The sequence below is a fragment of the Nocardiopsis sp. NPDC050513 genome (assembly GCF_044457925.1).
In the GTDB taxonomy this organism is placed as follows: Bacteria; Actinomycetota; Actinomycetes; order Streptosporangiales; family Streptosporangiaceae; genus Nocardiopsis.
Map to the genome: position 1 here is coordinate 64446 of NZ_JBITHK010000008.1, position 57330 is coordinate 121775.

Consider the following 57330-nt stretch of genomic DNA (forward strand, 5'->3'; position numbering starts at 1 on the left):
CTACCTCGTCGGCGACGAGACGACCGGCAGGGCCGTGGTCGTCGACCCGCGCGTCGACGTCGACGAGTACATCGCCGACGCGCGGGAGCAGGGCCTGACCGTCGAGGGCGTGATCAACACGCACCTGCACGCCGACTTCATCTCCGGTCACTTCGAGATCGCCGAGCGCACCGGCGCGTGGATCGGTTACGGGGACCGGGCCGAGACCCGCTTCCCCGTCCGCCGCCTCTCCGACGGCGAACGCGTCGGTCTCGGCGACGTCACCCTGGAGATCATGCACACCCCGGGGCACACGCCGGAGTCCATCAGCGTCGTCGTGTACGAGCACGCCGACGACGCCGTCCCGTACGGGGTCCTCACCGGGGACGCGCTGTTCGTCGGGGACGTCGGCCGCCCGGACCTGGCCGCCTCGTTCGGCCACACCCCCGCAGCGCTCGCCCCGATGCTCTACGACTCGGTGCACCGCAAGCTCATGTCCCTCCCGGACCGGACACGCCTGTTCCCGGCCCACGGCGCGGGCAGCGCGTGCGGCAAGAACCTGTCGAGCGACCGGTGGTCCACCATCGGCGCCCAGCGCGCGAGCAACTACGCGTGCCAGCCGATGGACGTCGACACGTTCGTCGCGCTGGTCACCGAGGGGCAGGAGGCCGTCCCCGCCTACTTCCCCTACGACGCCGCCCGCAACCGGGAACGGCGCGAACCGGTCGACCTGGACGCCCTGACCCGTCCTCTGGAGAGGGACGCCTTCCTGCGCGTGCGCGCGGAGGGCGCGGTCGTGGTGGACACACGCGACCAGCGGGCGTTCGCCGCCGGACACCTGCGCGGAGCGATCAACATCGGGGTCGACGGCCGGTTCGCCGAGACCGCCGGGATGGTGGTCGAGCCCGGCCAGGACATCCTGATCGTGGCCGATCCGGGCCGGGAACGCGAGGTCGTCACCCGTCTGGCCCGCGTCGGCCTGGAGACCGTCGCGGGATACCTCGTGTCACCGGAGTCCGCCGTGGCCTCGATCCCCGACGAGGTGGAGCGCGCGCCCCGTGTGGACGCCGCCGACCTGCTCCGGCGCCTCGGGGAGCCCGACGCGCCGGTCGTGCTCGACGTACGCGGCACGGCCGAGCGGGAGTCCGGGGCGATCGAGGGGTCCGTCCACATCCCGCTGGCTGACCTGCCCTCCCGCGCGGACGAACTGCCGACCGACCGCGCCGTGGTGGCGCACTGCGCGGGCGGCTACCGCTCCAGTGTCGCCGCCAGTTACCTGCGCAGCCAGGGACGCGACGACGTGTCCGACCTCGTCGGCGGGTTCGACGCCTACCGGATCGCGGCCGCCTGACGCGGGGAGGAGAGGCGGACACGCGTGTCCGTCGCATACTCCCCCCAGTATTACCCTCCGAACCTCCGGGGTGGGAGCCGTCCGCTCCCGCCCCGGTCCCCGCCCACACGACGGAGACCTTCATGACCGACCCATCCATCGACGTCGCGTCGGCCCGAGCCCTGCTCGACGCCGGCCCCGACACCGTGCTCCTGGACGTCCGCACCCCGGCCGAGTACGGGACCGCCCACATCGCCGGATCCGTCAACCTGCCCCTGGGGCTGGTCCGACGCCACCTGGAGCGGGTCACGTCCACCGTCGGCGAACGGCTGATCCTGGTCTGCCAGTCGGGAGCGCGCGCCGAGGAGTGCCGCGCCGTCCTCGCCGACGCCGGACTCACCGGCACCGCGGTCCTGCGCGGGGGCATGGCCGCCTGGTCCGCCGCAGGCGCCCCGGTCGTCCGCGGCCGACAGCGCTGGGCCCTGGAGCGACAGGTGCGCCTGGTCGCCGGAAGCACCGTCCTGGCCTCGGCGATCGCGAGCCTGTGGTGGACGCCCGCCGTCTGGATCGCCGCCCTCGTCGGGGCAGGGCTCACGTTCGCGGCCGTCAGCGACACCTGCGTGATGGGCATGCTGCTCACGAAGCTGCCCCACAACCAGCCGCACGAGGCGATCGACGTGGAGGAGTCCCTGGCGCGCATCGCCCGCGTCGGCGGCACGACCGCCGAGACCGTATGAGTTCCGCGACCGTCCACCCTCGGCAGCGGCGCACCGGCGCCGCCCGGTTCCTGCCACTGCTGGGCTGGTTTCCCGACTGCACCGGCCGTACTCTGCGCGCGGACGCCGTCGCCGGCCTCACCGTCGGGGTCGTGCTCGTGCCCCAGGCCATGGCCTACGCCGCCCTGGCCGGAGTGCCGCCGGCGGTCGGCCTGTACGCCTCGGTCGTCCCCCTGGCCGCCTACGCGTTGCTGGGAACGTCGGGCACCCTGGCGGTCGGCCCGGTGGCGGTCACGTCACTGATGACCGCCGCCGCGCTGGCGCCGCTCGCCGACGGCGATCCGGCACGCTACGCCGCGCTGGCCGCCCTCCTCGCGCTCATGGTCGGCGCGGCGCAGCTGGTCATGGGGGCGGCCCGGCTCGGCGGGATCGCGGACTTCCTGTCGCACTCCGTGCTGTCGGGGTTCGCATCGGCCTCAGCCGTCCTCATCATGGCGAGCCAGGTGAGGGACCTGTTCGGTCTGCACGCCGTACGCGCGTCCACACTGCCGGAGACCGCCGCGGCCGTCGCCGGCGGTCTGACGACGGCCCACGGGCCGACCGTCGCCGTCGCGGCGGTCGCCGCCGTCGTCCTGTTCGCGGTCGGACGCCTGTTCCCGCGTGTCCCGGCGTCGCTCGTCGTGGTGGCGAGCCTCACGGCGCTCAGCGCCGCCGCGGGCCTGGAGAGCCGCGGGGTCGCGGTCCTCGGGGAGGTACCGTCCGGGCTCCCGGCTCCCGCGCTTCCGTCGACGCGGGACGCGACCGCCCTGCTGCCCGCGGCGCTGGCGATCGCACTGGTGGGGTTCACGGAGAGCGTGGCGGTCGCCGGGTCCCTGGCACGCCGTACGGGGCAACGGATCTCCCCCAACGGGGAACTGGTGGCGATGGGCGCCGCCAACGCGTCGTCCGGCCTGTTCGGCGGACTTCCGGTCGCGGGCGGGTTCGCCCGGAGCGCGGTCAACCTCGCGGCGGGCGCCCGGACGCCGGTGGCGTCCCTGGTCAGCGCCCTGGTCGTCGCGGTGACGGCGCTCCTGTTCACCCCGTTGATGTCCGCCCTTCCCTCAGCGGTCCTGGCCGTCACGGTCGTCGCCGCCGCGGTCGGTCTGGTGGACGTACGGGGAGCGGTCACGGCCTGGCGCACCCGCCGGTCCGACGGCCTCGCCCTGGTGCTGACCTTCGCCGCCACCCTGCTGTTCGGGGTGGAGCCGGGCATCGCCACCGGGGTGGCCTTCAGTCTCGGCGCGTTCCTGTGGAGGTCCTCGCGGCCGCACACCGCCGAACTCGGCCGGGTGCCGGGGACTGGGACGTTCCGCAACCTGGAGCGGTTCGAGGGGCTGGACACCGAACCGACGATCGCGGTGGTCCGGGTGGACGCGCCGCTGTACTTCGCCAATGCCCACCGGGTCGCGGACACGCTGCTCGCCGCCGTCGAGGGGCGGCCGGAGGTCCGCACCCTCGTGCTCGACGCCTCGGCGATCGGCGGCTGCGATCTCGACGGCGCCCACGCCCTGACCGAGACTCGCCGGGCGCTGCGGTCCCGGGGGATCACGCTGCGGTTGGCGACGGTGCGCGGTCCGGTGCGCGACGTGCTGACCGGGGACGGCGTGTGGGACGACATGCGCGACGCGGGTCAGGTGCATCCCGACGTGGCGTCGGCGGTCTCCGTCGCGCGCGGCGCGGCGAGCACGGAAGCGGGGGACCCATGACGCGGTGCGCGCTCCGGCGCCGCAGGTCAGCCGAGGCCGAGTTCGCGGGCGCGCACGGCCGCGGCGTTGCGGTTGGACACCCCGAGCTTGGCCATGAGGTTGGTCAGGTGCACGCTGACCGTCTTCGCCGAGATGGACAGGGCCTGGCCGATCTCCCGGTTGGTGCCGCCCTTGGCGACCTCGGCGAGCACCTCCGCCTCGCGCCGGGTGAGTCCGGCGGGCGGGACCGGCTCCGCGCCCACGGGGCGGGCGCCGCTCTCCAGGGCGCGCCCGGCTCCCTCCACCAGACCGTGACGCACCCGCAGCAGCGCCGCCTGACGTCCGACGAACGCCAGACCGAGGCGCGCCGCCGTCGCGTCCGCGTCGGCGAGGTGGTCGGCGGCACGGCGGCGGTCGCCGGCGCGCAGCGCGGCACGGACGGCCGCCAGCAGGATCTCGGCGCGGAGCAGCGTCCGCCCCTGTGCCCGGGCCAGGTCGAGGGCTTTCTCGCAGGACTCCAGGGCCTCCTCGGGGGCCTCGGCGACCAGGGCGCCGAGGTGCTCCGCGGCCAGTCTGCGTCCGGGATGGCCCCGCCACGCGCGCAGGCGCTCCCGGGCCTCGCGCGCCCCCGTGAGGATGTCCCGCACCTCCTCCCCCCGCCGCGCGTCCTCGGCGAGGACGACCGCGACCTCGGCGATGAAGGGGAGTGTGAGGGCGTACAGGTCCTCCGGGAGGCGCCACACGTAGGCCGTCGCGCGGTCCAGCAGGTCGCGGGCGAAGGCGAGGGCCTCCGCCGGGCGCCCCTCGTACAGGGCGAGCCGCATCGAGTTCACGTGGACGGGCAGGTACTCGGTCGGTGAGCTGCTGCTCTCGGGCAGCAGTCGGCGGAACTCCGCCATGGCCGTCCGCAACCGGTCGACGTCCCAGCGGTGGAAGGCGACCTCCATCACCACGGTCAACGCCCTGGGCTGGACCACGGAGTCGCCGGTGATCCGGTCCAGGAACGGCTCGACCCCGTCCAGACGCCCCTCGATCAGGCGGGACACCGCCATCGCGTAGAGGAAGGGCCCGCTCTGCGTGCGCGCGAGCCCCGACTCCTCACAGCGCCGCAACCCCTCGGCCGCGTTGGCCACGACCTCCTCGATCCGGCCCAGGTGCTTGAGGGCGCCGCCCCGGTTGACGAGCCCCCGCAGTTCCACCATGACGAACCCGTGCGCGCGGGCGAGCGCGACGCCCTGCTCCAACAGCTCCAGCCCGCGGGCGCCGTCATGGGACTGGGCGAGGTTGCCCAGGGTGATCAGCGCGTCCGCCTCGCTGCGGCGGTCGCCCAGGTCCCGGGCCAGGGAGAGCGCACGGGCGGCGGACCGCCGTGCCTGGTCGGCGTGCCCGCGCATCATCAGCGTGGCGGCCAGGGTGGCTCCGATCGCGGCCCGGCGCGGATGCCCGGGCGGCATGACGGTGAACGCGTCGCCGAGGTCCTCCAGGGCGCCGTCCCGACCCAGCTCCTTCAACGCCTTGGCGCGCGCGTGCCGGAGCCCGCCGATGAGTTCCGCCTCGGCTGGGCGCGGCCCTCCCGAGTCATGGAACCCGGTGGCCCCGAGTTCGAGCAGTCCGTCCGTGGCGTGGGCGACGGCGCGGCGCAGCGAACCGGCCACCAGCGACACCTCGGCGGCCCGGCGCAGCACCTCTCCCCGCGGCTGGCCCACCCGCTCGGCGGCGTCGGGAACCCGGTCCCACAGCTCCAGGACCCGTTCGAGCAGTGCCAGGTGCTCGGGGTAGGCGGCCGCGTCGGCCGCGTGGTCGGCGGCCCGCCAGGCGCAGGTCAGCGCCAGCGGCTGGTCGCGCGCCTCGTGGGCGTGGTGGGCGAGCTGGATCGCCCGCTCCGGCTCCGACAGTCCGGGGACGCCCTGCTCCAGGGCCTCGGCGTAGCGGCGGTGGGCACGGACGCGCTCGCCGGGCATCAGGTCGGTGTGGACGGCTTCGGCGAGCAGGGCGTGCCGGAAGGAGTACCCGGTCGCGGTGGCGCGGAGCACCTGTGCGTCGACGGCTGGCCGCAGGGCCCGGTCGAGGTCCTCCTCGGTGGTGCCCGCCCGTCGTGCGACCGCCGCCAGGAGGGTGTGTTCGACGTGTTCGCCCCCGGTGGCCACCAGGCCGAGCAGGCGGCGCGTGGGGGCGGGCAGTGTCTCGACCGCGGCGAGCAGGAGGTCGCGGGGCCCGTCCGGGAGACCGGCGCCGACGGGGTCGGGGGTGGCGAGGAAGGACTCGACGAAGAGCGGGTTGCCGCCGCTGCGCTCGTAGAGCAGGTCCACGTCGCCGGGGGCGAGCGCGCGCCCGCGCAGCACGGCGGCCTGGGCGGCGACCTCGTCGCGGGTGAGCGGCCCGACGTCGAGCCTTCCGACCCGGGGCAGGCGCTGGAGCTCGGGCAGCAGGCGGCGCAGGGGGTGGGTGCGGTGCAGGTCGTCGGTGCGCACGCTCACCAGCAGGTGGAGGGGGACCGGGCCCAGGTTGCGCAGCAGGAAGACGAGCAGGTCGCGGGTGGAGGCGTCGGACCAGTGCAGGTCCTCGACGACCACGACGAGGCCGTCCGGCCGGGCACGCTCCTCCAGGAAGGTGAGGACCGCCTCGAAGAGCCGGGCGCGGCTCTCGTCGGCGGAGTCCGGGCGCTCGCCGAGTTCGGGGACCAGCCGGGACAGTTCGCGGGCGTGCGCGGTGGCCGGCCGGTCGTCCTCCTCGCGGGCGAGCTGGCGCAGCAGGGTGGTGAAGGGCGCGAACGGGACGCCGTCCGTGCCGAGTTCGAGGCATCCGCCGACGGCGGCTCGGGCCAGCGGGGCGCGGCGCAGGTACTCGTCGATGAGCCGGGTCTTGCCGACGCCCGCGTCGCCGCGGACCAGCACCGCCCGGGCTCCGTCCTCGCGGGTGCGGCGCGCGTCGTCGGTGAGCCGGGCGAGGTGGTCGTCGCGGCCCACGAAGGCGGAGGCGTGGTCGTGGTCCAGCATGCCGCCCAGTATGTCGGTTTCGCACACCGGACGGCACTGCCTGGACCGTGCCGGACGCGGAGCGCCTCCCGTCCGGCTCCTGCCGCGCTCCGCTCAGTCGACGCCGAGCCACAGGTCGGGGCCGAACACCTCGTAGTGGACGCTGCGCGCCGGGACGCCCGCGGCCAGCACCTGTGCGCGCACGTCGCGCATGAAGGGCAGCGGGCCGCACAGGTAGACCTCGCAGTCCTCGGGCAGGTCGACGCCGCTCAGGTCCATCCGCCCGGACCGGTCCCGCTCACCGCTCTCGTACCAGGTGAGCAGGTCGGCGCCGGCGATCCGACCGGCCAGGGCCGCCGTCTCCTCCCGGTGCGCGTGGTCGTCGGCCGAGCGGTCGGCGTGCAGGACCAGGACGCGCCGGTCCGGGTGGTGCTCGGCGATGTGCCGCAGCATCGCCAGCATGGGGGTGCAGCCGATCCCGGCGGACGCAAGCACGACCGGGCGCGCGTCGTCCGAGAGCGCGACGTCTCCGGCGGGGGCGGACACCTCCAGCGTGTCCCCCACGCGCACCGTCTCGTGCACGAGGGCGGAGACCTCCCCCTCGGGGGCCCGCCCCGCGCGTGCGCGCTTGACGGTGATCCCCCGCCGCCGTCCCTCCGCACCGGTCAGGGTGTACTGGCGCGCCTGCCGGACACCGTCGGGCATCCGCAGCCGCACGCTCACGTACTGGCCGGGACGGAACCCGGGGGCGGGGCCGTCGTCCCCGGGTTCGAGGGTCAGGGAGACCGCGTCGCGGGTCAGTTCCCGGCGCTCGACCACGCGCCAGACGCGCCAGACGTCTCCCCCGTCGAGGCCGCGGCGGGCGTACAGGCGGGCCTCCAGGGCGGTGAGGGCGCCGGCCATGAGCCAGTACACCTCGTCCCAGGCCGCGACCGTCTCGGAGGACGCCGCGTCGCCCAGAACCTCGCCGATGGCGGCGAAGAGGTACTTGTGCACGATCACGTACTGGTCGTCGGTGACGCCGACGGAGACGTGCTTGTGGGCGATCCGCGAGAGCAGGGCGTCCGGCCGCTCGTCCGGGCGCTCCAGGAGCGCGGTGGCGAACGCGGCGATCGACCCCGCGAGCGCCCGACGCTGTTCCCCGGTGGCCTGGTTGCCGCGGTTGAACAGGCCGTCGAGCAGTTCGGGCCGGTCGCCGAGCATCGACGCGTAGAAACGGCTGGAGATCTCGTCCAGCGCTCCGGCCACGACCGGGATCGTGGCCCGGATGACGGCCGCCGACTCGGTGGAGAGCATGGGTCCTCCCTCGGCCCGGGCACGGTGCCCGGACACAGAAAATTAGCATCTGAGATGCATATTAAAATCGCTCCGGGGACACCCCTCACCGGGGCCCGCGAACACGGGAAGCGGCAGCTCAGCGGGGGGTGCGCGGAGAAGCCAACAGGACCAGGACGTCCTGGGCCGGCTGCGTCACGAGGGACTGCACGGTCACGCCGTCCAGAGACGCGTAGAAGGCCTCGCGCGCCTCGCGCAGGGCCACGCGCAGCCGGCAGGCGGCTCTCAGGGGACAGGGAGGATCGTCCTCACAGCCCGCGAGGTCCCCGTCTCCCTCCAGATCCCGGACGATCTCGCCCACCGACGCACGTCTTCCGCGGTCGGTGAGCAGCAGGCCGCCGCCCCGGCCCCGACGCGCCTCCACGATCCCGGCCTCGGACAGGCGGGCCACGGCTTTGGCCATGTGGGTGTAGGGCACGGCGAGCATCCCCGCGACGGTCCTGGTGGTCAGGAGTTCGCCCTCCTCAGCCACCGCGAGCCGCATGACGAGTCGCAGGGAGACGTCGGTGAAGGCGGTCAGGCGCATGGTTCCACGGTAGCCGCGGCCGGCTCCCGGCGCCCACGCCGCGTCAGCCGGGGCTCTCCTCCCCGCGCCCGTCCGCGCCCACCTCCGACCGCCCCTGCCCCTCGGCGGGCTGGTGGCGACCGGCCTCACGCGGCATCCAGATGAGCACGACGACCAGTCCGAGCAGTCCGATCGCCAGTGAGATGAGGGCGGCCAGGTGCAGCCCGGACATGAACGCCTCCTTGGCCGGGTCCACGAGTGCGCGGCCCGGCTCTCCGATGTGCCGGGCGACCGCGAGGGTGCCCTCGATCGACTCCCCCGCCGCGTGCAGGTCCTCGGGGCTGGTGCGGGCGGCCCCCTCGCCCGCCGCGAACGCGTCGAGCGCCGGGGAGATCTCCGCGCGGTAGCGCGTGGAGATCACCGCGCCCAGGACCGCGACCCCCATCGCCGTCGCGACCTGGCGCACCGTGTTCTGCACCGCCGAGGCGGCGCCGGCCTTGCCCGGCGGGACGGCGGACATGATCGCGTCGGTGGCCGGGGTCAGCACGCTCGCCATCGCCGCCGCCTGGAGGAAGAAGACCACGAGGATGAGAGGGACCGGCGTGTCCTCGGTGAGCCGGCTGAAGAACAGGAAGCTCCCGCACGCCACCAGGACGCCGACCGCGGCGACCCAGCGCGGGCCCACCCTCCGTACGAGCGTCGGGCTCAGCGGCGCCATGATCATCTGGCCCACGGCGGAGGGCAGCACCAGCATCCCGGCGACGAACGGCGTGAACTCGCGCACGCTCTGCCAGTAGAAGCTGAGGAAGAAGATGATCCCCGCCATGCTGAAGAACAGCACCATGATGACGGCGATCGCGACGCTGAACCGGGGCTCGCGGAAGAACCGCACGTCCAGCGAGGGGTCGGGGGTGCGCGACTCGTGCACGAGGAAGGCCGCGACCAGGACCGCGCCCGCGACGAGCGCGCCGTACACGTCCCAGTCGGCCAGCGACGCCCGCTCGCCCGCGGTGATGATGCCGTAGATGAACAGCACCAGGCCCGGCACGGACAGCACCACGCCCACCACGTCCGGCCGCCCGGGGTCCGGGTCGCGCGACTCCGGGATGAGGAAGAACACCAGGGCCAGCCCCAGCAGGACGAACGGCACGTTGATGAGGAAGATCGACCCCCACCAGAAGTTCACCAGGAGCAGTCCGCCCGCCGTCGGTCCGATCGCCAGGGCCAGGCCCACCGAACCCGCCCAGATCCCGATCGCGCGTCCGCGCTGCTCGGGCGGGAACACATGGGTGATGACCGACAGCGTCTGCGGCATCACCATGGACGCGCCCAACCCCATCGCCGCCCGGGCCAGGATGAGCTGTTCGGGCGAGGCCGAGTAGGCCGAGCCGACCGACGCCGCACCGAACACCACGAGGCCGCACACCAGGAGGCGCCGGCGCCCCCAGCGGTCGCCCAGCACCCCGAAGGTGAACAGCAGACCGGCGAAGACCAGCGTGTAGGAGTTGATCGCCCACGCCAGTTCCGCCTGGCTCGCGCCCACCCCGGTCTCGGGGTCCGACAGCGTCCGCAACGCGACGTTGAGGATCGTGTTGTCGGCGACGATCACCAGCAGGCAGATGACGAGCACCGCGAGGGCACCCCACCGACGCCGGTACGCGGTCAGGTCGTCCACGTCCCACCTCCACCCAGAGTTTCACGGAATGATCCCATGTCCTGATCCGGTTGTATCCCAAGGAATGCGGCGAATCGGCGGCATGCGATGATGCTGGCGTGCGGGACCGGTCGCCCACCGAACAGTGGTGCGGCTCCCCGTTCCGCACACGTAGGGTCCTCCTGGGACCCACCGGCCCCCAGGGCCTCCCCGCGTCCGCGCGGGACGATCTCATCCACACGTCCGGGGACACCACACGGTGCTTCGAGACCACGGAGGAAGACACATCATGACCATCTCGACCCAGCCCCCCTCCGACGGGAAGACCCTGTACGGCGGGGTCACCAGTCGGCGCGTCACCGTCCGCGACCTGGCCGCGGCCAAGAAGCGCGGCGAGCGCTGGCCGATGCTGACCGCCTACGACGCTCTCACCTCCCGGATCTTCGACGAGGCGGGCATCCCCGTCCTGCTCGTCGGCGACTCGGCCGCCAACGTCGTCTACGGCTACGACACCACGGTGCCGGTGACCATGGACGAGCTGGTGCCGCTGACCGCGGCGGTGTCCCGCTCCACCCAGCGGGCCCTCGTCGTGGCCGACCTGCCGTTCGGCGCCTACCAGGGCTCGCCCCAGCAGGCCCTGGAGGCGGCGACCCGCTTCATGAAGGAGGGCCGCGCCCAGGCGGTGAAACTGGAGGGCGGCCACGCGGTGGCCCACCAGGTCGAGCTGCTGGTCTCGGCCGGGATCCCGGTCATGGGGCACATCGGCCTGACCCCCCAGTCCGTGAACACCCTCGGCGGGTACCGGGTCCAGGGGCGCGGCGAGTCCGCCGCCACGCTGCTCAAGGACGCCAAGGAGCTGGAGCGGGCGGGCGCGTTCTCCGTCGTGCTGGAGTGCGTGCCCTCCGACCTGGCCGCCCAGATCACCGAGCAGTTGAGCATCCCGACCATCGGCATCGGCGCGGGCCCGTCCACGGACGCCCAGGTGCTGGTGTGGCAGGACATGGCCGGGCTCAGCCCGAAGGTGGCCAAGTTCGTCAAGACCTACGCCAACCTCGCCGAGACCCTGCGTGAGGCGGCCTCCGGCTTCGCCGACGAGGTCGTGGGCGGCGCCTTCCCCGAGGAGCGCCACTCCTACGCCAGCTGACCGGAGCCGGAACCGGCTCCGGTCGACCGGATCCGCCGGTCGGGGCGTCCGCTCCGACCGGCGGATCCGTGTCCGGCGCCTCCCCGTGCCCGCTTCCGGAGTGTGAGCCAGGCTACTTTCCGAACGGTACTCGGTAGTACAGTCGCTGCGTACCCAGCACCGACACGGGCCGGGGGCCGGCCCTCCGGGGAGGACAGATGCGCGTTTCGATGCCGCTCCAGTACGCGGGCGAGCCCAAGGCCGCCGTGGAGCAGGTGGTCGAACTGGAAAAGGCCGGTCTGGACACCGTGTGGGTGGCCGAGGCCTACGGGTTCGACAGCCCCACCCTCATGGGCTACATCGCCGCCCGCACCGAGACGGTCGCGATCGGGTCGGCGATCCTCCCGCTGTACACCCGCACGCCGAGCCTGGTGGCGATGACCGCCGCCGGGCTGGACGACCTCTCCGGCGGCCGCGCCATCCTCGGCCTGGGCGCGAGCGGCCCCCAGGTGATCGAGGGGTGGCACGGAGTCGCCTACACCAAGCCGTTGGCGCGCACCCGCGAGACGATCGAGATCTGCCGCAAGATCTGGGCGCGCGAGGAGCGCCTCACCCATGACGGGTCCGTCTTCCAGCTCCCGCTCCCTCCGGCCGAGGGCACCGGGCTCGGCAAACCCCTCAAGATCATCAACCACCCCGTGCGCCCCGACATCCCCGTCTACGTCGCGGCGTTGGGTGAGAAGAACGTCCAGATGACCGCGGAGATCGCCAACGGCTGGCTGCCCCACCTGTTCGTCCCGGAGAAGGCCGGGGACGTGTGGGGGGAGGCCGTCGCGAAGGGGAGGGCCAGGCGCGATCCCGCCCTGGGCGATCTGGAGATCGCGGCCGGAGGCCTGCTGGCCATCGGCGAGGGCGAGGACACCAAGCGGCTGCTCGACCACGTGCGCCCGATGATCGCGCTGTACGTGGGCGGCATGGGCGCGCGGGGGAGGAACTTCTACAACACCCTCGCGCGCCGGTACGGGTACGAGGAGGCCGCTGAGACGATCCAGGACCTGTACCTGGACGGGCGCAAGGACGAGGCGGCCGCGGCGGTGCCGGACGAGTTCGTCGAGCTGACCAACATGGTCGGGCCCGAGTCCTATGTGCGCGAGCGCGTGGAGGCGTTCCGGGAGGCGGGCGTGACCCAGCTCAACGTGACCCCGGTCGGCGAGAACCCGGCGGCGCTCATCGAGAAGGTCAAGGGCTGGGTGTCCTGACCCGCCGACGGGCCGCCGCGCGCCCCGCGCGCACGCGGCCGTGATCGGACGAGCCCCCGACCGCGTGGGCGGCCGGTCCGCTCCGACCGGACGCCCCCGCGGTCGGCCCTCAGAGCCCCGTGATCCGGATGCCCGCGTGGGTCCGGTAGCGGCGGTTGACCGCGATGAGGTTGGCCGTGAGCGCCTCGACCTGGTGGGCGTTGCGCAGCCTGCCGCCGAACACCCCGCGCACACCGGGAATCCGCTCGGCCAGGGCGCGCACCTCGTCGGTGGCCGAGCGGTCCTCGCCCAGCACCAGCACGTCCAGGTCGACGGTGTCCACGTCCGGGTCGAGCAGGACGACGGCGGACACGTGGTGGAAGGCGGCGGTGACCCGGCTGTCCGGCAGCACGTCGGCGGCCTGCTGGGCCGCGCTGCCCTCGCGGACCTCCAGCGCGTAGGGACCGCGCTTGTCGAAACCGAGCGGGTTCACGCAGTCCACGACGATCTTGCCCGCCAGGACGTCCGCCAGTCCGACCAGCAGTTCGCGGTGCCCCTCCCAGGGCACGGCGACGATGACGATGTCACCGGTCGCCGCGGCCTCGGCGTTGGACAGCCCGCGGACGTCGATCTCGGTCTTCTCCGCCGCGACGAGCTCGGCGGCGGCGGTCGCGGCCCGCTCGGCGCTGCGGGAGCCGATGACGACGGTGTGCCCGGCCAGGGCGAACCGTCGGGCCAGCCCCCGCCCCTGGTCACCCGTGCCGCCGAGGACGGCGACCGTCCTGTCCGCGATGTCGGCGCCCTCCGGCGTGGTCGGTTCGGTCATGGGTTTCCTCCCGGACGGGGCGGTCGGTGTCGGGCCTGGGACGCCGCGGCCCGCGCCGCGACGCCCCCCGCCGCGAGCGGCGGGGTCACGCGCCGATCCTGCCAGAGGAGGCCGTGGCCGGGCACACACGGCCCCGCCGTCTCAGCGGTCCTCCTCGTCCTCCCATTCCTCGTTGCGCTCGGCCGCGATGGCGAGCGCCCGTGCCGCCGTGGTCTCGTCCTCGTAGGGCCCCATGCGCTCCCGGTTGGGGCAGCCCGCCCCCTGTTCGACGCGCATGTGCTTCAGGCAGTACCACCAGTCACCCGTGTGCACCTTGCTCACCGTCACCCGCCTCCCGTCGGTCTGTGCCCCGCACCTGCCGTTCCCATGGTGATGGGCCGCTGTCGGCCGAACCCACGATTCCGGACTCCTGGTCCGGAGATCTCCCGAACGGTCCTGGAGATCGCGGGACGGCACGAGCCGCTCACGCGGGCGTACCCGGGTCCTACCCACTCCAGGGGTGTGCCCGGCATCCCGCTTGGACCCGAACCCCTTTCGGTGACCGAGGCGGCGAGGACGGGAGGGGAGGGTTTTCGGCGGATCCCCTGTGGTGAGGTGGGCGGGAGGGATAGCGGCGGGCCCCCTGTGGTGAGGTGGGCGGGAGGGTTGGCGGCGGGCCCCCTGTGGTGAGGTGGGCGGGAGGGTTGGCGGCGGGCCCCCTGGGGTGAGGTGGGCGGGAGGGTTGGCGACGGTGCTGTACCGGGAGGGTTCCCGGGGGACCCCCTGGGGTGCTGTACCGGGAGGGTTGGCGGCGGGCCCCCTGGGGTGCTGTACCGGGAGGATTGGCGGGCCGACCCCCTGTGGTTGAGCATCCGCGACGGTGACCCTCGAACCCCCTGTGGCCAGGCGCGCGGGGGACGCTCTGCCCAACCCCCCTGGGGCTGAGCAGGGCAGGGATGCTTTGCCCAACCCCCCTGTGGTTGGGCGGGCGGGGAGGGTGTAGACCCCCTTTCCGGTGACGGGTGTGCGGACCGGTGTGGGGCTTGGGGCGGGTGTTTGCTGGACCGTCCACCCCCCGCTCCTGGGGTCGGGGGTGTCATCACTTCGGAATCACGTTCCCACGTGGTGGCCGCCTTCTGCATATCTGTGGACCGTCCGGGGTGACGGTAGGTGAGGGACCTCGCCCTCCGGAACGAATTCGCTGCGCGAACACGCCCTCCGGACGAGCCACACCCCCACCGGTGACCGGGGCAGTAAAACACCACACCCAACCCCCTATGGACCCGAGAACCAGTCGACCCAACCCCCCTTCAGTGACCCTGGGCGGGCACGCGCTCTGTCCGACCCCCTGTGGTTGGCCGACCAGGGACGGTCACCCCCGACCCCCGCGACACAAGGCCCCGGGCGGGCTCTCGGTGGCCCGGGGCGGTCGGGGTTTCCGTCCAATCCCCGAGCCGCACGGCCCCCCGTCGAGAGACCTTGCCGGGGGCCAGCCGAGGAAAGGCGTGCTCCATGCGTCTCCAGCCACGCGCGTCCCACACCGGCCACTGAAGGGGGTTGGCCGCAAACTCTCCCACCTTGCTCGACCCAGGGGGTTGGGGAGTGCACGACCGCCCCGGTCACTGAAGGGGGGTTGGGTTGTCCGGTTCTCGGGTCCACAGGGGGTTGGGTGTGGTGTTCTGGCTCCCCGGTCACCGGTGGGGGTGTGGCTCGTCCGGAGGGCGTGTTCGCGCAGCGAATTCGTTCCGGAGGGCGAGGTCCCTCACCTACGGTCACCCCAGGCCGTCCACAGATATGCAGAAGGCGGCCACCACGTGGGAACGTGATTCCGAAGTGATGACACCCCCGGCCCCAGGAGCGGGGGGTGGACGGTCCAGCAAACACCCGCCCCAAGCCCCACACCGGTCCGCACGCCCGTCACCGGAAAGGGGGTCTACACCCTCCCCGCCCGCCCAGCCACAGGGGGGTTGGGCAAAGCATCCCTGCCCTGCTCAGCCCCAGGGGGGTTGGGCAGAGCGTCCCCCGCGCACCTCGCCACAGGGGGGTTCGAGGGTCACCGTCGCGGATGCTCAACCACAGGGGGGTCGGCCCGAAAACCCTCCCGGTACAGCACCCCAGGGGGCCCGCCGAAAACCCTCCCGGTACAGCACCCCAGGGGGTCCCCCGGGAACCCTCCCGGTACAGCACCGTCGCCAACCCTCCCGCCCACCTCACCACAGGGGGCCCGCCGCCAACCCTCCCCGCCCTGCCCAGCCGCTCGATCGCCGAACTCGGACGGTGGTAGGCACGAACTACAATCTGTGCCCATGACTACTCCGCTGGTTCCTGGGCGCATCTCGCCACAACGTTCGGTTCCCTCCCACATCGTCCGGCCGGAGTACGTCGGACGGAAGCACCCGGTCGAGGGTGTTCTGGGGGACGTGCAGACGCCCGAGACCATCGAGCGGATGCGCGAGGCCGGACGGATCGCCGCCCAGGCGCTCCAGGAGGTCGGCAAGCACGTGCAGCCGGGGGTGACCACGGACGAGCTCGACCGGATCGGTCACGAGTTCCTGCTCGACCACGGCGCCTACCCCAGCACTCTCGGTTACAAGGGCTACCCGAAGTCCCTGTGCTCCTCGCTCAACGAGGTCATCTGCCACGGCATCCCCGACGACACCGTGATCTCGGACGGCGACATCGTCAACATCGACATCACCGCCTACAAGGACGGCGTGCACGGCGACACCAACGCCACGTTCCTGGCGGGAGACGCGGCCGAGGAGAACCGGCTGCTGGTCGAGCGGACCCACGAGGCGACGATGCGCGCGATCAAGGCGTGCCGTCCGGGCCGCCGGATCAACGTCATCGGCCGGGTCATCGAGTCCTACGCCCGGCGCTTCGGGTACGGCGTGGTCCGCGACTTCACCGGTCACGGGGTGGGCCCGGAGTTCCACTCGGGCCTGGTGATCCCGCACTACGACGACCCGCGCGCGGACACCGTCATGGTGCCGGGCATGACGTTCACCATCGAGCCCATGATCACGCTGGGCGGGGTCGAGTACGACATGTGGGACGACGGGTGGACCGCCGTGACGGCCGACCGGTCGTGGACGGCCCAGTTCGAGCACACGCTCGTCATCACCGACTCCGGCGTGGAGATCCTCACCCTTCCCTAGACGGTGCGCGGGAGGGCGGCGCGAGGGCCGTCGGCAGGGTCACCGCGTCGGCCCCGACCCGCCGAAGGGCCCTCGACGCCCCGCACACACGCCCGCCCCCGACCGTGCGCCGCCCAGCACGGCCGTCGCGGCGTGCCGACCGCTCGGCACAGGCCCCCGAACGTACCCCCGGACCACGGCGGGTTTCCGAGGACGCGCCTCGGTCCGACGAGTGCCCCGGGTGCCCCGAGCCCCGGGGCGCCGTCGTGTCCGGGGCGCCGCGGATCCCCGGTCCGCATTCCCGGGAACGGCGTCGAGCTGTCACTCTTCCGACAATTCAGACTCCAAATCCACCCATACCACCACATACTTGGTCAATTCGGTGACAAAGCGCGCATATCGGGACACGATTGGCGCATCCTCATAGGCGTGCCGCTCGAACGAGCGGGAGCGACCGGCGCGAAGGCACCGGTCCACACACAGGGAGGAGATCCCAGATGAAGACCATCTCGCGAGTCCTGATCACCGCCGTCGCCGCGCCGACCCTGGTGCTGGGTCTGTCGAGCGCCGCTCTCGCGGACAGCTTCTACGAAGCGGACTCGACCTTCGCGGGCCCCAAGGGCGCCGGCTCGACGCACGTCTGTTCGGCCGCGTTCAACGACGGCTTCGGTTTCGGCGGCTTCGGCGGCTTCGGTTTCGGCGGCTTCGGCCGCGGCGGCTGTGACGATCACCGAGGCCCCTGGATCTGGTAGATCACGACAGCGGCGAGCACCGGACGCCATCCGGATCGCGAGCCTGGTGCCGGGGAGCACGGTCTCCCCGGCACCTTTCGTGCGTCCGGCATCCCGGTGGACCACCCCTTCCACCGCCCCCGGAAACAGCCGTCGAGCTGTCACCCGACCGACACTTCAGGCCCCAAATCACCCCTTCTCACCGCACACTTCGTCAATCCGGTTACAAAGCGCGCATATTCGGCCACAATCTGCGCATCCTCATAAACGTGCCGCTCAACAGAGTGGACCGGCCGGACCGTCCCGGGGCCACGGAGACCAGTACGGGGGCTCAGAAGCCTCCGTCAACCCGGACCACGGCGGAACGGTCGGAAGGGACCGGAGCGAATGCACCGGTCCACACACAGGGGGGAGATCCCATGACGAAGTCCATCTCGCGAGTTCTGCTCACCGTCGTCGCCGCCCCGGCGCTGGCCCTCGGCCTGCCGGCCGCCGCCTTCGCCGACAGCTTCTACGAGGCCAACGCCACCTTCGCCGGCCCGTTCGGCGCCGGTTCGCAGAGCATCTGCTCCGCGGCGTTCGACCGCGACCACTTCGGCTTCGGCTTCGGTGGCGGCTTCCACGGCAAGCGTGGCTGTGACCGTGGCTTCGACCGTCCCTGGTTCGACTAGTCGGACGGACGGCGAGCACCGGACGCCTTCGTCCGGATCGTGAGCCTGGTGTCGGGGAGTCCCGAGCTCCCCGGCACCACAGGTCGCGCCCTCCACACCCGAGACCCGGGTGCGGAGGGCACTTCCGTGTGCGCGGCCTCGGTCCGGACCGCCCCGTGGATAACCCTCGTCCGGGCGGTTAGGGTCGCCGCATGAGAATCCTCGTCTCCGCCGACATGGAGGGCGCCACCGGCGTCACCTGGCCCGCCGACGTCGAGCCCGGAACGGAGCAGTGGCAGCGCTGCAGGGCGATGTTCACCGGTGACGTCAACGCCGCGGTCGCGGGCCTGTTCGCCGGCGGAGCGAGCGAGGTCGTGGTCAACGAGGCCCACGCCACGATGCGCAACCTCCTCCTGGAGCGCCTGGACGAACGCGCCAGCATGATCACCGGCCGCCACAAGGACCTGTCGATGATCGAGGGGATCCAGCACGGCGACTGCGACGGCGTGGTCTTCCTCGGCTACCACTGCGGCGCAGGGGACGACGGGGTGCTCGCGCACACCTACCTGCCCAACGCGGTCACCGGGGTCTGGCTGGACGGCGAGCCCGCCAGCGAGGGGCGGCTCAACGCGGCCGTCGCCGCCGAGTACGGCGTCCCGGTCATCCTCGTCACCGGTGACGACCGCGCGTGCGAGGACGCGGCGACCTACGCGCCGTTCGCCCGCACGGTCGCGGTCAAGGAGCACGTGAGCCGCTACGCCGCGCGCTGCCTCCCCCCGGCGCGCACGGCCGGGGAGATCCGTGCCGGGGCCCAGGCCGCCATGCTGCTCGCCGGAGGGCTCGACCCCGAGGAACCCCGGACGCACGCCGTCGAGGTGGAGTTCGACGCGGCCCACCTGGCGCAGGCCGCCGACGTCGTCCCGGGAGTGACGCGTACGGGCGTGCTCCGGGTCCGCTACACCTCGCCGAGCGCCTACGAGATGATCCGCTGCTTCAAGGCGGTGACCACCCTCGCCGCGCGGGCGATGGAGGAGGACTACGGATGACGGACCGGACCGTCCCAGGGCGTCTTCTGGGCGGCTGACCGGTGCGGCTGTGTACGGTGAGACCGTGGCGCGGGTCACCGTGGCCACACCCGTATCACCGGGCCCCAACGACTCCAGTCGAGAGCGAGACCGCACCCGTGGGCGACCCTTCCGACGCGACGAACGACCTCACCACCGCGGGGGACGACGCCGTCCACCTGGCCCGCGAACTCGTCCGCAGGGACTCCACCAACCTCGGCGGCGGGGAGGGCGACGAACGGGCCGCCGCCGAGTTCGTCGCCGAGGCGTTGGCCGACGCCGGGCTGACGCCGCAGCTCCTGGAACCCGCGCGCCGGCGGTCCAACGTCGTCGCGCGCGTTCCCGGAACCGACCCCGACGCCCCGGCCCTGCTCGTCCACGCCCACCTGGACGTCGTCCCCGCCCGGGCCGAGGACTGGTCCGTCCCGCCCTTCGGGGGCGAGATCGCCGACTGCCCGGTCACCGGCGCCCCGTCGCTGTGGGGGCGCGGGACGGTGGACATGAAGAACACCGTCGCCATGGCCGCGGCCGTCGTCCGCCACTGGGCACGCGGCGGCCTGCGCCCCAGACGCGACATCGTGCTGGCCCTGGTCGCCGACGAGGAGGACAGCGCCGCCTTCGGCGCCGACTGGCTGGTGCGCGAGCACGCGCACCTGTTCGAGGGCTGCCGGGTCGCGGTCGGCGAGCGCGGGGGCCACACGGTCCACGCCCGCACCGCCACGGGTCGTCCGGTGCGGCTCTACCCGGTCGCCGCGGCCGAGCGCGGGAGCGCCTGGCTCAGCCTGCGCGCCCACGGCACGGCCGGACACGGTTCCCGGCCGCCCGGGGACAACGCCGTCGGCGCCCTGGCCGCCGCGATGGCCCGGATCGACGCCCACCGCTGGCCCCTCCACCTGACACCGGTGACCCGCGCCGCGATCGACGCGATCGCCGCCGCCCTGGAGGTCGAGCGCGTGCCGGGGGACACCGACACCAATGAGGCGGTCGACGCCCTCGTGGCCCGGTTCGGGGCGGCCGCCCCGCTCGTGGCGCCGACGGTGCGCAACTCGGCGACGCCCACCACGCTGTCGGCCGGGTACAAGGTCAACGTCGTGCCGGGCGAGGCGATCGGCGGGGTGGACGGACGGGTCCTGCCGGGGGCCGAGGAGGAGTTCGCCCGCACGATGGACGCGCTCACCGGTGACCGCGTGGACTGGGCGTACGACCACGCCTCTCCCCCGGTGGACGCTCCCCTGGGCACCGCGGCCCTGGCGGCGATGCGGTCCGCGCTGGTGGCGCACGACCCCGACGCGCACGTGGTCCCGGTCTGCATGGCCGGCGGCACGGACGCCAAGGTGTTCGCCCGGCTGGGCATCGACTGCTACGGGTTCTCGCCCATGCGGCTTCCGGAGGGGATGGACTACCCGGGTCTCCTGCACGGAGTGGACGAGAGGGTTCCTCTGGAGGGGCTGAGATCCGGGGTGCGCGTGCTGGACGCGTTCCTGCGGTCCTGAGGGACCGCGCCCCGGAACGGGGCGTGAAGGGAGCGCGTCCCACCGGAGACGGCGACGACCATGGACGGTGACGGGTGGGGAAGACGATGACCGAGGTGCGCGGGAGCCGGGAAGCCGTGACCGAGACCGTGCGGAGCCCCCGGGGCGTGCGGGAGCTGGTCCGGCCGCCTCGGCTGCGCGAGGGGGACCGGGTCCGCCTGGTGGCGCCGTGCAGCCCGGTTCCGCCCGCCCGGTTGGCGGCCGCGGCGGAGGTCGTGCGGAGTTGGGGGCTGCGGGTGGAGTTCGGCGCGCACGTGCGCGAGCGGCACCCCCGGCTGCCCTACCTCGCCGGATCGGACGCCGCCCGGGCCGCCGACCTCCAGCAGGCCTGGTGCGACCCGGACGTGGCGGCGGTGTTCTGCGTGCGCGGCGGCGACGGCGCGCACCGCACCCTGGACCTGCTCGACTTCGACGCGATGCGCCGCGCCCGCCCCAAGGCCCTGGTCGGGTTCAGCGACATCACCGCGCTGCACGAGGCCCTCGCTGTGGAGCTGGGCGTGGCCACGGTGCACGGCCCCGTGGTGGGGACGCGGTACTTCGTGGGCGACCAGGTCGCCCAGCACGAGCTGCGCACGACCCTGTTCGCGCCGGAGCAGCGGACGGTGCTGACGTCACCGGGGGCGCACGCGCTGGTGCCGGGACGGGCGCGGGGGGTGACCTTCGGCGGGAACCTGAGCCTGCTCAACGACGGGCTGGCCACGCCGCACAGCAGGCTGTCGGCGGACGGGGGGATCCTGCTGCTGGAGGACGTCGGAGAGGACGTGGCGCGGATCGACCGGATGCTCACCCACCTGCTGCGCACCGGGTGGATGGACGGCGTGGCCGGAGTGGCGCTGGGGACGTGGACGGACTGCCCGCCGGACCTGGGGGTGATCGCCGACCTGATGCGCGACCGGCTCTCGCCGCTGGGGGTGCCGGTGCTGTGGGGGCTGGAGTTCGGGCACTGCGCGGCCCAGCTGACCGTCCCGCTCGGGGTGCCCGCGTGGATCGACGCCGAGGACGGCAGTCTGGAGCTGGCCGTCCCCGGGTTGGAGTGACGGGCCCGGGGCGTCCACCGTCCCCCGGACGGGCCGGTCGGCGTGCCCCGGCGTTCCTCAGACCGCGAGCACACCGCCCCGGGGAGCTAGACTCCGGACATGGTTCGTGAACCGCTGAGCGCCGACCAGATCGAGCGGGGCCGCCTGCTCGGGTCCCTGCTGCGGAGCGCCCGAGGCGACCGGACGATGGTCGACGTCGCGCGTCAGGCCGGGATCTCGGTGGAGACCCTGCGCAAGATCGAGGGCGGCCGCATCCCCACCCCCGCCTTCTTCACCGTGGCCGCCGTCGGCACGGCGCTCGACCTGTCCCTGGACGACCTCCTGCGCCGGGTGCACGAGGCGGTCCCGCGGACCGCCGCCGCCGTCTGACCACCCCTCGGCGCACGCGCGCACGCCGCGCCCGTACCGTGGGAGCCGCCACACCCGTGGCCACGGCGTGTTCCCGGCACGCCCGTGTCCGGCAGTGGTACGAAAGTGGCCGCGCCGTCGAGGACCACCAGGGGGAGACCATGAGCGACCGGACACTGCGCGTCGACGAGGCCGAACTGCGCGGCCTCCTGGACGGGCGCTGGGCGAGGGTCCGCGAACGCGCCCGCGACCTCCTCCAGGGCGAGGAGTTCGCCCCCGTCCGCGGCCTGTCCGTGGACGACCACCGCGCCCGTGTGCTCACCCAGCTCAGAGCACTCGCCAAGACCGAGGTCCCGGCCTACGGGTTCCCCGAGGCGGTCGGCGGCAGCGACGACATCGGCGCCTCGGTCGTCGCCTTCGAGATGCTCGTCGCCGACATGTCCCTCATGGTGAAGGTGGGCGTGCAGTGGGGCCTGTTCGGCGGCGCGATCCGCGCGCTGGGCACCGAGCGCCACCACGCCGAGTACCTGCCCGCCGTGATGAGCGTCGACCTGCCCGGCTGCTTCGCGATGACCGAGACCGGCCACGGCTCCGACGTGCAGCACCTGCGCACCACGGCCGTCTACGACCCCGCGACCGAGGAGTTCGTGGTCCACACCCCCGACGAGTCGGCGCGCAAGGACTACATCGGCAACGCCGCCCGCGACGGCCGCATGGCCGTGGTCTTCGCCCAACTGCGCACCGGCGGCGCGGAGCACGGCGTGCACGCCCTCATGGTGCCGATCCGCGGCGAGGACGGCTCGCCCGCGCCGGGCGTCCGGATCGAGGACTGCGGCGCCAAGGCCGGACTCAACGGCGTCGACAACGGCCGCCTGTGGTTCGACCAGGTGCGGGTGCCGCGCACCCACCTGCTCAACCGGTACGGGGACGTCGCCGCCGACGGCACGTACACCAGCCCCATCGACAACGAGAACCGGCGCTTCTTCACCATGCTCGGCACGCTCGTCCGGGGCCGCATCAGCGTGGCCGGGGGCGCGGGCTCGGCGACCAAGGCGGCGCTGGCCATCGCCACGCGCTACGCCGACACCCGCCGCCAGTTCACCCGGCCCGCGGCCGACGGCGAGCCCGAGCGCGAGGTCCGCGTCCTGGACTACCTCGCCCACCAGCGCAAGCTCCTGCCCGCGCTGGCGCGCACCTACGCGCTGCACTTCGCCCAGGAGGAGCTGGTCACCCGCCTGCACGAGCTGTCCCGCGCCGCCGACCGCGACGAGCACGCCCAGCGGGAGCTGGAGTCGCGGGCCGCCGGGCTCAAGGCGGTGGCCACCTGGCACGCGACCCGCACCATCCAGACCTGCCGGGAGGCGTGCGGCGGCGCCGGATACCTGGCGGAGAACCGCATCCCCCAGCTCAAGGCCGACTCCGACATCTTCACCACGTTCGAGGGCGACAACACGGTCCTGCTCCAGCAGCTCACCAAGGGTCTGCTGACCAACTTCCGGGAGTCCTTCGGCGACCTCGACCAGTTGGGGCTCGTCCGGTTCATGGCGGGACGGGTGTTCGAGGGCGTCATCGAGCGCACGGCGGCCAAGCCGCTGATCGACCGGTTGATCGCTGCCGCCCCCGGGCGCGGCGAGGAGGCCGACCTGTACAACCGGGGCTGGCAGCTGGAGCTGCTGGAGGACCGGGAGAAGCACGTGATCGAGGGGTTGGCGCGGCGGCTGCGCAGGGCGCGGCGGGACGGCGGCGACGCCTTCGAGGTGTTCAACCGGGCCCAGGACCACGTCCTGGCCGCGGGGTGGGCGCACATGGACCGCGTGGTGCTGGAGGCGTTCGTGGCGGGGATCGACCGCTGCGGCGACCAGGCGACCGCCAAGCTGCTCAACCGGGTGTGCGACCTGTACGTGCTGTCGGTCGTCGAGGAGGAGCGCGCCTGGTTCCTCGAACACGAGCGCCTGTCCACGAACCGGGCCAAGGCGGTCAGCCAGGCGGTCAACGACCTGTGCCGGGGACTGCGCCCCTACGCGGTGACGCTGGTGGGCGCCTTCGGTCTGCGCGACGAGTGGCTGGGAGCGCCGATCGCCCTGGGCGCCGAGCACGCCCGCCAGGGCGACCCCGTGCCGGGCCGGGGCTGAAGGGGGGCGGGAGCGTGTCGGCGATCAGGCTGCTGGTGTTGGGCGCGGTCCGGCTGCACGGCCGTGCGCACGGCTACCAGGTGCGCGCCGACCTGGAGCACTGGGGCGCGCACGAGTGGTCGACGGCCAAGCCCGGGTCGGTCTACCACGCGCTCAAGCAGCTGGCGCGGCAGGGGCTGCTGGTGGCGCACGAGGTCGCGCCGTCCACCGCCGGCGGGCCGCCGCGCACGGAGTACGAGATCACCGCGCGCGGCACGGACGAGTACCTGTCCCTGTTGCGCGCGGCGCTGTCCAGCCACGACGAACGGCTGGACGTGCTGTCGGCGGCGCTCGGGTTCATGGTGGACCTGCCGCGTGAGGAGGTGCTCGGGCTGCTGCGCCAGCGCGTCACCGGCCTGGAGTCGTGGCGGGGAGGCGTCCTCGACCACTACGACCCGGAGCGGGGGCCCGCGGGGGACGACCACATCGGGGAGATCCTGGACCTGTGGACGCACACGGCGGAGTCCGACGCAGCGTGGACCCGCGCGCTGATCCGGCGGATCGAGGACGGCGCGCACGCCTTCGCGGGCGAGGACGGCGCGCCGTTCGAGGGGCTGCTGGCCGGGGACGCGTAGCCGATCGGCCGGAGCAGGGGCGGGGACGGGCTTCGGCGCCGAGACCGGGGGCTCAGGGGCGGTCGACCGTTCCGCTGTCCGGCCCGCCCGGCTCCTCGTCCAGCCACAGACGCAGGTCATCCGCATTGCGCAACTCGACCTCGACCACCTGCCGCTCCTCCTGGGTGAGGGCGATCCCGCGCAACTGGCCGAGCCAGTCGGCCGTGTCCTCGTGCTCGCCCAGTGCGGTGGACAGCTCGACCAGCATCGCCAGGGCCGTGGCGCGCTCCACGTCGGTGGCCTGGTTCCCGCGCCTGCGCAGTGCGGACCTGATCTGCCGCGAAGCCGCCAGGTCGTCGGTCTTGAAGTCGCGCAGGATCCGGGCGCCGTCGAGGGCCCGCGCGAACGGCGGCAGGTCCTTGGAGCCGCCGTACTCCAGCTCTTCCGGTTCGTCGCGCTGGATGAAGATGATGGAGTTGCCCGAGGGGTCCATGAGGGTGAAGCGGCTCGCGCCGGGCCGGTACCGGGTGACGCGGGGAAGGCCGCGTCCGAGGACCTTGCCGTAGGTCCGGCGCATGCCCTGGGTGACGGCGGCGTGGTAGGCGGCGACGTCGTCGACCATGACCAGGCACCCGCCGGTGTGCTCGATCGCGGGGTCGAGGCCCTTCGGCGGGCGGCCGAAGTGCAGGTCGAAGCCGCTCCATCGGAACGCCAGGTAGAGGTAGGGCCGGCGCTGGTCGTAGGTGACCTCGAAGCCGATCGCGCGGAAGAGTTCGATCGTCGCCTCCGGGTCGGCGCAGTGCAGCACCGGGACGACCGCCTCGTTGGCGCGCACGCCGAGCGACCGCTGGTCGGGGCCGTCCTTCCGCTCGGCTCCGGATGTCGTCGCGCCCGCCTCGGAGGGCGTCCGACTGGGCGCGCCCTCCCTCTCCGCGCCCGACACCGTCACAGGATCGATCCCCGTCGCACCGCCGCGTCCAGCCATGGCCCGAACCCCCAACTGATCAAGTTTGACTACTTGGCGAGCGTAGGCCCCTCCACGGCCACTAGTCAAACTTGACCAATGGGCGGCCCGCACGTCCCCGCGCAGCACGCGGACCACGGAGTCGCCCGGGAACCGCCCGCCGCCTCCACGACGGCCATGCGGCACGGGGCCGACCCCCGCGGACCCGCTCGCGCGAGACCCTTCCGTTCGCGGCGTGACCTACCTAACATGAGGGAAATTCACGTTAGGTAGGTCGTCCGTGCGCACACCCCCCGCGCGATCCCCCTCCCCCGACCCTCCGCCCGGCGGTCGCTCCCCCGTCCCCGCCGCACTGGCCGAGCCCGTACGGCCGGTCCGCGCCCCCTGGGTCGCGGGGATCTGCCTGGCCAACCTCGGCATGTGGATGGGTTTCTTCGGCCCGCTCCAGGTCCTGCTCCCCGAACAGATCGGCCTCATCGCCCCCGATGCCAAGGAGGCCGCGCTCGCCTGGGTGACCGGGGTCGGCGCGGCCGTCGCCATGGCCGCGACCCCGCTGGCCGGGGCGCTGTCGGACCGCACCACCGGGCGCTTCGGGCGGCGCCGGCCATGGGTCCTCGCGGGCGCGGTGCTCGGCGCGGTCGGGCTGGCCGTGCTCGGACTGCGGGAGACGACGACGGGCGTGCTCGTCGGCTGGTCCTTCGTCCAGGGAGCGCTCGCGTGCCTGAACGCGACCCTGCTCGCCGCCGTCCCCGACCACGTGCCCGTGCGCCAGCGCGGCGCGGTCTCGGGCTGGATCGGCATCCCCCAGTCCGTCGGCGTGGTCGTGGCGGTGCTGCTGGTGACCACGGCGGTCAGCGGCACCGCGCCCGGCTACACCCTGATCGGCGTGCTCCTGCTGGTCTGCGCCCTGCCCTTCGCCCTCCTGGCCCCCGACCCCCCGCTCCCGCGCTCGGCCCGCCCGCCGTGGGGCGACCTCGTCCGGGGCATGTGGGTCTCGCCGCGCCGTCACCCCGACTTCGGCTGGGCCTGGCTGACCCGGTTCCTCATGCAGACCGGAAACGCCCTGTTCACGCTCTACCTGCTGTACTTCCTGCGCGACGGCGTGGGCTACGAGGAGCTCTTCCCCGGTTCCTCGGCGGCCGACGGGCTGCTGACGCTGATCGTCGTGTACACCGTGGCCGTCGTGGCCACGACCGTGCTGGCGGGACTGGTCTCGGACCGGATCGGCCGCCGCAGGGGCATGGTCGCGCTGTCCGGCGGCGTGATGGCGGTGCCCGCCTTCCTCCTCGCCGCGTTCCCCACATGGTCGATGAGCCTGGCGGGCGCCGTGGTGCTGGGGGTGGGGTTCGGGGTGTTCCTGGCCGTGGACAACGCCCTGGTCACCCAGGTCCTGCCGAGCGCCGACGGGCGGGCCAAGGACCTGGGCATCGTCAACATCGCCAGCGCCGGCCCCCAGGTGATCGCACCCGCGCTGGCGGGTCCGATCGTCGTGCACCTGGGCGGCTACCCGGTGCTGTACACCGTGTGCGGCGTGCTCACCGTGCTGGGCGCCGCACTCGTCTGGAAGATCCGAGGGGTCGCGTGACGCGGCCCCAGACCCGAGAGGACACCACCGTGCCGTCACCGTTCCTGTGGGGGGTCGCCTCCGCCGCGCTCCAGGTCGAGGGCGCCCTGACGGAGGACGGGCGCACCCCGTCGATCTGGGACGCCTTCCACCTGCGCCCCGGCGCCGTCCGCGACGGCCACGGCCCCGAGGTCGCGTGCGACCACTACCACCGGTGGGCCGAGGACGTCGAGCTGCTGGGGCGCCTGGGGGTGACCGCGTACCGGTTCTCGGTCTCGTGGCCGCGCGTGGTCCCCCACGGCCGGGGCCCGGCGAACAAGCACGGCCTGGCCTTCTACGACCGGCTGGCGGACGCCCTGCTGGAGCGGGGGATCGAGCCGGTGCCGACGCTGTTCCACTGGGACCTGCCGGTGGAGCTGGACGAGGCGGGCGGGTGGTCGTCCCGCGACACCGCCGAGGCGTTCGCCGCGTACGCCGCCGTCACCGCCGACGCGCTGGGCGACCGCGTGCGACGCTGGATCACGCTGAACGAGCCGGTCGTGCACACGGCCTACGGGCACGCGTTCGGGATCCACGCCCCGGGCAGGACCCTGGACGTGCCGGGCGTGCTGAAGGTCGCGCACCACCAGCTGCTGGCGCACGGGCTGGCGGCGCGGGAGCTGCGGTCGCGTGGTCTGGAGGTCCTGCTCACCAACAACTACTCCCCCGTCAGCCCCAAGGGCGACGGGGACGCGGCGGCGGCCGAGGCCTACGACGCCCTGCACAACCGGCTGTTCACCGACCCCGTACTCACCGGTGGCTACCCGGACCTGTCGGCCTTCGGGGCACGCGGGGTCCCGGGCGTGCGCGACGGGGACCTGGACCTGATCGCGGGCAGCGTGGACGGGCTCGGCGTGAACTACTACAACCCGACCCTGGTGGCCGCGCCCGCCGAGGGGGCGGGGCTGCCGTTCGACCTCGCCGAGATCACGGGGGTGCCGACGACCGCGTTCGGCTGGCCGGTGGTGCCGGAGGGGCTGGAGCGGCTGATCGACCTTCTGGGCGAGCGCTACGGGGCCGAGCTCCCGCCGCTGTACGTCACGGAGAACGGGTGTTCCCAGACCGACGCCGTCACGCCCGACGGGCGGGTGCCCGACCCCGAGCGGATCGCCTACCTGCGCGACCACATCGCCGCGGTGGACCGGGCCCGGGAGCGCGGCGCCGACGTGCGCGGGTACTTCGTATGGACGCTGACGGACAACTTCGAGTGGGCGGAGGGCTACCACCAGCGGTTCGGACTCGTCCACGTGGACCACGCGACCCAGCGGCGCCTGCCCAAGGACTCGTTCGACTGGTACCGCGATCTCATCGCCGAACGACGCTGACAATATTTTCGTGCGGTTTCCAATATGTTCGTATAGTCTGGTCGCATGGGAACGATCTTCGGGGCGGACGACCGCCCCTCCGACGACCTGACGGCCAGGGCCCGCATCAGGGACGCCGCGCTCGCGCAGTTCGCCGAGCACGGGACCAGGGGCGCGACGATGAAGGGCATCGCCGATGCGGCCGGGGTGTCCACCGGGCTGGTGCAGCACCACTTCGGCACCAAGGCGGGGCTGCGAGCGGCGTGCGACGAGGCGGTCGTCGGGCTCTTCCGGCGCGAGGTGACCCGGAGTTCGGCCGAGGGGACGCTCGGCGACCCCGGCGTCATGGCCGCGCTGCTCAACGCGACCCCGCTGGTGGCCCGCTACCTGGCGCGTGCCATCGCCGAGGGCGAACCCGCCATGGTCGCCGTGGTGGACCAACTGATGGACGGCGCGGAGGAGTTCCTCGGCCGGACCTGGCCCGACCGGTTCCCGCCGGGGTCGCGGCGAGCACGCGACGCGGCGGCGGTGATGGCGGCGATGCACGGCGGAACCCTCGTCATGCACGACCACCTCGCCCGGCGCATGGGGTCGGATCCCTTCGAGGGACGGGATCCGACGCGGGTCGGGCGAGCGATGCTCGACGTCTACGGGGCGATGGGCGAGTTCGTCGGTTCGGAGACCGGGACCGCCATTCGCGAGGCGCTGGACGCGTACGACGACGGGTCGGCCACCGAGGAGGAGCGGTCGTGAACGACGCTGGAGCGCCCACGGGGCGCCGCACCCTGGACCACCTCTCCCCTGTGGAGCGCACGTTGCTGGTCACGCTGATCGGTCGGGCCCAGGACGCCCGCCGTGCGGTGCCGTTCCTGGGGGACACACTGGCCGCGCAGGTCCTGGAGCGCGTCGAGTACGACCGCGAGCGCGTGCGGATCGGCGGCACCGTCGCCATGGCGGTCGCGATCCGCAGTGTGATCATCGACCGCGCGGTGCGGGAGTTCGTCGCCGAGCACCCGGACGCCGTGGTCGTCGAACTGGGATGCGGACTGGAGACGCGCCGGTACCGCGTCCAGCCGGGGCCGGGGGTGGACTGGTACGACGTCGACTTCCCCGGCGTCGTGGAGGTGCGGCGCGACCTGCTGCCCGACGAGGGCCGGGGCCGTGCGCATCTGGTCTCCGCCGACCTCACCCGGCACGGGTGGCTCGACGGGATTCCCGCCGACCGGCCGACCATTGTCGTGGCCGACGGATTGGTCGGTTTCCTCAGCCCCGCGCAGGCCGGGGCGTTGTTCCCCGCCCTCACCGGCCACTTCCGCCACGGGGAACTGGTGACCAACGCCTACACGCGGTTCGTCGCCCGGATGGTCGGGGCGTCGGGGTTCATGCGGGCGCTGGGGATCCCGAGGGACGCCAGGGGGTTCGGGTTCGACGACCCGCGCGACATGGAGCGGGTCGACCCGAGGCTGACCCTCGTCGAGGAGAGGTTCGGGACGCAGGAGCGGGACCAGGTCGCCAAGACGTCGTGGCCCGTGCGGTTGTTGGCGGCGCTGTTCAACCGGTGGAAGGGGCAGGCACGACGAGGCGCCTGGGTCGTGCGGTACCGGTTCTGAGGGCGTCGGGACGGGTCTCGCGGCGGGGGACGCCTCCGGTCGATGATCCGGAGGAGCGCCGGACCGCGTCCCTCGCCGGGCGGTCCGGCGCCCGGGTCTACTCGCTCCCGACGGCGTCGAGCGGTCCGCTGTCCGCGGCGGCGCCGTCGGCCTGGCGGGCCGGTTCCCACCACCACCAGTGCGACTCCGGCACCCAGGCGGGCACCTCCTCGCCGCTGAGCGAGCTGGCGTCGGCCGCCACCGCGACCAGGGCGTCGTCGATGCGCGGGATCGCCTCCAGGTCGACGGGGCGCAGGAACCGGTCCCACGGGACGAACTCGTCGCCGAGCATCTGCAGCATCGACCGCCGCCAGCAGGCGGGCCGGTACCCCTCGTGCCGACCGTTCTCGGCGGCGGTCTGGGTGCGCACGACGTACAGGCTGAGCCGGTCGGGGTTGTTCCCGGCGACCAGCAGCTCGGCCAGGGTCGCGTTGAAGTTGCGCCCCGCGGGGGAGCCGCGTTCGGCCTCCGTGGTGGCCCGGTACAGCTCGAAGAGCGCGGCGAACGCGGTGTCCATCAGGGCGTCCCGGTCCCTGCCCCGCGCCGAGCTCTCCGCGAACGCGTCCACCGCCTGCCTGGCCAGGCCGGGCAGGTCCCGGCCCGATTCCGCACTCACCGTCACACCGTCCGTCCGGTCTCGTCCGCGTCTGTCCCAGAGCCGGGCCGAGCCCGACCGATTCCGATCATAGACACCCGTGAGCGCGCGCATGTCGCGCGGAGCCGGGTGCTCACCCGTGGCTCGGGCCCAGGGCCTGGTCGAGCATCCGCGCCCACTGGCGCACGATCCCGCGCCGACGTGCGCTGTCGTCGCTGAGGAGGTTGGCCAGACCCAGCCCGCGCGCCAGGTCCAGGGTCGCCTGGACGGCCTCCCGCACCCCCGGCACCGACTCGTCCGCCCCCAGGAGCTCGACCGCCGCCCGGTGGATCTGGCGCCCCACGCGTTCCTCCATCGGGATCACGCGGTCACGCAGCGCGGGGTCGCTGGCCGCCCCGGTCCACAGCTGGAGCGCGGCGTGGAAGTCCTCGCCGCTGAAGGCGTCCACCACCATCTGGACGACCGCCTCCGTGCGCCCCGGCCCGTCGGGGACGCGGACGGCGCCGCTCCGCAGCTCCTCGCCGCGGCTGTCGACCATCCGGTCCAGTGCGGCCAGGAAGAGATCGTCACGGGTGGGGAAGTGGTGCTGGGCGGCCCCTCGGGACACTCCGGCCGCCTCGGCGACCGCGCCGACCGTCGCGCCCGCCACGCCGCGCTCCGCCAGGCAGCGCACGGCCGCGTCCAGCAGTCGGGCGCGGGTGGCCCTGCTGCGTTCCTGCCGCGGCTCCCGGTCGAGATCGGTGCCCACGTCGCGCCCCTCCACTGCGGTGTGCGCGCCGCGCCCCGGTCGGGGGACGGCGCGCACGCTCGGTCCGGTCAGTACGACTTGGGCAGGCCGAGGGACTGCTGGGCCACGTAGTTGAGCACCATCTCCCGGCTCACCGGGGCGATCCGGGCCAGGCGCGCGGCGAGGACGGCCCCGCCCAGGCCGTACTCGCTGGCCAGGCCGTTCCCACCGAGGGTCTGGACGGCCTGGTCGACCGACCGCACGCACGCCTCGGCGGCGGCGTACTTGGCCATGTTGGCCGCCTCGCCCGCCCCCGCGTCGTCGCCGGAATCGTAGCGGAGCGCGGCGTGCTGGGTCATCAACCGGGCCTGCTCCGTCTCGATCTTGACCTGCGCGAGCGGATGCGCCAGCCCCTGGTGGGCGCCGATGGGCATGTCCCGCCAGACCGTGCGCTCCTTGGCGTAGGCGACCGCCCTGCCCAGGGCGTGCAGGGCGCTCCCGGTGGCCAGCGACGCCGCCATGATCCGCTCGGGGTTGAGTCCGGCGAAGAGCTGGAGCAGGCCCGCCTCGGGGTCGCCGACCAGGGCGTCGCCGGGCAGCCGGACGTCGTCCATGAACAGCTGGAACTGGTGGTCGGGGCTGACCAGGTCCATCTCGATGGGCCGGGCCTCCAGGCCCGGGGCGCCGGCGGGCACGACGAACAGGGCCGCGCTCAGGCGGCCGGTCGCCTCGTCCTCGATCCGCCCGACGACCAGCACCGCGTCGGCCACGTCGACGCCGGAGATGAACGTCTTGCGCCCGTTGAGCACCCATCCGTCGCCCTCGCGGCGGGCGGTGGTGGCGATGCGGTGGGAGTTGGACCCGGCGTCGGGTTCGGTGATGGCGAAGGCCATGATCCTCTCGCCGGTGGCCAGCCCCGGCAGCCAGCGGTCGCGCTGCTCGGGGGTGCCGAAGCGGGACAGGACCGTGCCGCAGATGGCCGGGGAGACCACCATCATCAGCGTGGGGCATCCGGCGGCGCTGAGCTCCTCCAGGACGGCGGCGAGGTCGCCGATGCCGCCGCCTCCGCCCCCGTACTGCTCGGGGATGTTGACGCCGAGGTAGCCGAGGCCGCCCGCCTCCTCCCAGAGTTCGGTGAGGTAGGCGCCCTCGCGGGCGCGGGATCTGTAGTAGTCGGATCCGTACTTCCCGGCGAGCGCGGCGACGGCGGCGCGCAGTTCGCGGCGTTCGGAGGGTTCGTCGAAGGTCATGGCCACGGTCACGTGTGCGTCCCTTCCTGGTCCAGGTAGTCGAGTACGGCGAGGGGCGCCCCGGCGGGCACCCGCTGTCCCGTCGCGACCGGGAGCTCCCGGACGGCGCCGGCGGCGGGAGCGGTGACGCGGTGCTCCATCTTCATCGCTTCCATGCGCAGGAGGGTCTGGCCCGCCCGCACCTTCTCCCCCACGGCCACGTCCACGGCGGTGACCGTGCCCGGCATGGGCGCGGGAAGGGCGCCCGGGTCGACGCTGGCCTCGGGCTCGGGCAGGGGGTCGACGGGGGTCAGGGTGACCGACCCCAGGGGGGACTCGACGTGCACGTCGGGGTCCCCGTCGAACCGGTGGAGGGCGAACGGTCGGCGCAGGCCGTCGACCTCCAGCACCACGAGGTCAGCGGCGGCGGACAGGACGCGCACGCCGGGCTCGCCGGTCGCGTAGCGGCCTCGCTCCGTCCGGTAGGACGTGGTGATCGGGGTCCCGTCCTCCCCGGCGCGCACGTGCTGGCGGGTGTGGGGGGCGGGGGGGACGTTGCGCCAGTTGGCGGGGACGCCCGCGGGTACGGGTGCCGCGGCGCGGGCGGCCTCGGCCGCGGACAGGCTGGCGGCCAGTGCGGCCAAGCGGGCGGTGGCGGGGTCGGCGAGCGGCTGGGCGAGCGCGGTGAGGCGGTCGCCGTCCAGGTAGGCGGTGGTGAGGCGGGCCCGGCGGGCGGGGTCGGGGTGGTCGGCGTCGGCGAAGACGGGGTGGCGCAGGGCGCGGACGAGCAGGTCGCGGTTGGTGCCCACGCCGTGCACGCGGGCGGTGGCCAGGGCCGCGGACAGACGGCGCAGGGCGTCGCGGCGGTCGCGGCCGTAGGCGACGACCTTGGCGAGGAGGGGGTCGAAGTCGGCGCCGACGGTGTCGCCGGGCTCGACACCGCTGTCCATGCGCACGCCGGGCGCGGTGAGCGGGGTGAAGGCGGCGGTCGCGGCGGGCACGTCGAAGGCGCGCAGGGTGCCGGTCCGGGGCCGCCAGTCCCGACGCGGGTCCTCGGCGTACAGGCGGGCCTCGATCGCGTGGCCGCGCGGGGCGGGCGGCCCGGCGTCGGGCAGGGACGCGCCCTCGGCGACGCGGATCTGCCACTCGACCAGGTCGAGACCGGTCACGCACTCGGTGACGGGGTGTTCGACCTGCAGGCGGGTGTTCATCTCCAGGAAGACGGGGTCGCCGGGCCCGCCGTCGCTGACGGGGACGAGGAACTCGGCGGTTCCGGCACCGACGTAGCCGATCGCGCGTGCCATGGCGCGGGCGGCCTCGCGCAGTCGTGCGCGCAGGTCGTCGGGGAGACCGGGGGCGGGAGCCTCCTCGATGACCTTCTGGTGGCGGCGCTGGACCGAGCAGTCGCGTTCGCCCAGCGCCCACACGGTTCCGTGGGTGTCGGCGAGGATCTGCACCTCGACGTGGCGGCCGCGGTCGACGTAGGGCTCGCAGAACACGGTCGGGTCGCCGAACGCGGCGGCGGCCTCGGTGCGGGCGGAGTCGGCGGCGACGGGCAGGTCGGCGAGGGCGCGGACGACGCGCATGCCGCGGCCGCCTCCCCCCGCGGCGGCCTTGACCAGGACAGGCAGGTGGTCCTCGGTGACGTCGCCGGGGGTCAGGGCGGCGGCGACGGGTACCCCCGCCTCGCGCGCGATGTCCTTGGCGCGGGTCTTGGCGCCCATGGCGGCGATGGCCTCCGGCGGCGGGCCGACCCAGGTGAGTCCCGCGCCGACGACGGCGCGGGCGAGCTCGGCGCTCTCGGAGAGGAACCCGTACCCGGGGTGGACGGCGTCGGCTCCGGCGGTGAGCGCCGCGGCGACCAGCGCGCCGGGGTCGAGGTAGGCGGCGGCCGGTCCCGCGCCGTCGGGGACGGGCAGGCGGACCGCGGTGTCGGCCTCGGCCACGAACGCGGCGGCGGCCTCCCCGGGAGTGTCGGCGTGGACGGCGACGGTGGCGATGCCGAGGGCGCGGCAGGTGCGCAGAACCCGGCGGGCGATCTCGCCGCGGTTGGCGACCAGGAGGGTGGACACGGGAGCTGCGGGGACGGCCGGGGACGGCGGCGGTTCGGGGCGGTGCACGTCGGGTCTCTCCTTTCCTCGTCCGGGGTCACATGCGGAAGACACCGAAGCGGTCGGTGCCCCGGACGGGGGCGTTGTGCGCGAAGGACAGGCACAGTCCCAGGACGGTGCGGGTGTCGCGGGGGTCGATGACGCCGTCGTCGTAGACCCGGCCGGACAGGAAGAGGGGCAGCGACTCGGCCTCGATCTGGCGCTCGACCATCTCGCGCATCGCGGCGTCCCGGTCCTCGTCGTAGGGCTGGCCCTTCCCGGCGGCGGACTGGCGGGCGACGATCGACAGCACCTCGGCGAGCTGGCGCGGCCCCATGACGGCCGACCGCGCGCTGGGCCAGGCGAACAGGAACCGGGGGTCGTAGGCGCGGCCGCACATCCCGTAGTGCCCCGCGCCGTAGGAGGCGCCGATGAGCACGGAGAAGTGGGGCACCGTGCTGTTGGAGACGGCGTTGATCATCATCGAGCCGTGCTTGATGATGCCGCCCTGCTCGTACTCGCGGCCGACCATGTATCCGGTGGTGTTGTGCAGGAAGACCAGAGGGGTGTCGGCGCGGTTGGCGAGCTGGATGAACTGGGCGGCCTTCTGTGCTTCGGCGCTGAACAGGACGCCGTGGTCGTTGGCGAGGATCCCGACCGGATAGCCGTGCAGGGCGGCCCAGCCGGTGACCAGGCCGGAGCCGTAGGCGGGCTTGAACTCGTCGAACTCCGAGCCGTCGACGATCCGGGCGATGACCTCGCGGGGGTCGACGGGGACCTTGAGGTCGGGCGGCATGACGCCCAGCAGTTCCTCCGCCGGGTAGAGGGGCTCGGCGGCGGGCGCGGTCGGGGGCGGGCCCGGTTTGCGGCGGTTGAGGCGGGCGACGACGCGGCGGCCGATGCGCAGGGCGTCGCGCTCGTCCTCGGCGAGGTGGTCGGCGAGCCCGGAGACCTCGGCGTGCATGCGGGCGCCGCCCAGGGACTCGTCGTCGCTCTCCTCCCCGGTGGCCGCCTTGACCAGCGGCGGGCCGCCGAGGAAGACCTTCGACCGGTCGCGGACCATGACGACGTGGTCGCACATGCCCGGGATGTAGGCGCCTCCGGCGGTGGAGTTGCCGAAGACGAGGGCGATCGTGGGCACCCCGGCGGCGGACAGGCGGGTCAGGTCGCGGAAGGCGCGTCCGCCGGGGACGAAGATCTCCTTCTGCGTGGGCAGGTCGGCGCCGCCGGACTCGACGAGGTTGATCAGCGGCATGCGGTTGTGCTCGGCGATCTCGGCCGCTCGGGCGGACTTGCGCAGGGTCCAGGGGTTGCTGGACCCGCCGCGCACGGTGGGGTCGTTGGCCACGATGACGCACTCGGCGCCGGACACGACACCGACGCCCGTGACGACGCTGGCCCCGACGTGGAAGTCGCTGCCCCAGGCGGCCAGGGGCGAGAGTTCGAGGAAGGGACTGCCCTCGTCCAGGAGGAGTTCGATCCGTTCGCGGGCGAGCAGGCCGCCGCGCGCCCGGTGCCGTTCGACGTAGCGCCGACCGCCCCCGGCCACGGCCTCGGCGTGCTCGGCGCCGATCTCGTCGAGCGCGGCGAGCATCGAGCCGCGCGCCTCGGCGTAGGCGGACGAGCCGGTGTCCAACCGGGTGGGGAGCACCGAGGCCGGGCGCCGGCCGGGGGCGGCGGGTGGCGGGTGGGGGCTCACGGCCGCGCCACCTCCTCCAACAGCGCCTCGGGGATGGGCGCCCGCTGGGCCCGCAGCCACTCCCCCAGCCCCTTGGCCTGGGGGTCCAGGCCCTCGCGGCGCGCGGTGCCGGGGGCGAGCAGGCCCTCGATCCAGAAGTTGACCGCGCGCAGGTTCGGCAGCGGGTGGCGGGTGACGGTGAGGTCGGCGGTCTCGGGGAGCAGTCGGCGCAGGAGGTCGACGGTGAGGGTGTGGACGAGCCACCGCCAGCCCGCGTCGGTGCGCGCCCACACGCCGAGGTTGGCGTCGGCGCCCTTGTCGCCGCTGCGGGCGCCGACGAGCAGTCCGAGCGGCGCGGCGACGGCGGGGCCGACCGGCGGGGGGTCGGGCAGCGGGGGGTCGGGGAGGCCGGTGAGGGCGCGCGTGCGTCTGGGCGGCGGGATCGGCGCGGTGCCGCCGTCGGGGAGGATGACGGTGTGCTCCACCTCGGCGGCGGGGACCAGGGCGTGGGTGATGGCGACGCCGTCGGGGCGGGCGTCCCGGGGCGGCGAGGCAAGGTGGAACCCGGCGTAGCTGGCCAGGGCGAGCTCGACGGCGGTCGCGCCGAACGTGCGGCCGACGGCTGCGGGGTCGAGGTCGCGGGCCACGACGCGCAGGCGGGCGGTGGCGGCCTCCTGGACGGGGGCGTGCGGGTCGTGCGCGGGCGTGAACTCGAAGCGCAGGTCTCCGAGCCTGCGGGAGGCGAGGGCGGCGCGCATCTGGCGTTCGGCGACCGCGGCCTTGTCCTCGGCGTCCAGGCCGGTGATGAGGAACTCGACCTCGCCTCGGAAACCGGTGAGGCCGGTCAGTCCCACCTTGAGGTCGGGGGGCGGCGCCTCCCCGCGCACGCCGCTGATCCGGACGCGGTCGGGGCCCTCCTGGTCGAGGCGGACGGTGTCCAGGCGCGCGGTGACGTCGGGTCCGGCGTAGCGGGGTCCGGAGATCTCGTAGACGAGCTGGGCGGTGACGGTGCCGGTGGTGACGGCGCCGCCGGAGCCGGGGTGCTTGGTGACGACGGCGCTGCCGTCGGCGTGGATCTCGGCGAGGGGGAAGCCGGGGCGGTCGAGGTCGTGGCCGTCGCGGCGGAGGTCGGCGGCGAAGGCGTAGTTGCCGCCGGTGGCCTGGGCGCCGCACTCGATGACGTGTCCGGCGACGGTCGCACCGGCCAGGGCGTCGAGGTCGTCGCGGGTCCAGCCGTGGTGGGCGATGGCGGGGCCGACGGCGAGGGAGGCGTCGGTGACACGGCCGGTGACCACGATGTCGGCGCCCGCGTCCAGGCAGGCGGCGATGCCGAAGGCGCCGAGGTAGGCGTTGGCGGTGAGCGGGCTGCCCAGACCCAGCTCCTCGGCGCGGTGGAGGAGGTCGTCGCCGGTGACGACGGCGATGCGCGGCTCCAACCCGAGCCGGTCGGCGAGTTCGGTGAGCCGGTCGGCGAGACCGCGCGGATTGAGGCCGCCCGCGTTGGCGACCACCCGGATCCGGCGCTCCATGACCAGCGACAGGCACGTGCGCATCTGGCTCAGGAAGGTCCTGGCGTAGCCGCGCGCGGGGTCCGCGAGCTGGTCGCGGCCGAGGATCGCCATGGTCAGCTCGGCCAGGTAGTCCCCGGTGAGGACGTCCACGGGCCCGCCGGTGAGCATGTCGCGGACCGCGGAGAATCAGTCCCCGTAGAAACCGGAGGCGTTCCCGACGCGCAGCGGGGGCGCTGGTGTCGCAGTCATGGATCGAGGGTGACACCGGACACACAAAAAAACAAGCACGCATGATTGTTTTTCTCCGGATCATCCCGTTGCTCACCAGATGGCCGATAGTGGCCACGGAGTGTGCGTTACGGGGCCTCCGGAGACGGGGACCCGCGAGGTAGTTTGGCGCGGTGAGCACCTCCCACGATGACAAGAAGCCCGTCGCGGACGGCGCCGACGAGGCGGCGGACACCGTCGTCGGCACGGCCGAACCGACAACCACCACGACGGACGGCGACGCGACGACGGTCGAGGACGCGAGCGAGATCTTCGTCCGGGGCACGCCCGTGCCGCCGTCCTCCGCCCTGGGCGGCGTCTTCTCCGCCGAGAGTTTCGGCGTGGTCGGGCTGCTGCTCCTGTCGCCCGTCATCGTCAACTCGCGGCTCTTCGAGCTCTTCGGCTGGTTCGTCCTCACCGACGCCGGTCTGGACGACCCCGGCCAGCTGTCCCTCCTCGGCTCCGAGGTCATGGTCGCGGGCGGCCTCAGCGCGCTGGCGATCCTCTCGGGCGCCGTGTCCCTGTTCCGCAGCGGCGCGCACACGAGGGCCGCCGCGCGCTGGGCGTCGGCCGCCACGGTCCTCGTCGGCGCCCTGTTCGTCCTGGTCTCCGTCGCCACCTACGCGAGCCTGCGCGCCCTGGGCTGACGGACCGCCCTGTCGGCAACCCTCACCGGGTGCGGGCGTCGTGCGGCACCTCGCACGCGATCCCTGTACACCGGGGTCCCGTGGCGCGCGGTGCGACGCGGCAGCGAGCCGGTGCGGTCGACGTGGGTGTGGGCGACCAGGACGGCGCGCGGGTCCTCGGGGCAGCGGCCGATGCGGCGGATCGACCCTCGACCGTGTCGGCGTCCCCCGACTAGCCCGCGTCGACCAGGCCCAGACCGCCGCCCTCGGCCAGGATCACCCAGTTCACGTGGGCCCCACCGACGATGTACGCGCCGTCCGCGGCCTTGACGACACAGCCGGCCTGTGCTGACACGGTTCTCCCGTCTCCGGTTCCGGCGGTCCCGGACGGGGCGCACGGCCCCGCCGCGAACGTCACTGCACCGCCCCCGTGGTGGAAGGCCTGCCGCGCACCGCACAGGTCCGGGAAGAAAGTTCCACAGCCGTGTCGATCCGGGTCGTCCGGGTTCGACCTAGGGATGAGAGGGTTCCGCTGAGGAGCCCGGTTCTTCCAGAGGAGCACGAAGACATGAAGTACATGCTGATCATGCGCGCGACCGACGAGGCCATGGAGAAGATGGGGGACGTCGACTTCACCGAGATGCTCGAAACGATCGGCAAGTTCAACGACGAGCTGATCCGCGCCGGCGTCCTGCTCGCCGCGGAGGGTCTCGGCGACCCCGCCGAGGGCGTGGTGGTCGACACCTCCTCGGAGCCGCCCGTGGTCACCGACGGCCCGTACGGCGAGACCAAGGAGCTCTTCGGCGGGTTCTACATCCTCAACGTGGCGTCCAAGGAGGAGGCCGTCGAGTGGGCCAAGCGGATCCCGATGTCCGGCCCGGGCTTCAAGACCGAGGTCCGCCGGGTCACCACGATCGACGAGTTCCCGCAGGACAACGAGTGGATCCAGAAGGAGCGGGCGTGGCGCGAGGCCACCGGCCAGCTCTGATCGGACGAACGGAACAGTGATGACCGACCCCACGGGCCGCGAGGCCGTCGCCGCCGTCTGGCGGATCGAGTCCGCACGGATCGTCGGCGCCCTCACGCGCTACACCGGGGACTTCGCGCTGGCCGAGGACCTGGCGCAGGAGGCGTTGGCCGAGGCGCTGGTCACCTGGCCGCGCGAGGGCGTGCCCCGCAACCCCGCGGGGTGGTTGCTGACCGTCGGCAGGCGGCGCGCGATCGACGGCTTCCGTCGGCGCGCCGCCCGCGACGAGCGCTACGCCGCACTCGCCCGGGAACTGGGCGAGGGCGGCATCGCCTCGGGGGGCGCGCCGCCCGGAGAGGACGCCCGGGACGTGCTGTGGGATCCGGACCAGATCGACGACGACGTGCTCGCGCTGATGTTCACCGCCTGCCACCCGGTGCTGTCGCGGGAGGCGCGCGTGGCGCTCACGCTGCGGGTGGTCGGCGGCCTGACCAGCGACCAGATCGCCAGGGCGTTCCTGCTGCCGACCGCGACCGTGCAGGCGCGGATCACCCGGGCGAAGAAGACCCTCGGGGCGGCGCGGGTGCCGTTCGGTCTCCCTTCGGCGGATGAGCGCTCCGCCCGGCTCGGATCCGTCCTCAACGTGGTCTACGTGATCTTCACCGAGGGGTCCTCGGTGAGCTCCGGTGACGAGCTGATCCGGTTCGACCTCGCCTCCGAGGCCCTGCGCCTGGCGCGGGTGCTGGCCCGGCTGGTCCCGGACGAGGCGGAGGCGCACGGCCTGCTGGCCCTCCTGGAGCTGACCGCGGCACGGTTCCCGGCGCGCACCGACGCGGACGGGCGGCCGGTGCTGTTGGAGGACCAGGACCGGCGCCGGTGGGACCGCGACGCGATCCGTCGGGGGCGCGCCGCCCTGGCGCGGGCGGAGCGGTGCGGCCGGGGCCTGGGCGCGTACGGTCTGCAGGCGGCGATCGCGGAGTGCCACGCGGTCGCACCCTCGGTCGGGGAGACGGACTGGGAGCGGATCGTGGTCGTCTACGAGGCGCTGGGGAGGATCGCGCCGTCGCCGGTGGTCGACCTCAACCGCGCGGTGGCGGTGTCCATGGCCCGGGGACCGGCCGCGGCGCTGGCGATCGCGGACCGGCTGGCGGCGGACGGGGCGTTGGCGAGGACGCACCTGCTGCCGACCGTGCGCGGGGAGCTGCTCACCCGTCTGGGGCGGACCGAGGAGGCCCGCACCGAACTGGAGCGCGCGGTGGAGCTGTGCGGCAACGCGCGCGAGCGCGGCGTCCTGGAGCGCAAACTCGCCGACCTGGGGTGACGCCGGGCGCGCGCCGCCGCGCCCGGCCGGTCCCCGGCCCGGGTACTCCGTCCTCGGCGGTCCCGGGCCCGAGACCGCGTGTCCGAGCGCTCTGGCAGGATCGCGCCCATGGTGATGTGCGACTACTTCTCCGCCCCCGGCGACGAGGCCGCCCTCCGCGTGCTCGACCGGCCCGGCGGACCGGACCCGTCGGTGTTCGACGTGCTGCCGCTGAAGGGGTTCGACCCGGTGGTCGTCATGGCGCGGCTTGAGGCGATCGTGACGGGTTGTGACGACGCGCAGGCGTCCGCCCGCCCGCGCTCGGGGATGCTGATGTCGACACCACCGGATCCCGAGAGGGGCCTGGTGATGAGCGTGTCCGACACCCTCCAGCGGGCGCTGGCGTCCGCGTCCGAGGAGCGGCTGGCCGAGGCGTCCGGGCCCTTGGCGGAGATCGAGGAACTCCGCGGCGACCGGTTCTCGGCCGAGGACGCGCTCGGGGTGCTGCGTCTGCTGTCCGGTCTGGCCCGGCGGGCCGAGAGCGGGGGAATGCGCCTGTACTGCTGGTGGGCCCTGTAGGAACGACGTCCTTCGCGCGAATCCCGGTCCCCGGTCAGGCCGTGCGGCCTCCGCGCAGCGCGAGCAGTACGAGGATCCCGGCGGCGGACGCCGTCACCGCGCCCAGAACCCGCCCCGAGCGGGCCGCACCGACGCCCCTCGCGGCCGTCGGTGCACGCGGCCCTCCCGTGGCCCCGACGGGATCAGTCCTCCTCGGACATCCGCATGACGACGGCCCCCTTCTTGTGCCCGGCGTCGACGTACCCGTGCGCCTCGACCGCCCGGTCCAGCGGATAGCTCCGGTCGATGACCGCCCGGATCGTTCCGGACTCGGCGAGCTCCCTGATGTGCACGAGGTCCCTGGCCCGGTCCCGGGGCGGCCGGAGTCCGGTGAACGCGATACCGGCCCTCCTCCGCCCGAGTCCGGTCCACAGCATCTGCCCCATGATCGCCAGGCTGGGAACGGTCGTGAGGTAGTGCCCGCCCACCCTGAGCGCGCGGCGACAGCGCCCGAACGAACTCTTCCCGACCGCGTCGAAGACCACGTCGTACGCTTCTCGGGCCTCGGTGAAGTCCTCGGCGGTGTAGTCGATCACCCGGTGGGCACCCAGGGACCGGACCAGGTCGGCGTTGCCGCCGCCGCACACCGCGGTGACCTCGGCGCCCATGTGCGCGGCCAGTTGGACCGCCGCGCTGCCGATGCTTCCGGAGGCGCCGTTGACGAGGATCGACTGGCCGGGCCTCAGCCGGGCCGCGTCGCGCAGGAAGGGCAGCGCGGTCATCGCTCCCTCGGACACGGCGACCGTCTCGGCGTACGTCAGGGCGGCGGACTTCGCGACCACGGCCGCGTCCTGGGGCACGCACACGTAGTCGGCGTGGGTCCCGAACCGGGGGCTGAGGGCGACCACCTCGTCCCCGGGAGCGAAGTCGCGCACGTTCGCGCCGACGGCCTCGACCCGTCCCGCACAGTCGGCGCCGAGCGTGGGGTACCTGGGGCGGAGCGGCCCGAAGGCGAGCCTGGCGGGCAGGGGCTCGCCCCGGCGGGCGGCGCTGTCCACGGCGGTGAGCGTCGCCGCGTGGACGCGGATGAGCAGCTCGTCGGCCTCGGGGACGGGTGCGGGCGCCTGCTCGACGCTCAGCACCTCGGGCGGGCCGAAGGCGCGGTGCACGACCGCTCTCATGCGCTACTCCACCGTCCGCAGGATCTGTTCGATGGACGTGGCGCGCGTGCGCAGTTCGGCGAGGTCGGCGGCGGTCCGCTGCTGGACGTCGAGCGTGTTCTCGGCGAGCTGCTCGTACCGGTGGACGAGCTGCCGGAGGTCGTCGCGCTGCGCGGCCTCCAGCTTGGTCTTGCGCATGTCGAGGAATCCGGCCATCGCGCCGCCGATGAGGAAGGTCGCCATGATCAGCACGCCGAGCCCGAGGATGGCGCCCGGCCAGGTGGTGAAGTCCATCAGGACTGCTCCTTCGTGTGGGAACCCTTGCCCGGGTCCGCTGTGGTGAGGGTGGTGGCCGCCTCGGCCAGGACCGACGGCGACAACCGCACGTCGAAGTCGGTGACGTCGTAGTACTTCATGGCCTTGCCGTCGTCGGAGAGCTCCAGACTCCCGACGATCAGCCCAGCCGCCTCCAGGCGTCGCAGGTGCATGTGAAGGAGGGGGCGGCTGATGCCGATCTCGCGGGCGAGGCCGCTCACGTAGTTCCGGCGGGCGGCCAGCGACGCGATGATGCGCACGCGCAGCGGATGGGACAGCGCCGCCAGCATGTCGACCAGCTCGTCGCCGGTGGGCGGTGATGCTGTCATCGCTCTCCTTCACCTGAAAGGCTTCTCTTACACATGAAAGTAGCGCGCGTCCCCGGGGAAGGCAAGACCCGGCACCGGGACCATCGGGGCGCACGCGAGGGGCCGCACCGGAACCCGTCCGGTGCGGCCCCTCGCCGAAGCGCCCCGCCTCAGGCCACCCGCTCGATCACCAGCGGACGCGGCTCGTACTCCGCGCCCTCCTCGATCTCGAACGCGCCCTCCAGGGCCTCGGCCGCCCGGTCGAACCGCTCGGGCTCGTCCGCGTGCAGGGTGAACAGCGGCTCGCCCGCCGCGACCGTCTCCCCCGGCTTGGCGTGCAGGGTCACCCCGGCGCCGAAGGACACCGCGTCCTCCTTGCGCTCGCGACCGGCGCCGAGCCGCCACGCGGCCAGCCCCACCTGATAGGCGTCCAGCCGGGTGACCGTCCCCGACGCGGGCGCCAGCACCACGCGGGTCTCCGCGGCCACCGGCAGCGGCGCGTCCGGGTCGCCGCCCTGCGCCCGGACGATCTCCTTCCACGAGGCCAGCGCGCTCCCGTCCCCGAGCGCCTCGGCCGGGTCCTTGACCCCGTTCTCCCCGGGGGTGAGCCCGGCGGCGGCCAGCATCTCCCGGGCCAGGGCCACGGTCAGCTCCACCACGTCGGCCGGGCCGCCGCCGGAGAGCACCTCGACCGCCTCGGCCACCTCCAGCGCGTTGCCGACCTGCCGGCCCAGCGGGGACTCCATGTCGGTGAGCAGCGCGACCGTGCGCACCCCGTGGTCGTTGCCGATGCCGACCATCGTGCGGGCCAGCTCCCGGGCCGAGTCGACGTCCTTCATGAACGCGCCGGAACCCACCTTGACGTCCAGGACCAGCGAGCCGGTGCCCTCGGCGAGCTTCTTGCTCATGATGGAGGCGGAGATCATGGGGATCGACTCGACCGTGCCGGTGACGTCGCGCAGTGCGTACAGCTTCCGGTCGGCGGGCGCGAGCCCGGTCCCGGCCGCGCAGATCACGCCCCCGGTGGAGGAGAGCACCGCGCGCATCTCGTCGGTGCTGAGCGAGGCCCGCCACCCCGGGATCGACTCCAGTTTGTCGAGCGTGCCGCCCGTGTGCCCGAGCCCTCGCCCGGACAGCTGCGGCACGGCCGCCCCGCACGCGGCCACGGTGGGGGTCAGCGGCAGCGTGATCTTGTCCCCCACGCCACCCGTCGAGTGCTTGTCCGTGGTGGGCCGTGCCAGGTCGGAGAAGTCCAACCGGTCACCGGACGCGAGCATCGCCTCGGTCCACCGGCTCACCTCGCCCCGGTTCATCCCGCGCAGGAAGACCGCCATGGCCAGCGCGGACATCTGCTCCTCGGCGACCTCGCCCCGGGTGTAGGCGTCGATCACCCAGTCGATCTGCCCGGGTGTGAGCTCCGCGCCGTCCCGCTTGGCCCTGATGATCTCGATGACGTCCATGTCGTGTCGCCCTTCTTCGCGCTGCCGCGGAAAAGGCGTCTCCCCGGCGCCGGACCGCCGGCGCCGGGGAGACGTCCCTGTCACTTCGTGAGGTTGTGCGGCCCGAAGGCCTGCGGGAGCACCTGGTCCATGGTCAGGACCCCCTCGGGGGTGTCGACCAGCAGGTGCGGCCCGCCGTGTTCGTACAGCAGCTGCCGGCACCGCCCGCACGGCATGAGGGTCTCCCCCCGGCCGTCCACGCAGCTGAACGCGGTCAGACGGCCCCCGCCGGAGGCGTGCAGGGCGCTGACCAGTCCGCACTCGGCGCACAGGGCCAGCCCGTAGGAGGCGTTCTCCACGTTGCAGCCGCTGACGATCCGGCCGTCGTCGACCAGCGCCGCCGCGCCCACCGGGTACTGCGAGTAGGGCGCGTAGGCGTGGCCCATGGCCTCCCGGGCGACCGCGCGCAGCGCCGCCCAGTCGACGGACTCCGGGTCCAGGGGTGCGCCCGTCATGACCGGCTCGCCCGCCACTGCTTGCCGATGCCCGCGGGCGGACGCAGGCTCTGCGACGCCAGCGACAGCACGAGCAGCGTCGCGATGTGCGGGCTGTACGTCGCCAGCTCGCGCGGCAGGGATTCGGTGCTGAAGTACCACGCGAGGAGCAGCACACCGGCCACGGCACCGGCGATCGCCAGGCCCTTGCGGTCGTGCCGCACCTGCCAGACCGCGACCGCCAGCAGCGCCACCGCCAGGAGCAGCAGCAGGGCGTGGATCGCCGCGCCGCCGCCGCGCACCTGGAGGGCGTCGGTGTAGCCGAACAGTCCGGCGCCCATGGCGAGGCCGCCCGGCCGCCAGTTGCCGAAGATCATCGCGGCCAGACCGATGTACCCGCGGCCGCCGGTCTGCCCCTCCTGGTAGATGTTCGACGCCACGATGGCGAGGAACACGCCGCCCATGCCCGCCAGTCCGCCCGAGATGACCACGGCGATGTACTTGAAGCTGTACACCGGCACGCCCAGGGACTCCGCGGCGTCGGGGTTCTCGCCGACCGAGCGCAGTCGCAGGCCGAACCTGGTCTTCCACAGCACCAGGTAGGTCACCGGGATCATCAGCAGCGCGATGAGGGTCAGCGCCGACATCCGCGTGGTCAGTCCGATCACCAGCGACGCCAGGTCGCCGACCAGGAAGATCCCGCTGTCGGCGACGGGCTCCAGCGCTCCCGGCAGCCACGGCAGGTTCAGCGTCGGGAAGGACGGCGTCGTCGGGGACTGGGCCGCTCCCGCGCCGGGCACGTCCTGGTAGAGCAGGATCGACATGTACCGCATCGCGCCGAGCGCGAGGATGTTGATCGCGACACCGGAGACGATGTGGTCGACCGCGAAGGTCACCGTCGCCACCGCGTGCAGCAGACCGCCCAGCATGCCGCCGATGACACCCGCCATCAGACCGATCCAGGGGTTGTCGAAGGACCACGCGAAGTAGGCCCCGAACCAGGTCCCCAGGATCATCATGCCTTCGAGGCCGATGTTGATGATGCCGGAGCGCTCCGCCCACAGACCGCCCATGCCGGCCAGGCCGATCGGCACGGCGAAGGCGAGCGTGGTGTTGATCGTGCCCGCGTCGGTGAGCATGTCCTGGCCCGTGATGACCCGCAGCCCGGACAGGGCCACGAACACCGCGCAGGTCAGGGTGAGGAAGCGCCACCTGGCCCATCCCCGGGGACGGAACGGCGACTCGTGCACCGCCTCCGTGACGTTGAGTTCCTGGCTCACTGTGCCTCCCCGCCGCGTTCGCCGTCGGTCTTCGGGCCGGTCTCGCCCTCACCGCCGGGCGTGGGCGCGGCGCCCACGGGTTCCGCGGCCACGGTCGTGGCGCCGAGCTGCTTGCCGATCTGCTGCTGCTGGTAACGGCGGCCCCACCGGTGCACGACCTCGTAGACCACGACGACCGTGAGCACGATGGTGGCCTGCGCGATGACCGCGATCTCCTGCGGGATGTTGTCGAAGGGCAGGATGTTCGCCGCCTGGGTCAGGAACGACCAGAACAGGGCGGCGAAGACGATGCCCACCGGGTGGTTGCGTCCCAGCAGGGCGATGGCGATGCCGATGAAGCCGATGCCGGTGGGGAAGTCGAGCGCGTAGTAGTGCGCGTCCCCGAGCAGCTGGGGCAGGCCCACCAGTCCCGCGACCATGCCCGAGAAGAGCATGGACAGGAACACCATCTTCTTGACGTTGACACCGCTGGCCTCGGCCGCCGACTGCGACTGGCCGGTGGCCCGCAGCTCGAAACCGAAGCGGGTGCGGTTGAGCATCACCGAGTAGCCGACGCCGACCGCGACGGCCAGGAACACCAGGCCGAAGATGTCGCGGTCCGAGCCGAGGAAGCCCGCGGGGATCCCGGGGACCCACGACGACTCGGGCAGCGGCGGGGTGCCGATGTTGTTGGTGCTGATCTCGACCGCGAGGCGGTCGGTGCTCAGCAGGTAGGCGGTGATGCCGGTGGCGATCGCGTTGAGCATGATCGTGGAGATCACCTCGGACACGCCCCGGGCGACCTTGAGGTATCCGGCGATGCCGGCCCAGACGCCGCCCACGGCCACGGCCACCACGATCATGAGGATCTGGCTGAACGGCGCCGGCAGGATGAGGTAGCCGCCCACCGCGGCCGACAGCAGGGCCGCCAGGCGGTACTGGCCGTCGACGCCGATGTTGAACAGCTTCATCTTGAAGCCGATCGCCACGGCCACGGCGGCCAGGTAGTAGGTGGTGCTGTCGTTGATGATCTGCACCATGCTGTCCGGGCGGGTGCCGTACTCCAGCATCCGGGCGAACGTCGCCATCGGGGCGATGCCGCTGAGGACCAGGACGAGCGCGGTCACCGCGATCGCGATCAGCCCGGCCGCGAACACGGCGGCGAAGGACAGCGCCAGCAGCGCCGACAGGCGGTGGAACAGCAGGAAGGTCAGGGCGGAGCCGATGACGGCGCCGACGGCGGCGGCGACCGGCTCGATCAGCTGGAGGTCCAGCAGCCACGCCGACAGCAGCCCGGCGACGACCGACAGCACCAGGGCCGTCGGCACCACCAGGGTGTTGTGCAGGGTGGTGCCCTTCTCCTCCGTGCCCGCCGCCGCGACCCGGGGCTCGGGCGGAACGATGCGCGCGGTCACGGCCACGAAGGCGAAGGCCGCGGTCACCCCGATGATCAGCGCCGCCCACCACAGCAGCGCCAGGTCGAGGGCGAACGTGACACCCGCGCCCAGCACCACGGCGATGGCGAAGGCCGCGGGTCCGGGGAGCGAGCGCCGGTTGTCAGAGGTCGTCACGACTCGCCCCCGTCCTCGTCGGCACGGTCAGTTCCCTCAGCACCGCTGTCACTCTCCGTGGAACCGCCGCCCGCGCGCAGCCCGGCGCCGGTCATGGCCGAGCCCAGCTGTTCGGGGGTGACGGTGGTCGGGTCGGCCTGCGCGACCAGACGGCCGCGCAGGATCACGTGGATGGTGTCGGACATGCCGATCAGTTCGTCCAGGTCGGCGGAGATCAGCAGCACCGCGAGCCCGGCGGCGCGGGCCTCGCGCAACTGCTCCCAGATGGCCGACTGGGCGCCCACGTCCACGCCGCGTGTGGGGTGCGCGGCGACCAGGAAGCGCGGCGACCCGCTCATCTCCCGGCCGATGATGAACTTCTGCTGGTTGCCGCCGGACAGCGCGTCGGCGATGACGTCGATGTTGGGCGTGCGCACGTCGTACTCGGCGACGATCCGCTCGGAGTCGGCGCGCGCCCCCACCCTGTTGATCCAGGGGCCGCGCACGCTGGGCTCCTTGGTCTGGTGGCCCAGGATGCGGTTCTCCCACAGGGGGGACTCCAGCAGGACGCCGTGCCGGTGGCGGTCCTCGGGGATGTAGCCGACCCCCGCCTCGCGGATGCGCAGCGTCGACCAGCCGGTGACGTCCTGGCTCTCCAGGCGGATGCGCCCCGAGGCGAGGTGGCGCATGCCCATGATCGCCTCGATCAGCTCGGACTGGCCGTTGCCCTCGACGCCGGCGATGCCGACGATCTCGCCCTGGTGGATGTCGACGCTGACGTCGTCCACGACCGGGCGCCCCTCCGCGGAGTGGACGGTGACCCCGTCGAGCGAGAGCACGACGTGGTCGGTGACGGTGGACTCGCGCAGCTCGGGCACGGGCAGTTCGCCGCCGACCATGAGCGTGGCCAGTTCCCGAGCGGTGGTGGTGCTCGGGTCGGCGGTGGCCACCGTGGTTCCCCGGCGGATCACGGTGATGTCGTCGGCGACGGACAGCACCTCGTCGAGCTTGTGCGAGATGAAGATGACGGTCAGACCCTCGCGCTTGAGCTCGCGCAGGTTGTCGAAGAGCTCGTCGACCTCCTGCGGGACCAGGACGGCCGTGGGCTCGTCGAGGATGATCGTCTCGGCGCCGCGGTAGAGCACCTTGAGGATCTCCACGCGCTGGCGGTCGCCGACGCCCAGGTCCTCCATCAGGCGGTCGGGGTCGATCCCCAGTCCGTACTGGGCGGACAGCTCCTTGATCGCGGCGCGGGCGCGCTTGCCGATGCCGTGGCGGCGTTCGGCGCCCAGGACCACGTTCTCCAGGACGGTGAGGTTGTCCGCGAGCATGAAGTGCTGGTGCACCATGCCGATGCCGTGGCGGATGGCGTCGGAGGGCGAGTGGAAGCGGACTTCCCTGCCCTTGACGTAGATCTGGCCCTCGTCGGGACGGTGCATCCCGTACAGGGTCTTCATCAGCGTGGACTTGCCCGCACCGTTCTCGCCGACGATGGCGTGCACGGTACCGGGAGCCACGGTGATGTCGATGTCGTGGTTGGCCACGACTCCGGGAAAACGCTTGGTGATCCCGTGCAGCTCGACGGCGGGGGTTCGGGTCGACCCACCGCCCGATGACGTGCTGCTCATCTGTCTCCTCGTGAAACTGGCGGCGGGGCGCGGGGCCGTGTGTCGGCCCCCGGACGCCGCCGTCGCGAAGCGGCAACCGGCAGCGGCACCGGGCGCGGGTCCTCCGCGCGCCGGTGCCGCCCTCCGGTGCGGTGCCACGGGACGGGCCCGTGGCGCGGCGTGGTTACGGCTCGGTCGGGACCTCGATCTCGCCGTCGATGATCTGCTGCCGGTACTCGTCCAGCTCCTCGACCAGCGGCTCGATGAGCTCCTCGTTGGACTGCGTGTAGTCGACGCCGCCCGAGGCCAGGTCGAAGCGCTGGATGCCGCCCTGGACGTCGCCCTCGACGGCGTCCGCGATCAGCTCGAACACGGCCACGTCCACCTGCTTGATGGCGGAGGTGAGCACGTACGGCTTCTGGTCGTCCTCGGCGTTCTCGTACTGGTCGCTGTCGACGCCGATGAACAGGAAGTCGTTCTCGACGGCGGCCTGGAGGACACCGTTGCCGGAGGCGCCGGCGGCGTGGTAGATGACGTCCGCGCCCCGGTCGTACTGGGCCTGGGCGGTCTCGCGGCCCGCGGCGGGGTCGCTGAAACCGCTGAAGTCCGGCGGCTGGCTGATGTAGTCGACCTCGACCTCGATGGCGTCGTCGACGTGCGCGACACCGGCCTCGAACCCGGCCTGGAACTTGTGGATCAGCGGGGTCTCGACACCGCCGATGAAGCCGACGTGGTCCTCCTCGGTGGACAGCGCCGCGGCGGCGCCGGCCAGGAAGGAGGCCTGCTCCTCGGCGAAGACCAGGCTGGTGACGTTGTGGATGCCGTCGATCTCGGAGTCCACGATCGCGAAGTGGACGTCCGGGTACTCTTCGGCGACCGCCTGGACGGACTCGGCGTAGGCGAACCCGACGGCGATGACGATGTCGAAGCCCTCCTCGGCCATGGTGGCCAGGCGCTCCTCCTTGGCGGACTCGGGCTCGCCGTCGGCGGGCTCGAAGTCGCGCGTCTCCACGCCCAGCGACTCCGCGGCCTGGGTCAGACCACGGTAGGCCGAGTCGTTGAACGAGCGGTCGCCGCGACCGCCGACGTCGTACGCGAGGCCGACGCGAACGTCGGAGGACGCCTCACCGCCGGAACCGTCGTCGGCGGTGTCGGTCGCGTTGTCACACGCGGTGAGGGCCAGCGCACCCGCCGCCGCTGCGGCGGCGAATCTGACCGCGTTGCTGCGCTTCACTTGGTAACTCTCCCCTTCGCCCTCCGGCCCGCATTCACGCGAACCGACCTGACTTCTGTTGCCGGACAATATCCGCTGGCGGAAAGTACACGTGACGGACGTACTGAGTTGTTATAAAGGCGAGAGCTGAGTGACGCGGCACCTGACTTGACACTTGCCGATCAGGAGCCGTGCGGCGCCGACCGGATTCCCGTTCCTCCTTATCCGACCTCAGGTTCTCCAGCAAGGAGGGCCTTTTTGACACCGCGCCCCCGATCGGTCACCGGGTGTCACGCGACCCTGCGGGCGGCGCGGGACGGCTTCCGCGGGGGCAACCGGTCTAGACCGGACTACCCAACCAGGAAGTCCACCACGGCCTGCCTGAAGATCCGCGAGGACACCGCGTTCGCGTGGTCCCGCCCGGGGATCTCGACGTGCGCCCCGCCGCAGCGGGCCGCGAGGTCCTCGGCTCCCTTCGCGAGGGTATCCCGGGCGCCGGAGACGAACAGGAGGGGCACGCCGACGGGCCGGGGCTCACCCGCGAAGGGACGGGCGGCCTGGCCCCGGGCGCAGGCGGCGAGCACGGCCGCGTCGTTGCCCGGGAGGGCGGCGACCGTCCGGAAGACGTCGTCGAAGGGGGTGTCGCCGGCGCCGGGAGCGGACAGGTCGGCCCCGGCGAAGGCGTTGACCGGCCCGAACCCGCCCAGGACGGCGCGGCGCACCCGGTCGGGGGCGGTCAGGGCCAGGTCCCACGCCAGACGGGACCCCATGGAGTAGCCGACCACGTCGACCCGGTCGACCGCCAGCTCGTCGAGCAGGCCGAGCAGGTCCCCGGTGAAGCGTTCGGGCAGGTAGGAGGCCTCGTCCAGCGGCTTGTCGCTGCCGCCGTGACCGCGCAGGTCCGGCCCCAGGACACGCAGTCCGGCGCCGCCGAGGGCCTGCGGCCATCCGGCGGCGCGCCAATTCATGCCGAAGTTCGTACCGAATCCGTGGAGAAGAAGGACGGGTACGGCGTCCGCCGGATCGCCCGCGGGCAAATCCACGTAGCGCATTGTCACGCCGCCGGTCAGATTCGCGGTCATGGTCTTCCCTCGTTTTCGACCTTGGTGTTTCACCCAGGAAAAATCGAAGGCCCAATCAGATGTTCCTATAAACGACCGGGCCGAAAACCCGAGTGCGTTTGTACCGACATCCGAACGGGCCCTCGTGACGTGCGGGTCCTCAGTCCGCCGGCGGCTTGAGCCGCACGCGGCGCGCGGGCCTGGCCTCCTCCGTCGGAACCTTTCCGACGATGCCCGCCTGGGGAGATTCGTCACTCACGGTGACGGCGAACGTGACCAGGGGGGCGCCCACCGGGACGGCCTCGTCCTCCTCCGCGTGCAGGGCGACTACCCTGCCCGCGGTCGGCGAGGGGATGACCACGGCCGACTTGGTGGTCTCGACCTCCACCAGCGGCGCGTTGCGCTCGATCAGGTCGCCGACGGCGACCTGCCACTCCAGGACGGTCGCCTCGACCAGTCCCTCGCCGAGGTCCGGAAGGGTGAAGGTGGTGTTGTCCTCAGCCATGGTCGTCTAGTACTCCAGGGTCCGTTGGACCGCGAGCAGGACGCGGTCGATGGTCGGCAGGTACTGCGGCTCCAGGGGACCCGCGGGGTAGGGCACGTCGAATCCGGTGACGCGCTGGACGGGGGCGGCCAGGTCGCGGAAGCAGTTCTCGGTGACCAGGGCGGCCACCTCCGCGCCCAGCCCGGCGGTGAGCGGCGCCTCGTGGACCACGACCGCGCGCTTGGTGCGCGCGACCGAGGAGGCCAGCCCGGCGGCGTCGATCGGCTTGAGCCAGCGCAGGTCCAGCACCTCCAGGTCCACGCCGTCCTCGGCGGCGAGTTCGGCGACCTGGAGGCAGCGGTGCACCATGGCGCCCCAGGCGATGAGCGTGGCGTGGCGACCGCGGCGGACGACGCGGCTGGCCCCGATGGGGGTGGAGGGCTCCATGAGTTGGACGGGCCTGCGGTCCCAGTAGCGGGCCTTGGGTTCCATGAACACGACCGGGTCGTCCGAGCGCACGGACTGGAGCAGCAGGGTGTAGGCGTCGCCCGCGTCGGAGGGGGCGGCCACCTTGAGCCCGGGCGTGTGCGCGAAGAGCGCCTCCAGGCTCTCGCCGTGGTGCTCCGGCGCCTGGATGCCGCCGAAGGAGGGCAGTCGCAGGGTGATCGGCATGGGCGCGGCCCCCCGGGTCCGGTAGTTCATCCGGGCGACCTGGTTGACGATCTGGTCGACGGCCGGGTACGCGAAGCCGTCGAACTGGAGCTCGGGCACCGGGCGCCAACCGTTCATGGCCAGGCCGACCGCCATGCCCATGATCGCGGACTCGGCCAGGGGGGTGTCGAAGACACGCTGTGCGCCGAACTCCTTCTGGAGCCCGTCGGTGACGCGGAAGACGCCGCCCAGGGCACCGACGTCCTCGCCGAAGACGAGGACGTCGGGATCCTCGTCGAGCAGGACCCGCAGGGCGCGGTTGATCGCCTGCTGCATGGACAGTTCGACGGGGGCGGCGTCCGCCGGGGCGTCGGTCCGTTCGATCAGCTCGGTCACAGCTCGACCTCTTCCTGCCAGACACGGCGCTGCCGGGTCAGTTCGTCGGTGGTCTCCCGGAAGACGTGCGTGAACAGCTCGGAACCGTCCGGTTCGGGCGCGGTGGCCACACCGTCGCGGATGGCTTCGGCACGGGCGCGGGCGGCGGCGTCCGCCTCGGCGAGCGCGTCCTCGTCGGCGTGCCCGGCTTCGACCAGGGCCGCCCGGAGCAGGTCGAGCGGGTCGCGGCGGCGCCACCGCTCGGCGTCCGCCTCGTCGCGGTAGCGGCCGGGGTCGTCGGAGGTGGAGTGCGGCTCGACGCGGTAGGTGAGCGCCTCGATCAGGGTGGGTCCCTCACCGCGGCGGGCGCGCGCGACGGCGTCGGCGGTGGCCTGGTACACGGCGCCGGCGTCGTTGCCGTCGACGAGCACGCCGGGCATACCGTAGCCCGCGGCGCGCGCGGAGACCGAGCCGCCGGCGATCTGGCGGTGGTTGGGGACCGACAGCGCCCACTGGTTGTTCTGGCAGAAGAAGACGACGGGGGCTGCCATGACCCCGGCGAAGTTCATCGCCTCGTGGACGTCGCCCTCGGAGCTGGCCCCGTCACCGAAGTAGGCCAGGGCGACACCGTCGTCGCCGCGCAGCCGTTCGCCGACGGCCCAGCCGACCGCGTGCGGGACGGGTCCGCCGACCACGGCGTTGATCGCGCCGAAGCGGGATGCCATGACGTCGTAGAGTCCGCCGTGCCACAGGGCGCGGTGGGTGGCCATGTACCCGACCATCTCCACGCCGTAGGCCAGGGCGGAGGCCATCTCGCGGTAGGTGGGGAAGACGAAGTCCCGCTCCGGGTCCATCGCGGCGGCGCTGGCGACCTGGGCGGCCTCCTGTCCGCGCACGGACACGTAGGCCGGGAAGACGCCCTGGCGCTGGAGGGCGACGGCCTCGGCGTCCAGGTCGCGTGCGGTCCGCATGTCGCGGTAGAGCGCGCGGGTGAGGTCGGACGGCAGGTGGTCCACGGTGATGGAGCCCCGGCCCCCAGGCCCGTCGGCGGGAAGGGGTGGGCGTGGAACGCCTCCGCCGGAGCGGGACGCGGCGGTCGTGGGCCGTCCCTTGACGGTCGGGGCGTGCGACGCGTGGGCGGTGTCCCCGTTTCTCCCGCGAAGCGGCTCCTGGGGCGATGGTGGGCGACGGGCGGGCATGCGAGCGGCTCCCAACGTGGCCCCGCGCGTGGTGACGCGTCCGGGGCTCGGGTGGTCACGGTCCTGATCATGATTCTCCGATCAGCTCGACAGATGCGCTAGATATGCACGCATAGTTGATACAGATGAGAACGGATGACGCAATGAGGTTCGCAAACGTCTCATCTTGACACCAGGGCTCGCAAGAAAACGACACACCACGCGAACCACCACGAACAGGGCCCGCCCCGCAGGGCGGCGCACCGCCCGGACACCACCGACGGGTCGTGTCACGGTGTGAGACGGGCAACACCGGGCGCACGGAGATCGTCACTCCCGGTGCCCGCCGGACCTCCGTCGAACCCCCTGACCACATGTGGACAGCGTGCCGCGGGAGGCCGGATTCAACACGACAAACAGCAACATAAAGGCGCACTTCGGGAGAAGTTCTGTCACGTTTGCCGAGGGCCGGTGTAGTTACTCACGGGTCAGGGAAACCCCCGGCCAAGCGATGTCTTCCACCTTGAGTACAGTCGGACTTCCCCAGCCCCGAGGGCGTGCCCCGTGGGGCCCGCGAGAGGTTCCCCCGGAACGTTCCTCTCGGTTATCGCCTTCCCGGGAGGACGGCGCCCACCCCTGGCGGCCCAATCTCGCGGACTGAGATCCCAATGGACGAGAACGACGTTTACCTGGTAGTTCGTTAGCCCCGGTCAAAGTTGACGGAAGGGGCGAACACTGACGCAAGAACACATGAGGAGCACCCACATGGCCATGGGCGACCAACGCAGGAGCGGCCGCCGGCCGGACTCCACCGACCAGACCATCCTGAGCGCCCTCGCCAAGGACGCACGGACCGGGATCACCGAGATCGCCGCACTGGCCAACGTCTCCAGGGCCACGGCCTACAACCGGATCAAGCGGCTCACCGACGAGGGCGTCATCCGCGGCTACTCCGTGGTGACCGACCACTCCAAGATGGGGCTCGGCGTCACCGCGCTCGTCCTCATCTCCGGCAGCCAACCGGACTGGCGCGCCAACCGCGAGATCCTGTCCTCCTACCCCGAGATCGAGTACTGCTGGTACGTGGTGGGATCGGCGGACATCGTCCTCCTCGTCCGCGTGGCCAACACCAACCAGCTGCGCGACCTCATCCTCACCCGCCTCCAGTCCCTCCCCGGTGTGACCGCCACCCAGACGCTCACCGTGATCGACGAGGTCGTACACCGACCCGTCGTGGAGCCGCCCGAGAGCGAGTGAGCCTCAGGTGGGAAGCACCCCCCTTGGGTGGGAAGCACCTTTCGGAAGACAAGCACCCCTCGGAAGACCAGCACCCCTCGGAAGACCAGCACCCCTCGGAAGACCAGCACCCCTCGGGCGGAAGCGGAGGAACCCGCTCAGCCCTCGACCGCCTCGGCGACCGCGGCCACCAGCTCCGTGAGCACCGCCGAACCCCGCGCGCGGGCGGCGGCAACGTCGCCGTCCACGTCCAGGACCACCTCGACGTAGGCCTTGAGCTTGGGCTCGGTTCCCGAGGGCCGCAACGTCACCCGCCCCCAGACGCCGCCCTCCAACCGGAAGCGCAGGGCGTCGGTCGGCGGAAGCCCCTCGTACCCGCCGGAGAAGTCGTCGACCCCCGCCACCTTCAGGGGACCGAACTCGGCGGGCGGGTCGGCGCGCAGCCGCCGCATCGCCGCGGAGATCACCGACAGATCCTCGACCCGCACCGAGAGCTGGTCGCTCAGGTGCAGGCCGTAACGGCGCGCCTGGTCGTCCAACAGGTCCACCAGCGTGCGACCGTCGCGCTTGGCCGTGGCCGCGAGCGCCGCCATCACGAGCGCCGCGCCGATGCCGTCCTTGTCGGCCACGGGACGGCGGTCGTCACCGCCGACGCAGTACCCCAACGCCTCCTCGTAGGACAGGACCGGTCGCTCTCCCGGCTCCCCGGCCCGGGCCAACCACTTGAACCCGGTGAGGGTCTCCACGTAGCGCACCCCCCGGTCGCGGGCGATCTTGCCCAGCAGACTGGAGGAGACGATCGAGGTCGCCACGACGCGGCCGGTCCCGGTGGTCTGGTCGAGCACGTACTCGGCCAGCAGCCCGCCGACCTCGTTGCCGGTCAGCAGCCCGTGGCCGGGGACGGCGACGGCGAGCCGGTCGGCGTCGGGGTCGTTGGCCAGCACCAGGTCCGCCCCGGTGTCCCGGCCCGCGGCCACCGCCAGGTCCATGGCCCCGGGTTCCTCGGGATTGGGGAACCGGACGGTCGGGAAGTCGGGGTCGGGCGCGAACTGGGCGTCGACCACGGACGGACGGGCGAACCCCGCTCGTTCCATGGCCGCCAGCAGGATCTCGCCGCCCACACCGTGCATGGGTGTGTAGGCGATGGCCAGGTCGCGGTCCTCGCCCAGGGGGAGCGCGGTGACCGCGGCCAGGTAGCGCTCGACCGCCTCCTCCCCCAGGACCGTCCAGCCCCGGCCCAGCGGCAGGTCGCCGAGCGGGCCGACGGCGTCGATGGCCGCGGAGATCTCGGCGTCCACCGGTGCGACGATCTGGGCGCCCGCGT

Annotated in this window: 50 protein-coding genes and 1 pseudogene (2 of these 51 running past the window's edge); 23 read left to right on the plus strand and 28 right to left on the minus strand. The window is 73.1% G+C overall.

Features of this window, described 5'->3' with window-relative positions; all coding sequences use genetic code 11:
- The 3 genes from ACIBFB_RS16100 to ACIBFB_RS16110 form a co-directional block, all read left to right on the plus strand.
- Nucleotides 1-1330 carry the 3' portion of a rhodanese-like domain-containing protein gene (locus tag ACIBFB_RS16100; RefSeq protein WP_397230728.1) on the plus strand. The gene continues 44 nt to the left of window position 1, outside the view, so 1330 of the gene's 1374 nt are visible here — the last part of the coding sequence; its start codon lies off the left edge, out of view; it ends in the stop codon at nt 1328-1330.
- 122 nt (nt 1331-1452) lie between these two features.
- The gene (locus ACIBFB_RS16105) at nt 1453-2046 is read left to right on the plus strand and encodes a rhodanese-like domain-containing protein (RefSeq protein WP_397230730.1); all 594 of its coding nucleotides are present in this window, start codon (nt 1453-1455) and stop codon (nt 2044-2046) included.
- Nucleotides 2043-3770, plus strand: a complete 1728-nt coding sequence (locus tag ACIBFB_RS16110) for a SulP family inorganic anion transporter (protein ID WP_397230732.1) — start codon at nt 2043-2045, stop codon at nt 3768-3770. Before ACIBFB_RS16105 ends, ACIBFB_RS16110 begins: the two co-directional genes overlap by 4 nt.
- A gap of 26 nt (nt 3771-3796) precedes the next feature.
- Here the strand turns inward: ACIBFB_RS16110 and ACIBFB_RS16115 are convergent, their stop codons facing one another.
- The 4 genes from ACIBFB_RS16115 to ACIBFB_RS16130 all read right to left on the minus strand — a co-directional run bounded on the left by ACIBFB_RS16115 (nt 3797) and on the right by ACIBFB_RS16130 (nt 10239).
- Entirely contained in the window at nt 3797-6745 is a 2949-nt protein-coding gene (locus ACIBFB_RS16115) for an AAA family ATPase (protein ID WP_397230735.1), read from the minus strand.
- A gap of 93 nt (nt 6746-6838) precedes the next feature.
- The gene (locus ACIBFB_RS16120; RefSeq protein WP_397230737.1) at nt 6839-8020 is read right to left on the minus strand and encodes a globin domain-containing protein; all 1182 of its coding nucleotides are present in this window, start codon (nt 8018-8020) and stop codon (nt 6839-6841) included.
- A gap of 118 nt (nt 8021-8138) precedes the next feature.
- On the minus strand, nt 8139-8585 hold the full coding sequence (locus tag ACIBFB_RS16125; RefSeq protein WP_397230739.1) for an RrF2 family transcriptional regulator: 447 nt from the start codon (nt 8583-8585) through the stop codon (nt 8139-8141).
- Nucleotides 8586-8628: 43 nt separating this feature from the next.
- Nucleotides 8629-10239, minus strand: a complete 1611-nt coding sequence (locus tag ACIBFB_RS16130; protein ID WP_397230741.1) for an MFS transporter — start codon at nt 10237-10239, stop codon at nt 8629-8631.
- A gap of 268 nt (nt 10240-10507) precedes the next feature.
- Between ACIBFB_RS16130 and panB the strand changes: the two genes are divergently transcribed.
- Nucleotides 10508-11362, plus strand: coding sequence for a 3-methyl-2-oxobutanoate hydroxymethyltransferase (gene panB, locus ACIBFB_RS16135; protein ID WP_397230743.1), 855 nt, complete (start codon nt 10508-10510; stop codon nt 11360-11362).
- A gap of 197 nt (nt 11363-11559) precedes the next feature.
- A complete protein-coding gene (locus ACIBFB_RS16140) occupies nt 11560-12600 on the plus strand; it encodes an LLM class F420-dependent oxidoreductase (protein WP_397230745.1) in 1041 nt (346 codons plus the stop codon).
- A 109-nt stretch (nt 12601-12709) separates the two neighbouring features.
- On the opposite strand, the gene npdG is transcribed toward ACIBFB_RS16140, so the two are convergent.
- Nucleotides 12710-13405: an NADPH-dependent F420 reductase gene (gene npdG / locus ACIBFB_RS16145; RefSeq protein WP_397230747.1), complete on the minus strand. Its 696-nt coding sequence runs from the start codon at nt 13403-13405 to the stop codon at nt 12710-12712.
- Between the two features lie 141 nt (nt 13406-13546).
- Entirely contained in the window at nt 13547-13726 is a 180-nt protein-coding gene (locus tag ACIBFB_RS16150) for a hypothetical protein (RefSeq protein WP_397231158.1), read from the minus strand.
- Between the two features lie 1964 nt (nt 13727-15690).
- On the opposite strand from ACIBFB_RS16150, the gene map reads away from it, so the two are divergent.
- From map to ACIBFB_RS16195, 9 genes are all read left to right on the plus strand, one after another.
- On the plus strand, nt 15691-16542 hold the full coding sequence (gene map, locus ACIBFB_RS16155; protein ID WP_397230749.1) for a type I methionyl aminopeptidase: 852 nt from the start codon (nt 15691-15693) through the stop codon (nt 16540-16542).
- A gap of 476 nt (nt 16543-17018) precedes the next feature.
- The gene (locus ACIBFB_RS16160) at nt 17019-17273 is read left to right on the plus strand and encodes a hypothetical protein (RefSeq protein WP_397230751.1); all 255 of its coding nucleotides are present in this window, start codon (nt 17019-17021) and stop codon (nt 17271-17273) included.
- Nucleotides 17274-17671: 398 nt separating this feature from the next.
- On the plus strand, nt 17672-17923 hold the full coding sequence (locus tag ACIBFB_RS16165) for a hypothetical protein (RefSeq protein ID WP_397230753.1): 252 nt from the start codon (nt 17672-17674) through the stop codon (nt 17921-17923).
- A 191-nt stretch (nt 17924-18114) separates the two neighbouring features.
- Complete coding sequence (locus ACIBFB_RS16170; protein ID WP_397230755.1) at nt 18115-18948, plus strand: M55 family metallopeptidase; 834 nt, start codon at nt 18115-18117, stop codon at nt 18946-18948.
- Between the two features lie 137 nt (nt 18949-19085).
- A complete protein-coding gene (locus ACIBFB_RS16175) occupies nt 19086-20459 on the plus strand; it encodes a M20/M25/M40 family metallo-hydrolase (RefSeq protein ID WP_397230757.1) in 1374 nt (457 codons plus the stop codon).
- Between the two features lie 86 nt (nt 20460-20545).
- Nucleotides 20546-21535: an LD-carboxypeptidase gene (locus ACIBFB_RS16180; RefSeq protein WP_397230759.1), complete on the plus strand. Its 990-nt coding sequence runs from the start codon at nt 20546-20548 to the stop codon at nt 21533-21535.
- Between the two features lie 99 nt (nt 21536-21634).
- On the plus strand, nt 21635-21904 hold the full coding sequence (locus ACIBFB_RS16185) for a helix-turn-helix domain-containing protein (RefSeq protein ID WP_397230761.1): 270 nt from the start codon (nt 21635-21637) through the stop codon (nt 21902-21904).
- Nucleotides 21905-22044: 140 nt separating this feature from the next.
- Nucleotides 22045-24015 (plus strand): acyl-CoA dehydrogenase, encoded by a 1971-nt coding sequence (locus ACIBFB_RS16190; RefSeq protein WP_397230763.1) that lies wholly within the window; start codon nt 22045-22047, stop codon nt 24013-24015.
- 14 nt (nt 24016-24029) lie between these two features.
- The gene (locus ACIBFB_RS16195) at nt 24030-24629 is read left to right on the plus strand and encodes a PadR family transcriptional regulator (RefSeq protein WP_397230765.1); all 600 of its coding nucleotides are present in this window, start codon (nt 24030-24032) and stop codon (nt 24627-24629) included.
- 52 nt (nt 24630-24681) lie between these two features.
- On the opposite strand, the gene ACIBFB_RS16200 is transcribed toward ACIBFB_RS16195, so the two are convergent.
- Nucleotides 24682-25593, minus strand: a complete 912-nt coding sequence (locus ACIBFB_RS16200; protein ID WP_397230767.1) for a glyoxalase — start codon at nt 25591-25593, stop codon at nt 24682-24684.
- A gap of 259 nt (nt 25594-25852) precedes the next feature.
- Here ACIBFB_RS16200 and ACIBFB_RS16205 point away from each other — a divergent pair, with 259 nt between their 5' ends.
- The 4 genes from ACIBFB_RS16205 to ACIBFB_RS16220 are packed head-to-tail and all read left to right on the plus strand — an operon-like array spanning nt 25853 to nt 30089.
- Complete coding sequence (locus ACIBFB_RS16205) at nt 25853-27157, plus strand: MFS transporter (RefSeq protein WP_397230769.1); 1305 nt, start codon at nt 25853-25855, stop codon at nt 27155-27157.
- Between the two features lie 29 nt (nt 27158-27186).
- Nucleotides 27187-28500: a GH1 family beta-glucosidase gene (locus ACIBFB_RS16210; protein ID WP_397230771.1), complete on the plus strand. Its 1314-nt coding sequence runs from the start codon at nt 27187-27189 to the stop codon at nt 28498-28500.
- Between the two features lie 45 nt (nt 28501-28545).
- Nucleotides 28546-29232, plus strand: a complete 687-nt coding sequence (locus ACIBFB_RS16215; RefSeq protein ID WP_397230773.1) for a TetR/AcrR family transcriptional regulator — start codon at nt 28546-28548, stop codon at nt 29230-29232.
- On the plus strand, nt 29229-30089 hold the full coding sequence (locus ACIBFB_RS16220) for a class I SAM-dependent methyltransferase (RefSeq protein WP_397230775.1): 861 nt from the start codon (nt 29229-29231) through the stop codon (nt 30087-30089). Before ACIBFB_RS16215 ends, ACIBFB_RS16220 begins: the two co-directional genes overlap by 4 nt.
- Before the next feature lie 97 nt (nt 30090-30186).
- Here the strand turns inward: ACIBFB_RS16220 and ACIBFB_RS16225 are convergent, their stop codons facing one another.
- The 6 genes and pseudogenes from ACIBFB_RS16225 to ACIBFB_RS16250 all read right to left on the minus strand — a co-directional run bounded on the left by ACIBFB_RS16225 (nt 30187) and on the right by ACIBFB_RS16250 (nt 38230).
- Nucleotides 30187-30750: a hypothetical protein gene (locus ACIBFB_RS16225; RefSeq protein ID WP_397230777.1), complete on the minus strand. Its 564-nt coding sequence runs from the start codon at nt 30748-30750 to the stop codon at nt 30187-30189.
- A 106-nt stretch (nt 30751-30856) separates the two neighbouring features.
- Entirely contained in the window at nt 30857-31471 is a 615-nt protein-coding gene (locus tag ACIBFB_RS16230) for a TetR/AcrR family transcriptional regulator (RefSeq protein WP_397230779.1), read from the minus strand.
- Nucleotides 31472-31539: 68 nt separating this feature from the next.
- Nucleotides 31540-32712, minus strand: a complete 1173-nt coding sequence (locus tag ACIBFB_RS16235) for an acyl-CoA dehydrogenase family protein (RefSeq protein ID WP_397230782.1) — start codon at nt 32710-32712, stop codon at nt 31540-31542.
- Nucleotides 32709-34799, minus strand: coding sequence for a biotin carboxylase N-terminal domain-containing protein (locus tag ACIBFB_RS16240; protein WP_397230784.1), 2091 nt, complete (start codon nt 34797-34799; stop codon nt 32709-32711). Before ACIBFB_RS16240 ends, ACIBFB_RS16235 begins: the two co-directional genes overlap by 4 nt.
- Nucleotides 34800-34827: 28 nt before the next feature.
- A complete protein-coding gene (locus tag ACIBFB_RS16245; protein ID WP_397231121.1) occupies nt 34828-36363 on the minus strand; it encodes an acyl-CoA carboxylase subunit beta in 1536 nt (511 codons plus the stop codon).
- Between the two features lie 101 nt (nt 36364-36464).
- Nucleotides 36465-38230, minus strand: a pseudogene (locus ACIBFB_RS16250) (acyclic terpene utilization AtuA family protein).
- A gap of 129 nt (nt 38231-38359) precedes the next feature.
- Between ACIBFB_RS16250 and ACIBFB_RS16255 the strand changes: the two are divergent.
- On the plus strand, nt 38360-38872 hold the full coding sequence (locus ACIBFB_RS16255; RefSeq protein ID WP_397230786.1) for a hypothetical protein: 513 nt from the start codon (nt 38360-38362) through the stop codon (nt 38870-38872).
- A 211-nt stretch (nt 38873-39083) separates the two neighbouring features.
- Here the strand turns inward: ACIBFB_RS16255 and ACIBFB_RS16260 are convergent, their stop codons facing one another.
- A complete protein-coding gene (locus tag ACIBFB_RS16260; protein WP_397230788.1) occupies nt 39084-39206 on the minus strand; it encodes a hypothetical protein in 123 nt (40 codons plus the stop codon).
- Nucleotides 39207-39419: 213 nt separating this feature from the next.
- Between ACIBFB_RS16260 and ACIBFB_RS16265 the strand changes: the two genes are divergently transcribed.
- From ACIBFB_RS16265 to ACIBFB_RS16275, 3 genes are all read left to right on the plus strand, one after another.
- Nucleotides 39420-39839, plus strand: coding sequence for a YciI family protein (locus ACIBFB_RS16265; protein WP_397230790.1), 420 nt, complete (start codon nt 39420-39422; stop codon nt 39837-39839).
- A gap of 19 nt (nt 39840-39858) precedes the next feature.
- Nucleotides 39859-41139, plus strand: coding sequence for an RNA polymerase sigma factor (locus tag ACIBFB_RS16270; RefSeq protein ID WP_397230792.1), 1281 nt, complete (start codon nt 39859-39861; stop codon nt 41137-41139).
- 108 nt (nt 41140-41247) lie between these two features.
- Nucleotides 41248-41697 (plus strand): hypothetical protein, encoded by a 450-nt coding sequence (locus ACIBFB_RS16275; RefSeq protein ID WP_397230794.1) that lies wholly within the window; start codon nt 41248-41250, stop codon nt 41695-41697.
- A gap of 182 nt (nt 41698-41879) precedes the next feature.
- On the opposite strand, the gene ACIBFB_RS16280 is transcribed toward ACIBFB_RS16275, so the two are convergent.
- The 13 genes from ACIBFB_RS16280 to ACIBFB_RS16340 all read right to left on the minus strand — a co-directional run bounded on the left by ACIBFB_RS16280 (nt 41880) and on the right by ACIBFB_RS16340 (nt 54608).
- Nucleotides 41880-42857 carry an NAD(P)-dependent alcohol dehydrogenase gene (locus ACIBFB_RS16280; RefSeq protein ID WP_397230796.1) on the minus strand — a complete coding sequence of 326 codons (978 nt, stop codon included), beginning with the start codon at nt 42855-42857 and terminating at the stop codon, nt 41880-41882.
- 3 nt (nt 42858-42860) lie between these two features.
- A complete protein-coding gene (locus ACIBFB_RS16285) occupies nt 42861-43130 on the minus strand; it encodes a hypothetical protein (RefSeq protein ID WP_397230798.1) in 270 nt (89 codons plus the stop codon).
- On the minus strand, nt 43130-43480 hold the full coding sequence (locus ACIBFB_RS16290; RefSeq protein WP_397230800.1) for an ArsR/SmtB family transcription factor: 351 nt from the start codon (nt 43478-43480) through the stop codon (nt 43130-43132). The genes ACIBFB_RS16285 and ACIBFB_RS16290 overlap by 1 nt, the downstream gene beginning before the upstream one ends.
- Before the next feature lie 149 nt (nt 43481-43629).
- Nucleotides 43630-44919 carry a thymidine phosphorylase gene (locus ACIBFB_RS16295; RefSeq protein WP_397230802.1) on the minus strand — a complete coding sequence of 430 codons (1290 nt, stop codon included), beginning with the start codon at nt 44917-44919 and terminating at the stop codon, nt 43630-43632.
- 80 nt (nt 44920-44999) lie between these two features.
- Nucleotides 45000-45431, minus strand: a complete 432-nt coding sequence (locus tag ACIBFB_RS16300; RefSeq protein ID WP_397230805.1) for a cytidine deaminase — start codon at nt 45429-45431, stop codon at nt 45000-45002.
- Nucleotides 45410-46672, minus strand: coding sequence for an ABC transporter permease (locus ACIBFB_RS16305; RefSeq protein ID WP_397230807.1), 1263 nt, complete (start codon nt 46670-46672; stop codon nt 45410-45412). The genes ACIBFB_RS16300 and ACIBFB_RS16305 overlap by 22 nt, the downstream gene beginning before the upstream one ends.
- Nucleotides 46669-48222 (minus strand): ABC transporter permease, encoded by a 1554-nt coding sequence (locus ACIBFB_RS16310; RefSeq protein WP_397230809.1) that lies wholly within the window; start codon nt 48220-48222, stop codon nt 46669-46671. The genes ACIBFB_RS16305 and ACIBFB_RS16310 overlap by 4 nt, the downstream gene beginning before the upstream one ends.
- Complete coding sequence (locus tag ACIBFB_RS16315; RefSeq protein WP_397230811.1) at nt 48219-49829, minus strand: ABC transporter ATP-binding protein; 1611 nt, start codon at nt 49827-49829, stop codon at nt 48219-48221. The genes ACIBFB_RS16310 and ACIBFB_RS16315 overlap by 4 nt, the downstream gene beginning before the upstream one ends.
- Before the next feature lie 163 nt (nt 49830-49992).
- Complete coding sequence (locus tag ACIBFB_RS16320) at nt 49993-51042, minus strand: BMP family protein (protein ID WP_397230813.1); 1050 nt, start codon at nt 51040-51042, stop codon at nt 49993-49995.
- Nucleotides 51043-51371: 329 nt separating this feature from the next.
- Nucleotides 51372-52103, minus strand: a complete 732-nt coding sequence (locus ACIBFB_RS16325; RefSeq protein ID WP_397230815.1) for an alpha/beta fold hydrolase — start codon at nt 52101-52103, stop codon at nt 51372-51374.
- A 139-nt stretch (nt 52104-52242) separates the two neighbouring features.
- Nucleotides 52243-52587, minus strand: a complete 345-nt coding sequence (locus ACIBFB_RS16330) for a biotin/lipoyl-containing protein (RefSeq protein ID WP_397230817.1) — start codon at nt 52585-52587, stop codon at nt 52243-52245.
- A gap of 6 nt (nt 52588-52593) precedes the next feature.
- Nucleotides 52594-53613, minus strand: coding sequence for an alpha-ketoacid dehydrogenase subunit beta (locus ACIBFB_RS16335; RefSeq protein WP_397230819.1), 1020 nt, complete (start codon nt 53611-53613; stop codon nt 52594-52596).
- The gene (locus ACIBFB_RS16340; protein ID WP_397230821.1) at nt 53610-54608 is read right to left on the minus strand and encodes a thiamine pyrophosphate-dependent enzyme; all 999 of its coding nucleotides are present in this window, start codon (nt 54606-54608) and stop codon (nt 53610-53612) included. Before ACIBFB_RS16340 ends, ACIBFB_RS16335 begins: the two co-directional genes overlap by 4 nt.
- Before the next feature lie 927 nt (nt 54609-55535).
- Here ACIBFB_RS16340 and ACIBFB_RS16345 point away from each other — a divergent pair.
- The gene (locus ACIBFB_RS16345) at nt 55536-56027 is read left to right on the plus strand and encodes an Lrp/AsnC family transcriptional regulator (RefSeq protein ID WP_075925754.1); all 492 of its coding nucleotides are present in this window, start codon (nt 55536-55538) and stop codon (nt 56025-56027) included.
- A gap of 137 nt (nt 56028-56164) precedes the next feature.
- Here ACIBFB_RS16345 and ACIBFB_RS16350 read toward each other — a convergent pair whose 3' ends face one another.
- On the minus strand, nt 56165-57330 hold the 3' portion of the coding sequence (locus tag ACIBFB_RS16350; protein ID WP_397230823.1) for a phospho-sugar mutase. The gene runs 511 nt beyond the window's last position; 1166 of the gene's 1677 nt are visible here — the last part of the coding sequence; its start codon lies beyond the right edge, outside the window; its stop codon occupies nt 56165-56167.

What these genes read in the sequence shown, in the direction of transcription:
- ACIBFB_RS16105 (WP_397230730.1), top strand. Translation starts at nt 1,453, where the DNA reads ATGACCGACCCATCCATCGACGTCGCGTCGGCCCGAGCCCTGCTCGAC.
- ACIBFB_RS16110 (WP_397230732.1), top strand. Translation starts at nt 2,043, where the DNA reads ATGAGTTCCGCGACCGTCCACCCTCGGCAGCGGCGCACCGGCGCCGCC.
- ACIBFB_RS16115 (WP_397230735.1), bottom strand. Translation starts at nt 6,745, where the DNA reads ATGCTGGACCACGACCACGCCTCCGCCTTCGTGGGCCGCGACGACCAC.
- ACIBFB_RS16120 (WP_397230737.1), bottom strand. Translation starts at nt 8,020, where the DNA reads ATGCTCTCCACCGAGTCGGCGGCCGTCATCCGGGCCACGATCCCGGTC.
- ACIBFB_RS16125 (WP_397230739.1), bottom strand. Translation starts at nt 8,585, where the DNA reads ATGCGCCTGACCGCCTTCACCGACGTCTCCCTGCGACTCGTCATGCGG.
- panB (WP_397230743.1), top strand. Translation starts at nt 10,508, where the DNA reads ATGACCATCTCGACCCAGCCCCCCTCCGACGGGAAGACCCTGTACGGC.
- ACIBFB_RS16140 (WP_397230745.1), top strand. Translation starts at nt 11,560, where the DNA reads ATGCGCGTTTCGATGCCGCTCCAGTACGCGGGCGAGCCCAAGGCCGCC.
- npdG (WP_397230747.1), bottom strand. Translation starts at nt 13,405, where the DNA reads ATGACCGAACCGACCACGCCGGAGGGCGCCGACATCGCGGACAGGACG.
- map (WP_397230749.1), top strand. Translation starts at nt 15,691, where the DNA reads ATGACTACTCCGCTGGTTCCTGGGCGCATCTCGCCACAACGTTCGGTT.
- ACIBFB_RS16160 (WP_397230751.1), top strand. Translation starts at nt 17,019, where the DNA reads ATGAAGACCATCTCGCGAGTCCTGATCACCGCCGTCGCCGCGCCGACC.
- ACIBFB_RS16165 (WP_397230753.1), top strand. Translation starts at nt 17,672, where the DNA reads ATGACGAAGTCCATCTCGCGAGTTCTGCTCACCGTCGTCGCCGCCCCG.
- ACIBFB_RS16170 (WP_397230755.1), top strand. Translation starts at nt 18,115, where the DNA reads ATGAGAATCCTCGTCTCCGCCGACATGGAGGGCGCCACCGGCGTCACC.
- ACIBFB_RS16180 (WP_397230759.1), top strand. Translation starts at nt 20,546, where the DNA reads ATGACCGAGGTGCGCGGGAGCCGGGAAGCCGTGACCGAGACCGTGCGG.
- ACIBFB_RS16185 (WP_397230761.1), top strand. Translation starts at nt 21,635, where the DNA reads ATGGTTCGTGAACCGCTGAGCGCCGACCAGATCGAGCGGGGCCGCCTG.
- ACIBFB_RS16190 (WP_397230763.1), top strand. Translation starts at nt 22,045, where the DNA reads ATGAGCGACCGGACACTGCGCGTCGACGAGGCCGAACTGCGCGGCCTC.
- ACIBFB_RS16200 (WP_397230767.1), bottom strand. Translation starts at nt 25,593, where the DNA reads ATGGCTGGACGCGGCGGTGCGACGGGGATCGATCCTGTGACGGTGTCG.
- ACIBFB_RS16215 (WP_397230773.1), top strand. Translation starts at nt 28,546, where the DNA reads ATGGGAACGATCTTCGGGGCGGACGACCGCCCCTCCGACGACCTGACG.
- ACIBFB_RS16245 (WP_397231121.1), bottom strand. Translation starts at nt 36,363, where the DNA reads ATGCTCGCCGCGCTCGACGAGATCGGCGCCGAGCACGCCGAGGCCGTG.
- ACIBFB_RS16265 (WP_397230790.1), top strand. Translation starts at nt 39,420, where the DNA reads ATGAAGTACATGCTGATCATGCGCGCGACCGACGAGGCCATGGAGAAG.
- ACIBFB_RS16270 (WP_397230792.1), top strand. Translation starts at nt 39,859, where the DNA reads ATGACCGACCCCACGGGCCGCGAGGCCGTCGCCGCCGTCTGGCGGATC.
- ACIBFB_RS16275 (WP_397230794.1), top strand. Translation starts at nt 41,248, where the DNA reads ATGGTGATGTGCGACTACTTCTCCGCCCCCGGCGACGAGGCCGCCCTC.
- ACIBFB_RS16280 (WP_397230796.1), bottom strand. Translation starts at nt 42,857, where the DNA reads ATGAGAGCGGTCGTGCACCGCGCCTTCGGCCCGCCCGAGGTGCTGAGC.
- ACIBFB_RS16285 (WP_397230798.1), bottom strand. Translation starts at nt 43,130, where the DNA reads ATGGACTTCACCACCTGGCCGGGCGCCATCCTCGGGCTCGGCGTGCTG.
- ACIBFB_RS16290 (WP_397230800.1), bottom strand. Translation starts at nt 43,480, where the DNA reads ATGACAGCATCACCGCCCACCGGCGACGAGCTGGTCGACATGCTGGCG.
- ACIBFB_RS16295 (WP_397230802.1), bottom strand. Translation starts at nt 44,919, where the DNA reads ATGGACGTCATCGAGATCATCAGGGCCAAGCGGGACGGCGCGGAGCTC.
- ACIBFB_RS16315 (WP_397230811.1), bottom strand. Translation starts at nt 49,829, where the DNA reads ATGAGCAGCACGTCATCGGGCGGTGGGTCGACCCGAACCCCCGCCGTC.
- ACIBFB_RS16325 (WP_397230815.1), bottom strand. Translation starts at nt 52,103, where the DNA reads ATGACCGCGAATCTGACCGGCGGCGTGACAATGCGCTACGTGGATTTG.
- ACIBFB_RS16330 (WP_397230817.1), bottom strand. Translation starts at nt 52,587, where the DNA reads ATGGCTGAGGACAACACCACCTTCACCCTTCCGGACCTCGGCGAGGGA.
- ACIBFB_RS16345 (WP_075925754.1), top strand. Translation starts at nt 55,536, where the DNA reads ATGGCCATGGGCGACCAACGCAGGAGCGGCCGCCGGCCGGACTCCACC.